Below are 56,059 nucleotides of genomic sequence, written 5' to 3' on the forward strand. Positions count from 1 at the left end.
CCCACTTCCGGATGACCTTCGAATCGATACCGCCGGACGGTGATCTGCGGCCTGCGGGTCGGCCGCGCCCACCAGAAGACTTCCGGGCTGCAGCGGTGAAGCGGTCGAGTGCTTGGCGGAGTTCATTTGCGTGCTTTTCGTTCAGATCGATCTCGTATTCGGCACCGTCGATGGCGAATTGCACGGTCTCACTGGCTTCAGAACCATCGAGATCATCTTCAATAATAACTACTGTTTTGCGTGCCATACCCAAATTTTATCAGTGGCATACCTGCACGCGCCTACCGCTAAGACTCCATATAGTCACTGACTGCGGTTCGATTACGAAGAGAATCCGGTCGGCAGTCGAAATTCCTTTGAATTTGGTCAGGGATCACAGCTTAGGCGTCCGGGTCGTGTCCCAAAAGACGGAGCAAGTCACGGACTGCCATGTTCAACTCCTCGAATCCGTGTTGATAGAACAAAGGGGTCATGTTGCTCACGGGTGTGCTGTCGAAGTCCTTAAGTATTTGCAGGGCGCTGGCGATAATTTCCTCGGCGTCGTGTCCGGGAATGGACGCGGCGTCCGCTGAGTCTGTCAAGAGGATCCCTCCATGCTGGAACTGAAGGAAGCTGGGATAACCCCTTCCCTGCGACTATAGAGGCACGGAACAAGACGCAGGCTGCCGGGTTGGGTACAGTCCGTGCGCTGTCCAAACTCACTAAACTGACCTGAACTTACCGTTCGGCGGTCGATCTGTTACAGGTAGTATCGGCGATCCTGTCTCGGGTGTGAGCTGGGGCGTGAATTTTCTGCATGTTGTGCCTGTATAGCACGTCTGCCCTCGCCGGCCAGCCGCGCCTGGAGGTTGTTCGGGGCCGCACCCCGTGCGGGCGTGCAGGCTGCTGAGGATCTGATGCTTCAGCACGCGCATGTTGTACGGATTGGTCCAGGAGGATCAGTTCAGGTGCGGGAACTCCGCCCCGCTGGTCGCCTGCCCTGCCGAGAACTCTGCTCCCCAATGGTTCGTTTGCCTGGTGGTCCAGATTGATCCGTCCCAATGTTCCAGTACAGCTCGATCATGGCGGTATTCACGACACGCTTCGCCCGGCATTGGGTCTCATACGAGGCTCTTCAAGGCTGTCAGGGCGGAGGCATAGTCTCCGGGAAGGTCAGGGGTCGAGCTGGGTCATGATTCGACCCTAGCGGGATGCCTTAGGCCACCTCGTTCCCTGCGCGCCTGGCCTGGTAGGCCCCCGCACCCGCTCTCCGCACGCCATCGAAGCCTAGCCACGTTGGGGTTCTCGCCATCAGTGGTGGTTTTCTAGTGGTTTTTTGGTAGAAGTTTCGGAAGGTTCCGTATTACAGTGGGATGCAGGAAGGGAGCGTGGAGCACCGTGAGCATCTCAATCGACGTCGGCGCGGCACATGGCGGAACGGCCCGGCTAGGGATCCGGGAGATCGTACGCCAGCTGAACAGCGCGCTCGGCGCTACGTTAGTGGCTGCTCTGGCCGGCAGCAAGGATCCCAAGATCAGTTACAGGTGGGCCCGCACTGACGGACCGGAGCCCAGACCGGAAGCCCAGGCCCGCCTCCAGCTCGCCCACCGGGCCTGGACCGCGGTCGCCAGCGTCGAAGGCGAGCACGTGGCCAGGTTGTGGTTCGTCGGCGCCAACCCCTGGCTTGATGAAATCTCCCCGGTCGAAGCCATCAAGGAGATGCGCGCCAAAGACGTGATGGCCGCCGCTGCAGCCATGACCGAAGACCGGTTCTCCGGTTAATGGCCGTCTGCTCAACAACAGGACTGGCGTACATCAACGGACCGGTGACCGGATACAGGATCGCCAAATCCTCTTATGGTCCTCTTAGCCCACTCCCGCGGGCCGCTGGTCCTGCTGACCGGTCATCATGGTCGCGTTTCGACGCCCCCGGATCAACGGTGTATCTGGCCGGAGACCGCCGCACCGCCTATGCGGAGACGCTGGCAGTTGCCCGGGTGGGAAAAGAATTCCGTGATGCTGTCGCCTTCGCCGCCGACCAGTTCGGAGTCCCGGTTGAGGATGTTCTGGCCAACCCCGGTTTCACTGTCACCCTTTTCTCCTCTGATGGCGACCGCCGTGGGGCACCATAAGGGCCTCGGCATCGCGAATCCCGACGGCGGCCGGGGCGTCCCCGGGTCGATGTGCCCCGTTTCCGCTGGCCCGGCTCCTGCTGTGTCCCTGCCCCGGGAAACCCCTGGCTCCCAGAAGGGCAGCCGTCGCAGGGCACTTTGGGGGCCGACGCGTCCTAAATCACGACGGTGGCCGGCATGTTCCGCGTCAAAGTCCCCGATTTGGGTCGGCCAACCCGCCGCCACGGGTGTGATCAAGGCCATTGATGACGCGTTTATGAAGACACATTTGATTCCGGTCCTGAAGTGGGGCACGCGCGCGCAAACGAGATGTAAGCGCTTGCATCCCGGGGCGCCTGTCCAGCGGTGGGGATCGAAAACCGTGTTGAACTCGGCTGACAACGTTGTCTAGCGTTGAGTGTGGGCCGCGAAATGTAAGACATTTCTGAGCGTCCACCGCGGGGTCCTACCCAAACCCCGTTTCTCCCTCGACACAACGGCGTCCTCGATGACGCATGCCGTGTCAGCGGGGTCCCGGAGTGCGGGGACAAAGGGCAGCTGCCCGTCTTCCACGAACGTAACTCCGCGAGAAGAGCAAAACATGCACAAGCACCCCAACACCCCCCGGATGCTGCGGTGGCGCCCCGCCGCCGCAGCTCTGGTGGCAACTGTCGCCGCCACGGCGTTCCTCGCAGTGCCCTCGGCGCAGGCAAACGAGCCGTCGGATCCGCCGGCGAGCACGCAGATGCCGGCGCCGACTCCGGGCTTCCCCCTGCCGACGCCCCACACCCAGACGGCACATGATCCGGCGTCGGACTTCACTTCAAAGTGGACCCGTGCGGATGCCAAGCAGATCATGGCGCAGAGCGACTCCAAGGTTAAGCCGGGCCAGAACTCCATGAGCCCCGACGTCACCATGCCGGAGATCCCCCAGGACTTCCCCGCCATGAACGATGACGTGTGGGTTTGGGACACCTGGTCGCTGACCGACGAGAACGCGAACCAGATCAGCTACAAGGGTTACGACGTGATCTTCTCGCTGGTCGCTGACCGGCACGCAGGCTACGGCTTCGACCAGCGCCACTGGAACGCCCGCATCGGCTACTTCTTCCGCAAGACCAACGCTGACCCGGCCAAGGACAAGTGGAACTACGGCGGACACCTGTTCCTGGACAACACTTCCATCGGCAACACCGAATGGTCCGGATCCACGCGTCTGATGCAGGGCAACCACGTGAACGTGTTTTACACGGCCACCACGTTCTACGACGTCAAGGAGCGCAACGCGGGCGGCGGCGGCATCGCGCCGGACGCCGTCATCGCCAAGGCACTCGGCAACATCCACGCGGACAAGAACGGCGTGACCTTCGACGGCTTCCAGCACACCAAGCTGCTTGAGCCGGACGGAAAGCTCTACCAGAACAAGGCACAGAACCCGGGCTTCGCGTTCCGCGACCCGTACACGTTCGCTGACCCGGCACACCCCGGCAAGACCTTCATGGTGTTCGAAGGCAACACCGGCGGCAAGCGCGGCGACTACCGCTGCAAGAACGAGGACCTGGGTTACGCCAAGGGTGACCCCAACGCCGAGAACCTCGCCGAGGTCAACAGCAAGGGCGCCTACTACCAGACCGCCAACGTTGGCCTGGCCGTGGCAGACAACAAGGATCTGACCAAGTGGCACTTCCTGCCGCCGATCCTCTCCGCCAACTGCGTCAACGACCAGACCGAGCGTCCGCAGATCTTCATCCAGAATGAAGGCGGCAAGAACAAGTACTACCTGTTCACCATCAGCCACCAGTTCACCTACGCTGCAGGCATGCGCGGACCCGACGGCGTCTACGGCTTCGTGGGCAACGGCGTCCGCTCCGACTACCAGCCGATGAACAACAGCGGCCTGGCCCTCGGCTCCCCGACGGACCTGAACCTGCCGTCAGAGTCCCCGGAAGCGCCGACGCCGAACCAGAACGGCCGTCAGTTCCAGGCCTACTCGCACTACGTGCAGCCGGGCGGCCTGGTCCAGTCCTTCATCGACAATGTGAACGGTGTCCGCGGCGGTTCCCTGTCGCCCACCGTGAAGATCAACTTCCGGGACGGTGTGTCCAAGGTTGACCGCAGCTTCGGTAAGAACGGCCTCGGCCCGTTCGGTTACCTGCCCACCAACGTCCACGTTGGCGGCAACGGCCTCTACAAGTAAGCCGTCACTGTTGCAATAATCGGGAGGCGCCCGGACCTGGTGAGTATTTCCGGGTCCGGGCGCCTTCTGCTGCACCTGAATCACTGTATATACAGACCCGTTTTGAGGCCGGACAGCAAAAGTGCACATGGCCTGTCAACTTGGAAAGAGGCGCTTCGGCCGGGCTAGACTCGCACGCCGGGGGACGGGCAGGCGTTCGCCGGCTGCCCAGCCAGGCCGCCGAAGGCGGCAAAACCACTCCAGGAATGGAAACCGTGAACTATCTTGCCCGCCCGCTGTACTCCGCCGCCCTTTTTGCCGTGATGGCACTTACTGCCTGCTCGGCGCCCGCCTCCGGCGGTGCGCCGTCGGCCTCGGCAACGTCCACGACGCCAGCCGGCAGCGCCGCTCCGACCGCGTCCGCGAGCGCGGCGTCCGGTCCCTTTGGCGGCTACGCCTCGGCGGCTGAGGCCTGTGCCGCCATCTCCACGCAAGCCACGGGGGCTTCCCTGCTGCCCCTCTCCGCAGCGCAGGGCAAGGCAGCGGAACTGGAACAGAAGAAAACGGAGCTTGCGGAGACGGCACAGCGGGTGCCGGAGGCGCTGAAGGCGGACTTCGCGCGGTTCAACGAGGTGGCGCTGGCGGGGCTCTCCGACCAAAGCGTATATTCCAACGGCGAGTTCGAGGCGGCCATGGCCCCCGTGACCGGATGGCTGTCTGCGAACTGCCACTAGCCCGCCGGGGGCACGGGGCTTCGCGGGGCCCGCGGGGAACGCGGTGCGCCCGGCCCCTGACGTTGTCCGGCCTAGGGGATAGGGTTGTGTTCAACAGAAGGGGAGTGCTGATGGAATACCAGAATCCACAAACCGCCGCCGTTCGAGTGGACCCTGCCCTGACGCCGGCTGCAGCCGGCGGGCGCACCGTGATCTCCGAGACCGCCGTGGCCAAAGTCGCCGGGATCGCGGCCCGGGCCGTGCCCGGCGTGTACTCCCTGGGGACCGGCTCCTCCCGGGCACTCGGAGCCATCAGGGACGCGGTGGGCAGCTCCGATCACGCCGCAGGCGTGCATGCCGAGGTCGGCGAAACCCAGGTGGCAGTGGACATCACCCTGGTGGCGGTCTACGGCGCTCCGCTGCACGCCCTGGCCAACCAGGTACGGGCAAGCGTTTATGCGGCCGTCGAGAAACTGGTGGGCCTGCAGGTCATCGAGGTGAACGTTGAGATCAACGACGTCTACATTGCACCCCCGGTGAAACCGACGGGCGCTCCCGCCGTCGCTGAGAGGGAGGCGGTCCTGTGAGCCCCACTGTCGTTGGAATCGCAGCCGGCGCCTTCGTGGCGTTCATGTCACTACAGTTCGGTCTCTGGGGCTTCCTGATCTCCCTGCTGTTCATGGGAATCGGCGCGCTCCTGGGCCGCGCCGCAGAAGGGAAACTGGACCTCCGCAGCGTCATCGATGCCATCAGCGGGCGGCGCTCATCCTCATGAACCGGGCAGCCAATAAAAGCCAGGCAGCCGCAGCAGCCACGCCCAGCAGGCAGTACAGCGGCCACAACAGGATCAGCACCCAGGCGCTCACGAGCCTGGCCAAGGCTGCAGCTGCCGAGGCCTTGGGCATTCACGCCCATGACGTGCGCGCCGACTGGACGGACGACGGCGGCCTGCTGGCTTTGTCGCTCGTCGCCCCCATCCGGATCCCCAGCCTGACTGCCGTCCTCCGCGACCCGGGACGTGTCCCGGCGCTGGGCGGCTCCATCTGGGACAGGACCGTGCACGCCAAGACCGACATTTTGACCAAGGTCACCGAACTCAGCGGTGCGAGCCTGAGCAGGGTGGACATCCGCATCAGCGGTGCCCACGTCACCGAAGAGGGCAGGGTGCGGTGAGTTCCGTCGTCGAACAGCAGCATGAGGCCGGCGGTGACCCGGCGCAGGGCGGCTCCGGTGCGGCGCACGCCGCCGGCATTGACATGCGCCGCGTCCTGCGCCGCGAGACCCACTCCTCACGTGCCGTGGCAGCAGTCATCGCCGGTTCCCTGGTCATCGTGCTCTGTCTTTACGCGCTCCTGGAATCCGCGGTGCGCGCCATCGGCCAGCCGCCCTGGCTCATCGACCCGCAGACCGCAGCCGAACGGATCGTGGCGCTCCCGTCGGGCATACCGCCGCTGCTGCTGGGTGCTGCCGGAGCCGTGACCGCCGCAGTAGGTCTCTTCTTTTTCCTGAGCGCGGTCCTGCCCGGGCGCCGGGCCCGGCATCTGCTTGCTGACCGGCGGATTGCCGTGGTGGTAGATGACGAGGTCATCGCTGGCGCCCTTGCCCAAAGGGCGCGCGTGGCGGCCAACGTCACGCAGGAACAGGTCATGGTGGTGGTTTCCCAGCGCCAGGTAGTGGTCAATGTTCGCCCCACATCCGGAGTTCCGACTAGCGAAAACGCCATCCTGCAGGCGGTGGAGGACGAACTGCAGGCGATGGGACCGTCCCCCATGCCCCAGGTAACCATCAATTTGTCGACCTCCGGGGTGGTGGGCGCATGAATGGCACACCAAGGCTTCTCAACCGGATCCTTCTCGGCATTCTTGGCTTCAAGCTGCTGGTGATCGGCGTGCTGCTCGTTCTCCTGGCGGCCGTCCCCGCCGTCGCGGCGTGGTGGCACTCCTGGTCCAGAAGCGTGTCGGACAACGTCACCGCGGCCTTCGAAGGCACGCAGTTCCCCGGCCGGCAGGGGAGTTGGCTGTGGGTCGTCCTGGCCCTCGGAGTGGTGCTGCTGATCGGCCTCATGGTTGCGTGGATCGCGCAGCAGGGCAAGGGCCGCACCGACCTCCTGCTGGCGGCAGATGATCCGGGCGGCGTTCCCGGCGACATCAGGATCGGCGGGGGAGTGGCCGAGCAGGCGCTGAAGAACGCCCTGGCCGACCGTCCCGAGCTCGCCGGCGCCACGGTCTCGATCTACGACGTCAAGGGCCAGCCGGCGCTGAAGCTCCGGCTGCACCCACGGCCGGGTGTGCCTCCGCAGGCCGTCGCGGCCGAAGCGGCGGACTTGGTTGACGCGCTGAGCGCCGTGGTGGGCCAGCGGACGCCGGTTCTGGTGCACATCGCGGCTGGCGCGCGGACCCGCTTCAGCCGCGCCGAGCGGGTCCGCTAGCTCCCTTATCCAGAGCTCTGTCAGCCAGTCGGGCCGCTTATCCGGCCACCAGGTAGGCCGCACTGTTGGGCGCAATCACGGCTTCATCAGCGCCTGATTCTGCAGCGCTCGACAGCGCCACGCGGTAACCGTCGGGGACCGGCGTGGGATCCGCTCCCGTGTTGGCGACCACCAGGACATCACGGTTGTGGAAGGCCAGGACCCCCAGTTCGGGGTCGTGGTTGTCCGCCCAGCAGAATGTTCCGGATCCCAGACTGTGGTTCCGGCGTGCGGTGAGCGCGGCGCGGTACAGCTCCAGTGTCGAGCCTTTGACGCCGTCCTGCCGGTCCGCGGCCAGATCTTCGAAGGATTCTGGCTGAGGCAGCCAGGGCGCGGCGGGGTCCTTCGCAGTGGACGCCTCTGCGAAGCCATACCCGGGCGCTGCGGATTTCCATGGCAGTGGCACCCGGCAACCATCGCGCCCGCGCTCAATGCCGTTGGTCCGGAAGAACGTCGGGTCCTGCCGGGCTTCGGCGGGCAGCGTGGTGTGCTCGGGGAGGCCAAGTTCTTCACCCTGATAGATGTACGCGGAGCCGGGGAGGGCCAGGGACACCAGCGTGGCGGCCCGGGCACGGGCCAAGCCCAGGGCCTCATCGGGCTGCTCGTCCTCGGCGGCAATCCCCTTGGGAAAAGTGGTGGGATCCTGCAAACCGAAGCGGCTCGGATGGCGCACCGTGTCATGGTTGCTCAGCACCCACGTGGACGGCGCCCCCACGGACGCGGCCGCCTCGAGGGAGTCCTCGATGGCCACGGCCATCCGCCGGGCGTCCCAGCCTGCCAGCAGGAAGTCGAAGTTGAAGGCCTGCTGCATCTCGTCCAGCCGGATGTACCGCGCCAGCCGCTCCGCCGGTTCAACCCACGCCTCGGCCACCAGCATGCGGTCGCCGTCGTACCCGCCAAGGACCCGGTTCCAATCCCGGTAAATGTCATGGACGCCGTCCTGGTCAAAGAACGGCGACGGCGGATATAGCGGCGACACTGGTTCGTGATCAGCGGCCCCGGCGGTGTCCCCGGCCCCGGCGCCCGAGCCGGCGGTGTCCCCGACGGTATCACCAGCCGGAGTGGCGTGTGCCGTATGCGGCTCAACTGCCTCTCCGTGGGCGCCCGGGGGATCCGTCACATGGGCGGCTTCGGCGGAGCCTTCCACCATGGCGGCCACACCTTCCCAGTCCGGAAGGCCGGCCTCCTTCACCATCCCGTGGGCCACATCCACCCGGAATCCGTCCACGCCCCGGTCCAGCCAGAAGCGGAGCACGGAACGCATCTCATCCCAGACCTCGGGGTTTTCCCAGTTGAGGTCCGGCTGCTTCGTGTCGAAAAGGTGCAGGTACCAGTCCCCGGGGGAGCCGTCCGCGTCCGTGGTCCGCGTCCAGGCCGGTCCGCCGAAGATGGAATTCCAGTTGTTGGGCGCGAGGTTACCGTCGCCGGAGCCGGGGACCTCGTCCTTCCCGGGCCGGAACATGTAACGCTCCCTGGCGGCCGAGCCCGGTTCCGCCGCGAGGGCCTCCTGGAACCAGGCATGTTCATCGGACGTGTGGTTGGGGACCAGGTCGACGATCACCTTCAGCCCGCGTGCATGGGCCTGCTCCAGCATGGCGTCGAAGTCGGCCAGGGTACCGAACATCGGGTCCACCTGCCGGTAATCAGCGACGTCGTAACCGCCGTCCGCCTGCGGGGACCGGTAGAACGGCGAGAGCCAGATGGCGTCAACACCCAGCTGCTGCAGGTACGGCAGTCGCGCCGTGACGCCGGGCAGGTCACCCATGCCGTCACCGTTCCCGTCGGAAAAGGAACGTGGATAGATCTGGTAGACAGCTGCGTGGGCCCACCACGCCGTTGTCTCGGAAGCCGGCGTGCTGATCGGGCTGTGACTCATAGTTGCCTCTCCGGTAACAATTAGGTGTAAACGCTTGCATATCTTCGGGCAACGTTACTAGTGTGACAGTCACCACATCAACCGCACGAATGATTTTCATGTCACTCAGCGAGGAGTCTCCAGCCAATGAAAACCCCTAAGTTCTTACTCCCGGTTGCCACCGCCGGTGTGCTCGCCCTGACCCTGTCCGCCTGTGGCGGCGGCGGCGGCGGCACAACGGGCGGCGGTGCCGGGGGAGGCGACGCCGCCAACAACCTTGACGGCCGCGGGCCCATTACCTACGTTCAGGGCAAGGACAACAGCAATGTGGTCCGCCCACTGGTCGAGAAGTGGAACGCCGCCCACCCGAACGAGAAGGTGACCTTCAAGGAGCAGACGGACCAGGCAGACCAGCAGCACGACGACATTGTGCAGCACTTCCAGGCCAAGGATGCCAGCTACGACGTCGTGGACGTTGACGTCGTGTGGACAGCAGAATTCGCCGCCAAGGGATGGCTCCAGCCGCTGAAGGACAAGATGGCCTTCGATACCAGCGCCATGCTGAAGCCGACCGTCGACGCCGCCTCATACAAGGGAACGCTCTACGCGGCCCCGCAGACCTCCGACGGCGCCCTGCTGTACTACCGCAAGGACCTGGTTCCCACCCCGCCGAAAACGTGGGACGAGATGATGGGCATGTGCTCCATCGCCAAGCAGAACAACATCGGCTGCTACGCCGGGCAGTTCAGCAAGTATGAAGGCCTGACCGTCAACGCTTCGGAGGCCATCAACTCCGCCGGCGGCGCCGTTCTGGATCCGGACGGCAAGCCCAGCCTGAACACCGCCGAGGCCAAGACGGGCCTTGAGAACCTGGCCAAGGCCTACGCCGACGGCAACATCCCCAAGGAGGGCATCACCTTCCAGGAGGAGCAGAGCCGCCAGGCGTTCCAGGGCGGAAAGCTCCTCTTCCATCGCAACTGGCCCTACGTCTACAACCTGGCAACCACTGAAGGTTCCTCGGCAGTGAAGGACAAGCTGGGCATCGCCCCGATCCCGGGCAAGGACGGCCCCGGTGCATCCACGCTGGGTGGCCACAGCATGGCTGTCAGTGTCTACTCCAAGAACAAGGCAACGGCCCTGGACTTCCTGAAGTTCATGACGTCGGAAGAGACCGAGAAGTTCTACGCCACGCAGGGTTCACTGGCTCCGGTGCTGGGCAGCCTTTACACCGACGCTGCCCTGGTGAAGAAACTCCCGTACCTACCGGTGCTGAAGACCTCCATCGAGAACGCAGTGCCGCGTCCGGTCAGCCCGTTCTACCCGGCGGTCACCAAGGCAATCCAGGAAAACGCGTATTCAGCCATCAAGGGCGAGAAGCCCGTGGACACCGCTCTGTCTGACATGCAGAAGTCCATCGAATCCGCCGGTTCAGGATCGTAGTTCCGCCATGGCAACCGAAGTAGGCTCGACGCCGGTCAAGGCACCGGCGTCGGGCGGCACCCCGATCCACCACGGCCCCAAGGGCGTGGGTGAGGATAACAAGATTCTGAGTCAGGGAAAGTGGGCCTCATGGCTCCTTGCCCCGACCATCATTGCCCTTGCCGTGGTGATCGTTTACCCAATCATCAGCGCAATCGTGATGTCCTTCCAGAAGGATGCCGGCCTGGATCCGGCCACCGGCCTCTTTACCGCAGGCGGTCCGGCAGGCGTCCAAAACTACGTCAACTGGCTCGCCCAGCAGTGTTCTGCTCCGGCAGGCGGAACGGTGGCTTGCCCGCCGGGTACGCTGGGTGCGCAGTTCTGGTCGGCCACGGCAACAACGTTCTTCTTCACTGTGGTGACCGTAACCTTCGAGACCGTCCTGGGCTTCTGGATGGCAATGATCATGGCCCGCACCTTTAAGGGCCGGAGCATGGTCCGTGCCGCCGTTCTGGTGCCGTGGGCCATCCCCACTGCCGTCACCGCGAAGCTCTGGTTCTTCATCTTCGCCTTCGAAGGCATCGCCAACAAGCTGTTCAACACCTCGATCCTGTGGACCGGCAGCGAGTGGCCGGCGAAGTGGGCAGTGGTCATCGCGGACGTCTGGAAGACGACTCCCTTCATGGCTTTGCTGATCCTGGCCGGACTCCAGATGATCCCGGCCGAGGTTTACGAGGCCGCCAAGGTCGACGGCGCCACCGCCTGGCAGCGCTTCCGGTTGATCACCCTGCCGTTGGTGAAGCCCGCCCTGATGGTGGCCATCCTGTTCCGTACCCTGGACGCCCTGCGCATGTTCGACCTCCCGTACATCCTGACGGGCGGCGCAAATAACACCACTACCCTGTCCATCCTGGTGATCAACCAAATCAGGCAAGGGTTCAATGCCGCAGCGGCGTTGTCGACCATCACCTTCATCATCATCTTTCTTGTCGCGTTCATCTTTGTCCGGTTCCTCGGGGCAAATGTTGTTGAACAGAGCGGCGCCACCGGTAAGGGGAAGAAATGACCGCCGCGACATCCTCCGCCACAAGCCTGCGCGCGGAGCAGGACCGAGGCCGCCGCAAGGCACAGAACAAGGAGAAGTGGGCGCAGGGCAGGACCTACATCAGCGCCGCCGTCATCCTGGTCTGGTGCCTGGCACCGGCCTACTGGATGGTGGTGACGGCGTTCCGCGAGGTGGGCTTCACCTACGACACCTCGATCCTGCCCAGCCATGTCACGCTGGACAACTTCAACACCGCGTTCGACACCTCGTTCGGCAACCGGTTCGGCCAGGCGCTGCTCAACAGCATCTTCATCGGCGGCGTCGTCACACTGGTGTCGCTGATTATCGGTGTTTTCGCGGCGTACGCGCTTGCGCGGCTGAACTTCCGGTTCAAGTACCTGGTGCTCGGCTTCATCCTGGGCGCATCCATGTTCCCGGGCGTTGCCCTGATCACCCCGCTGTTCCAGTTGTTTACCAACATCGGCTGGATGGGTTCTTACCAGGCGCTGATTATTCCGAACATTTCGTTCGTCCTGCCGCTGACGGTGTACACGATGACCTCCTTCTTCCGGGAGATGCCGTGGGAGCTGGAGGAGTCGGCCCGGGTGGACGGCTGCACCCAGGGACAGGCCTTTCGCAAGGTCATCATGCCCCTCGCCGCGCCGGCCATCTTCACCACGGCGATTCTGGCGTTCATCTCCTCCTGGAATGAATTCCTGATCGCCAGCCAGCTGTCCAGCGATGCAACGCAGCCGGTAACGGTGGCAATCGCCAACTTCGCCGGGGCCCAGCCGAACCAGGTCCCGTACACGGCCATCATGGCTGCAGGCACCATCGTCACCATTCCGTTGGTCATCCTGGTGCTGGTGTTCCAACGCAAGATTGTGGCCGGCCTGACGGCGGGCGCTGTCAAGTGACGCACGGAGCAGCACCACAGGGCAGGAAGCAGGCACCTATCGCGCCCAAGCGCGTACGGTCCGGCGAGGACTTCGACATCATCATAGGATTCCTCGCCTTCTGGGCTGTGGTGCTGCTCGTCGTCACCATCTGGATGGAGGTGACGGCGCAGCCCGCCGTCTTCTGGGCGCTGGGGCTGCTGGCCACACTGCTGGCACTGTATGGCATGGTCAGGCTCCGCAGGCGCCTCCCCGTGCGCACGGCCACGCGCCGCAAGTAACACCTGCGGGACTAAAATGGATTCTTGCCGCCGGGGAACTGCATGGCGGAAATTTGCATGAGGGCTTGGAGAGGACATCGTGGCGCGCACTACTGAAAGGGCACAGCGCGGTGGCCACTCAGGAGTCAGTATCGAGGACGTGGCCGCGGCCGCGGGAGTTTCCACGGCAACCGTGTCGCGCGCCGTGGCGGGGGTTACCCAGGGTCTCGCCGGCAACCCGGGAAAAAATCCTGGAGGTGGCAGCGGCGCTGGGCTACGTTGCCTCATCCTCGGCGTCTGGCCTTGCCACGGGACGCACCAAGACCATTGGCGTGCTGGCCCCGTTTGTGAGCCGGTGGTTCTTCTCCAAGGCCATCGAGGGCGCGGACCGCGAACTCCATGCCCGGCAGTACAACCTTTCACTCTTCAATCTGGGCGGCCACGGCAGCCGCCGCGAGCGGCTCTTCAGCAAGACCATGGTCTACAAGCAGATTGACGCCCTCCTGGTCCTGTGTATGGCGCTGACCCGGGACGAGCTGGAGCACCTGCAAAAGATCGACATCCCGCTGGTGGTGGTGGGCGGCCACGTGGAGGAATGTGCCTACATCGGCATCGACGACTACGCGGCAGCCTCCACCGCCGTCAAGCACCTGATCGAACTCGGCCACCGGGACATCGCGCTGCTGCACGGCGACGATGAAACCGACCTCAACTTCGATGTTCCCCGGGTCCGCATCCTGGCCTTCCAGGACGTCATGACAGCTGCCGGCCTGGAAGTCCGTCCCGAGTGGGACGAGTGGGGCGACTTCACAGTCCGCAGCGGCCAGGAGGCGTTCCGGCGGCTGTGGGCCCAGCCAGGCGAGAAACCGACCGCCATCTTCTGTGCGTCAGATGAAATGGCCATGGGGGTCATCTTCGAAGCGAACCGCGTCGGCGTCCGGGTTCCGGAGGACCTGTCCGTGATCGGCATAGACGACCACGATTTTTCCGACGCCATTGGTCTCACCACTGTGGGGCAGCGGCCCGACGAGCAAGCCGAGCTTGGCACCAAGATGCTGCTCGACGAACTCTTGGGGATCCCCGGTTCGGTGCAGTCCTCCGTCGCGCCGCACCGGCTGATCGTCAGACGCACGACGGCGCCGCCCCGGACCTCCCAGCAGCGCACCTGACGTCTTTGTGAGAGCCGGGTGCCGGGCCGGGTAGCTTGCCGGGTCTACGAGGCCCGGGCCAGTTGGCGGATCGGGATCCAGCGGGAAGCCAGCCGGCGGTAGGCGGCGGCCGCGCCCGTCATGTCACCCTCCGCGAGGCACTCGATCCCCAGCCGCACGTCCATGGGGGAGTCGTCCGGGTAGACCTTGTCCGCCACCGCGCCGTAGTCCAGTTCCACCATCGAGTCCGCGTGGAAGAGCTCCAGCCATTCGGTGAGCTGGGTGAGGTCGTCCAGCATGTCAAGATCAGGCGCCGCGAGGGCCAGGTTCGCCACGGCGTAGCGCACCCGGTCGAGGGCGTCGGAGATGGGCGCCCACACACGCACAGTGAGGATCCTGCCGCCGGCCTCCACGACGTCCTGCGGGTCGGACTCAAGGAACAGCGAGAACCAGCTGAAGGGGATGCCCCAGGTGGAGGCCCTCGTGTGCACCCTGGTGATGCCGTCGCGCGCGTTGACCATGTCGATGCGTTCCTGGTGCCTGTCCCGCTGCTCCTCGGGGATCAGCAGCTCGGCCAGGGGCCCGTGGATGCCCTCGATCAGCGCGTTTGCCGCCAACCCGGCCCGAAGCACCAGTTGGCTGGGGCAGTAAAGCAACCCGACGCCGTCGGCCGTTTCCTCCTCTGCGCTTTCCTTGCCGGCATCCTCCACGGGGACACCCGGGGCACGGGTGACGCGCACCAGGTCGGTCCGGCCGGTGGGGAACGGGTCGCCGCCCGGCCGGGTGATCCGCCCCAGGGATGCCAGCAGCTCCGCGTTTTCGACGGCGGCGCGGGACACCGCCCGCTCACCGGCTGACTTGATGGCGGCCTGCTGATCCTCGGGAAACGCGTCCAGCGGTTCATAGATGCGCAGCGTGGAGGAAAACGGGAGTCCGGCCTGGCCCCGGTAGAGGTTGCCCGTCATGAATGCCTGCCTGTCATCAGCCGTCAGCCTCCATCAGTCGGTCAGTTCCACAATCACCGGTGCGTGGTCGGATGCGCCCTTGCCCTTGCGTTCCTCGCGGTCGATCGACGCGCCGGAAACGCGCGAGGCGAGGGCCGGCGAGGCGAGCACGAAGTCGATACGCATGCCCTCCTTCTTGGGGAAGCGCAGCTGGGTGTAGTCCCAGTAGGTGTAGACGCCGGGGCCCGGGGTGTGGGGGCGCACGACGTCGGAGTAGCCCACCGACTCGAAGGCGTGGAACGCGGCCCGCTCCGGTTCACTGACGTGCGTGTAGCCTTGGGTGAGGAACAGGTCGATGTCCCAGACGTCGTCGTCCGTGGGGGCGATGTTCCAGTCGCCCATCAGTGCGACCTGCTTGGACGGGTCCTCGGAAATCCAGCCGGCCGCGTGGTTCTTCAGGGAATCAAGCCACTTGAGCTTGTAGGGCATGTGCTCGTCGTCGAGGGAGCGGCCATTGGGGACGTAGAGGCTCCACACCCGGACTCCGCCGCAGGTAGCGGCCATGGCACGTGCTTCCTGGACGGGATCCTTGCCTGCCTTGCCGAAATGCGGCTGGTCGGTGAAGCCGCGTTCGACGTCGTCCAGGCCCACCCGCGAGGCGATGGCCACACCGTTCCACTGGTTGACGCCGAAGTGTGCCACCTCGTAGCCCATGCGCTCGAAGAGCTCCCACGGGAAGTTGTCGTCCTTGCACTTAGTTTCCTGGATGGCCAGGACGTCACAGTCGGAGCGCTGCAGCCACGCCTCCACACGGTCGGCACGGGCACGCAGCGAGTTCACATTCCAGGTAGCTATCTTCACAGTCCTAACTTACCGAACTTGGACGCGGATGGGACTCCCGGCGGATGGCGGGGCGGTGCTGCCCGAACCCTGCCCACGCCGCGTCCAAAACGGGGCACTTTGGCGCGGACACGCCGGGATTACGTGGCCCGGAGCAGTGGTTGGCCGTCAAAGTGCCCTCCGACGGCGGCAGCTCCGTGCGGCTGCCAACCCCACCTGGCGGACTCTGGAATTTAGTAGGAAGTCCGAGTAGATTCAGCACCAAACGATGACCGGGGTCATGCAAAGGAGCATCCATGGTTCGCAATCTCTCCCACTACATTGGCGGCCGGCGGGTAGACGGCACGTCCGGCCGGTACGGCGATGTCTTTGATCCCTGCACCGGGGAGGTTCAGGCCAAGGTGCCGCTGGCGGGCACGGAAGAAGTCCGGAACGCCATCGCGAACGCCGAAAAAGCCCAGCCGGAGTGGGGCGCCATGAACGCCCAGCGGCGCGGCCGCATCCTGCTCAAATTCGTGGACCTCGTGAACGAGAACATGGACGAGCTCGCCGCCCTCCTGTCCTCGGAACACGGGAAAACCCTCGCCGATGCCAGGGGCGACATCCAGCGAGGCATCGAGGTGGTGGAGTTCGCCGCCGGCGCCCCGCACCTGCTCAAGGGCGAGTTCTCCGACGACGCCGGCTCGGGCATCGACGTGCACTCCATGCGCCAGCCGCTGGGTGTGGTTGCAGGCATTACGCCGTTCAACTTCCCCGCCATGATCCCGCTGTGGAAGTCCGGGCCCGCGCTCGCGGCCGGCAACGCCTTCATCCTCAAGCCGTCCGAACGCGATCCGTCCGTCCCGCTGCGGCTGGCCGAGCTCTACTCCGAGGCGGGCGTGCCGGACGGCGTGTTCAACGTGGTCAACGGCGACAAGGAAGCCGTGGACGCGCTGCTCGAGGACGAGCGCGTGCAGGCCATCGGCTTCGTGGGTTCCACTCCGATCGCCCAGTACATCTACGCCACGGCGGCGGCCCACGGAAAGCGGGCTCAGTGCTTTGGCGGCGCCAAGAACCACATGGTGGTCATGCCGGACGCGGACCTGGACATGGCCGCGGATGCCTTGATCGGGGCCGGGTACGGGTCGGCCGGTGAACGCTGCATGGCAGTTTCCGTGGCCGTTCCCGTGGGGGAGGAGACCGCGAACAGTCTTGTGGCACGGCTGCAGGAGCGGATCAAATCCCTGAAGGTGGGCCACAGCCTGGCCAAGGACTCCGACTTCGGACCGGTGGTGACGCCCGCGGCCAAGGAACGGATCGAGGGTTACATCAAATCCGGCGAAGAGGAGGGCGCCTCGCTCCTGGTGGACGGCCGCGGACTGGCCGTGGACGGCTACGACGGCGGCTTCTGGGTGGGACCCACGCTGTTCGATCATGTCACCAAGGACATGAAGATCTACCGCGAGGAGATCTTCGGCCCGGTGCTCAGCGTCCTCCGCGCCTCCGACTACGACGAGGCGCTGCGGCTCTGCAGCGAGAACGAGTTCGGCAATGGCGTGGCCATCTTCACCCGCGACGGGGACGCGGCCCGGGACTTTGCCAGCCGGGTGCAGGTGGGCATGGTGGGCATCAATGTCCCCATCCCGGTGCCCATTGCCTACTACACCTTCGGTGGCTGGAAGGCGTCCGGTTTCGGTGACCTCAACCAGCACGGCGCCGACGCCTTCCGCTTCTACACCAAGACCAAGACCGTGACCTCGCGCTGGCCCTCCGGTATCCGGCAAGGCGCCAGCTTCATCATGCCGGAAGGAAGCTGATGACTGAACCTGCCCCGAACGGGACGCCCGCAAACCCGGCCGTGCTTGCTGAACAAAAGGTGCCTTCTGAACAAGGCATGCTCTCTGAACAAGAGGTGCTGTTCGAACAACGGGGCAAACTGGGGGTGGTTACGCTCAACCGGCCCAAGGCGGTCAACGCGCTCACAGCAGGGATGGTCACCGCCGTCCTCGAGCAGCTCACCGCCTGGGCAGATGACGACAGCGTTGCCACCGTGCTGGTCCAGGGTGCCGGCGACCGCGGCCTTTGCGCGGGCGGGGACATCGTGGCCATCTACCGCGACATCCTCGCCGGCGGCGACGAAACGGCCGGCTTCTGGGCAGACGAATACCGGCTGAACTCACTGATCGAGCGGTTCCCCAAACCCTACGTCGCCCTCATGGACGGGCTGGTGCTGGGCGGCGGCGTGGGCATATCCGCGCACGGCTCCCTGCGCATCGTCACGGAGCGCACACGGACGGGGATGCCGGAGACCACCATCGGGTTCGTGCCCGACGTCGGCGGGACCCTCCTGCTGTCACGCTCACCGGGGGAGGCGGGTACCCATGCCGCCCTCACTGGCGCCCACCTGAGCGGTGCCGATGCGCTGTTCCTGGGGCTCGCCGATTACTTTGTCCCGTCCGGCAGCCTCGCGGACCTCGCGGCGGTGCTGGAAAACGAAAGCGCGGAAGCCGCCGTCGCACGCTTCGCCCAAAAGCCGGCCGCCTCGGCGCTGGAGGCGCAGCGGGACTGGATCGACCCCTGCTATTCAGCGGACGACGCCGAGGAGATCGTCCGGCGGCTGCGTGCCGCGGGCGGGGAGGCCGCTGCGGCTGCCGACACCATCGAGGCGAAGTCACCCACCGCCGTCAAGGTGACCCTGGCCTCGCTGCGCCGGTCGCGCGGGCTGACCCTCGACCAAGCGCTCGCCGAGGAATACCGCGTGGGACTGCGCTGCCTCGCCGGACCGGACTTCCGGGAGGGGATCCGGGCGCAAGTGGTGGATAAGGACCGCAACCCTCAGTGGCAGCCGGCCACGCTGCAGGAGGTACACGCGGACGACGTCGAGCGGTACTTTGCGCCGTTGGGGGACCGGGAACTGGTTCTGTGGGAAAGTGAGTCGGACCATGCCTGATGAAGTAGCCATGCCTGAAGAAGCAGCCCGGCCTGATGCTGCAAAACCGCGCGTTGCCTTCCTCGGGCTCGGCCACATGGGCGGTCCCATGGCGGTCAACCTGGTCAAGGCAGGCTACGAGGTCATCGGCTTCGACGTGGTGCCAGCCGCGCTGGACGCCGCCCGCGAGCACGGCATCCCCGTTGCCGCGAGTGCCGCTGAAACCATTCCCGGAGCAGAGATCGTGCTCACGATGTTCCCGAGCGGGCAGCATGTGCTGGACGCCTACCGGGGCAGCGACGGGGAGCCGGGACTGCTGGCCGCCGCGGCGCCGAACACCATGTTCCTGGACTGCTCCACCATCAACGTGGACGAGGCACGTGAGGCCGCCCGGCTGGCCCTTGACGCCGGGCACCGCTCCGTGGACGCGCCGGTATCCGGCGGTGTGGTGGGGGCGGAGGCCGGGACGCTGACGTTCATGGTCGGCGCGCTGCCGGAGGACTTCGAGACAGTGCGGCCGCTGTTCGACGTTATGGGCAAACGCGCAGTGCTCTGCGGAGAGCACGGTTCCGGCCAGGCAGCGAAGGTCTGCAACAACCTCATTCTGGGTGTCTCGATGATCGCGGTCAGCGAGGCGTTCGTCCTCGGGGAAAAGCTGGGACTGACGCACCAGGCGCTGTTCGATGTCGCGTCCGCGGCATCGGGCCAGTGCTGGGCCCTCACCACCAACTGCCCGGTCCCCGGGCCGGTGCCCACCAGCCCGGCCAACCGCGACTACCAGCCCGGCTTCGCCGGGGCATTGATGGCCAAGGACCTGCGGTTGGCGCTGAACGCACTCCAGTCCACCGGCGTGGCCGCCCGGATGGGGCCCCTGGCCTCCGAGATTTACGACGCCTTCGCCGCGGAAGGCGGGGCCGGCCGGGATTTCTCCGGCATCATCACCGATATCCGGGACAAGTCAGGACAGTAGGCTTAGTTTTAGGACGTACCAACCACGTGAGGGGCATGGATGACGCACGAGTACGGGAACATTCTGGTGGAGCACCGCGGGCGCGTTGGCCTCGTCACCCTGAACAGGCCCGAAGCGCTGAACGCCCTTGACAGGACCACCCTGGAAGAACTCGTGGCGGCGGTTTCGGCCATGGACGCGGATCCGGGCGTTGGCGCCGTCGTGATTACCGGCTCGGGGAAGGCCTTCGCCGCCGGCGCTGACATCAAGGAGATGGCGGACAAGGGCTACCTGGAGATGTACGACGCCGACTGGTTCCGCGGGTGGGAGAATCTCACCAGGCTGCGCATTCCGCTGATCGCGGCCGTGTCCGGTTTCGCGCTGGGCGGCGGCTGCGAGCTGGCCATGATGTGTGACTTCATCATCGCCGGCGACAACGCCAAGTTCGGCCAGCCCGAGATCAACCTCGGCGTCGTGCCGGGCATGGGCGGGTCTCAGCGGCTCACCCGTGCCGTGGGCAAGGCCAAGGCGATGGACATGATCCTGACCGGCCGGTTCATCGACGCGGCCGAGGCGGAGCGCTCAGGCCTGGTGGCACGGGTGGTGCCTGCCGCGGACACCGTGGAGGAGGCGCTGAAGGCCGCGGAGGTCATCGCGTCCAAGTCGAAACCGGCCGCCATGCTGGCCAAGGAAGCCGTCAACGCGGCCTTCGAGACTGGGCTGGCGCAGGGCGTGCTGTTTGAACGGCGCCTGTTCCATTCGCTCTTCGCCTCCGAGGACCAGAAGGAAGGCATGGCTGCTTTCGCGGAGAAGCGCCAGCCGGAGTTCAGGCACCGGTGAGCACTCGGCTGACCGGGGAGCGCACAGTGAAGGGGACTTCCCTGCGCGTTGTCCCGGCGGCCATGGTCTCACTGGCCGGCTTTATCCTGTTCGCGCTGGACCAGAGCCTGTGGGGGTATGCCCTGCTCGCTGCAGCCCTCGTGCTCGCGGCCTTGGTGGACCGGCTGCTGTTCCGCGACCTCGCGCTGATTGCGGCCGGAGTGGCCATCATCAGTGCCGTTCCCATCACCACGGACGTCAGCACGTCCCACATGCTCGTCATGGGCTCGGCCATGATCGCGGCGGTGGGGATCCCCTATGCTGTATCGCGCTTCGTCACCAAGGAGCATGCGGTGGTGTTTCCGGTGCGGACCGGGCAGAAATGGACACGTGCGGAGAAGTGGTATCTGCCCGCCGTCGTGGTGATCGGCTATGCCCTGTTGCCCGTCTATATGATCCGGACCGGGGTCTATATGAACTGGCCCGCCGTGCACGACCCCGAGGGCATCACACGGCTCTTTGTCGGCACCAACGCCCTGGGCATCTGGGATGAGCTGTTCTTCATCTGCACTTGCTTCGCCCTGTTGCGCCGGCACCTGCCCGACTGGCAGGCCAACCTGCTGCAGGCCGTCCTGTTCACGTCCTTCCTGTGGGAACTGGGGTTCAAGTCCTGGGCGCCGCTTTTCATCTACCCCTTCGCCCTGCTGCAGGCCCGCATCTTCACTGTGACCAAGTCGCTGTCCTACATCGTGAGCGTGCACCTGCTCTTCGACTTCGTGCTGTTCCTGGTGCTGCTCCACGCGCACAACCGGGCGTGGATCGACATCTTCCTGTACTGAATTGCCGCCGCGAATTCACCCGCCGTTAATTGCCGTGCCGTAGGGTTGCACTTCAGGCAAACGTGCGAAAAGGGGAACGATCGTGGCCGACATCGCTGCTGTATTGGGACGGCTCACCGCGGCCGAGCTTGAGGAAATCCACGCCACGGGCCCGCAGGGGCACTTGAGCCGCAGGATCGTGGAGGCACTGGACCGGGCTGCCGGCGGTCCGGGCGGCGGCCGCGGCTACTACGTGCCTGCCGGAAGTGTCAGCGGAACAGGCAGCCCGCACGTTGTGCTGAGGAGCGACGTCGCGGCCTGGCTTTTCGGGCATTCCGCCCCGGCCGCCGTGGCCGACCCCGCCTAGCCTGCGGCCTGTGCTGCCGGCGCCAGAACGGATGGTGGCGCGGCGCCCGGGGTCCGCGTTGGAGCCGTTGCCATTCGCTCCGCCGTTCGGCTAACGAAGGACGCCAACGCCGAGGATGGAGCCCAGCAGGCCACGGGCCGCTTCGAGGACCTCGCGCACTTCGGGTGAAGTCAGTTCATAAAACAGGCGGCCGTCCTTCCGGGACGGAACGATCAGCCGCTGGCGCCGCAGGATGCCGAGGTGCTGGGAAAGGTTCGAGGCCTCAAGCCCGGTGCAGTCCCGCAAATTGCTCACGGTCTCGGGGCCGTTGACCAGCATCTCCAGAACCAGGATGCGTGCAGGGTGGCCCATGGACTTGAACAGGTCGGCCTTTACCCCGGCGTGGATCACGCCGTCGGGCATGTCGCCCATTCTGGATTCCTTCCACTGTTACTTGCCACGTGCTTCTCGGCCGGATCTTGCCGGCCCGCCAGGCTCGGTGCCCCCAATAGGCGTATAGACCCAAGTATAGAGACAGAACGGTCTGTCCCCGACGAGCCGGGGGAAACTTTTACTGGAGGACCGGGCGCGCGGGGTTTGCGGCCGCGGACCGCCCTTGCCAAGAGCCCGGAACTAGTTCACAATTTCATAAATTCCTCAATTACCGCCCCGGCTCATCCGCGGGAGCGGTAAGGAGAAAAACCTCAGCTGCTTCCGGCGACTACGGCGTCCCCGGACGCCGTGTTCCCGTATCCAGGAGGGCTAAATGGCTGGCATGTTCGAACTCTTCATCGACGCGGACGATTCCTTCAGATTCCAGCTCACCGCCCCGGACGGCACCGTGATGGCGGTATCCCGCCCTTTTGCAAGCAAGGCTGCCGCGGTCGAAGGCATCGCTGCCGTTCGTGAGTACGCCGGGATGGGCCATGTGAAGGAGCTTGCCACGGCTCCCTTGGACCGCTTCCTCGGTTCCCGCCCCCACGCTGCCGTTCGACCCCTATCCATGCGCATGCCCCTCCAGTTTCAGGGGATGGCCGGGTAGGGCGGCTGGATCCGCGATGAGCCTTCCGAAAACGGTGCGGGCGTACTCGAGCGCTCTCGGGCCGGCAGATTGTGTTGCCGGCACGTTCCATTACGACGCCATGTCGGGGCGGCTTGAATGGTCCGATGAGCTGTACACGCTCCACGGTTACCACCGCGGCGAGATCGTGCCCACCGTGGAGCTTCTCTACGCCCACAAGCATCCGGACGACAGGGACCGCTGCCATGACACCTTCATGGCGGCCTGTGAAGCGGGCGGATTTTTCTGCAGCTACCACCGCATCCTTGATGCCCGCATGCGGGAACACCGTGTCCTAACTGCCGGCGAGGCGCTCACGGAGGACGGCAGGCTTATTGCTGTTGAGGGGTTCATTGTTGACTTGACCAGCACGCTGCACTGGGAAACGGAAACGGCGGCACGGGAGGCGGTTAAAGGTGCCCTTGGCACGCGAAGCACCATAGAACAGGCGAAGGGCATCCTGATGGGCATCCTGCGGATTGGTTCCGAGGCCGCTTTCGACCTGCTGGCCAAATACAGCCAGGACACCAACATCAAGGTGGCCAGCACGGCTGCCGACCTGGTGCAGCTGGCCAACAGCCCGCAGCAGGCGGCATTGCTTGACACGTTCGTCCAGGAGCTCCAGCGGGGCCCGGACGGCCGGCCAGTCGGTGAAGCCGGTCAGTCCGTGGAGCCGGTAAGTCCGTAAAGTCCGTCAGTCCGTAAAGTCCCCGGCGCCACGGCGGAAGTCGCCCAGGATCCGGATGAGCTGGTTCACGTCCTCATCGCCGAAACCGGACTGGCCGAAAACCTCGGCGTTGAGCACTGCCGTCGCTCTTTTTGCCAGCGTGCGGCCCTCAGCCGTGAGCTCGATCAGCGTGGTGCGCCCGTCCGTGGGATGCGGTGAGCGGACCACCAGTCCTGCTGTCTGGAGGCGGTCAACGGCGTTGGTCACCGAGGTGGGGTGGACCTGCAGCAGGGCGCTCGCCTTGTTCATGGGCAGTGCGCCGCTCCTGGCGAAGCTGAGCAGCGCCAGCAGTTCGTAGCGGGCGAAGGTCAGTCCGAACGGCTTCAGGGCCCCCTCGATGCGGGCCAGCAGGATCTGCTGGGTGCGCATGATTGCCGTGATGGCAGCCATCGGGGCAGCAACGTCACTCCAGCCGTGGCTCTCCCAGTTGCGCTGTGCATCGGCAATCGGGTCACGGGGCAGCGGAGGGCTCACGGCTCAGCCCTGGCTTTTCAGGCCCGGGAAATCCGTTTCAGAGTATTCCGTGCCCAGGCCGGGGGGAACACTGGCCGCACCGTGTCGGGTGCCGTCCGCGTGGCGGAGCTCCTCGCTGTGCCGCAGCTCGACCCGGCGGATTTTTCCCGAAATGGTTTTCGGCAGCTCGGCGAACTCAAGCCGGCGGATGCGCTTGAACGGCGCCAGGTGGTCGCGGCAGTAGCGCAGGATCTCCTCGGCGAGCTCGGGTCCCGGTTCGTGGCCGGGCGCCAGCACCACGAATGCCTTGGGCACGGACAGCTTCAGCGGATCGGGGGAGGGGACGACGGCGGCCTCCGCCACCGCGGGGTGCTCGATGAGTACGCTCTCCAACTCGAACGGGGAGAGCCGGTAGTCGGAGGACTTGAAGACGTCGTCGTCCCGGCCCACGTAGGTGATGACGCCGTGCTCGTCCCGGCTGGCCATGTCGCCCGTGTGGTAGTAGCCGTCGCGGAAAGCCTCGGCCGTCTTCCCCGGGTCGCCGTAGTACGACTTCATCAGCCCGGCGGGGCGGGGATCCAGGCGCAGGCACAGCTCGCCGTCGTCCGCTTCTTCTCCCGTTGCCGGATCGACGAGGACCACGTCGTACCCCGGCAGGGGCTGGCCCATGGCGCCAATCTTGACGGGCTGGGCGGGTGTGTTGGCCACCTGCACTGTGGTCTCGGTCTGGCCGAAGCCGTCACGGATGGTCTGGCCCCAGGCGCGCTGGACCTGGCCGATGACCTCCGCATTGAGCGGCTCGCCGGCGGAAACAACCTTGGTGGGCGGATTTTTGAGGAGGCTCAGGTCGGCTTGGATGAGCATCCGCCACACAGTCGGCGGAGCGCAGAAGCTGGTGACCTTCTCCCGGTCCATCTGCTCCATCAGGGCCCTGGCATCGAAGCGCTCGTAGTTGTAGACGAACACGCAGGCTTCGGCAATCCACGGGGCGAACAGGTTGGACCAGGCGTGTTTTGCCCAGCCCGGAGAGGCCACGTTAAGGTGCACGTCGCCCGGCTCCAGGCCTATCCAGTACATCGTGGACAGGTGGCCCACCGGGTAGGACGTGTGCGTGTGTTCCACGAGCTTGGCCTTGGAGGTGGTGCCCGAGGTGAAGTAGAGGAGTAGGGTTTCGTCCGCCAGAGTGGTTGCGTCGGGGGTGAAGTCGCTGGGGGAGGCCATGGACTCTGCGTACTGTAGCCCCTGCGCAGTGCCGGCACCGCCGCCGGCGCTTGCGCTGCCGACGCTTGCACTGGTGCCTCCGGAGTCGGGGATTTCGATAAGCCGGTAGCTGCCGGGCACCTCGGCAAACTTGCCGAGGTTTGAACTGCCGACGGCGGCCCAGCCCGCTTCCCCGCGCTCCACCCGGTCCTTCAGGTCCGCGGGACCCATGAGTGTGGTGGTGGGGATCAGCACGATGCCAAGCTTGATGCCGGCCAGCACGAGTTCCCACAGTTCCACCTGGTTGCCCAGCATGATGATCATGCGGTCACCGCGTTTCACGCCCTGGATGCGGAGCCAGTTGGCCACCTGGTTGGACCGGGCCGACAGTTCGGCGAAGCTGCGTCGGGTGGCCGAGCCGTCCTGTTCCACGATCACCAGCGCCGGGTTGGCGCCTCTGGCGGGATCGGCAGCGATGGCGTCAAACCAGTCGAGTGCGAAGTTGAACTCCGCGGGCCGCGGCCATTCGAAGCTGACCCTCGCCTGGCGGTAGTCCTGGCGCAAAGCGAGCAGCTGGTCGCGTGCGGCACGGAAGTCGTCGGTGACTGTCATGGGGCACCTTTCGCCTGGGGATTCACGTCCTAGTGATCCACATCACTGTGCAATATACTAGGACATCCAACGGTTTGGAAGAGCGAAGGGACCTATGCCCGTGCAGCCACAAGGACGTGACAACGGACAGCCCGCAGAGGCTATGACGGGGAAAGCCGCAGCAGGGGAAACGGGGACTATGGCGCCGCCGTTTGCCGACGCGGATCTTATGTATGTTGCGGACCTGCTTGCGCCGGTTGAACGGACCCGCTATCTCGAAATCCGGGACTTCCTGCAGTCCAGGGTCCGGGCCCAGTCCATCGAATACTGGAACCGGGAAGAGTTCCCGTTCGGGCTTCTGGCAGAGCTGGGGAAGCACGGACTCGGCGGGCTGCAGACGGACGGGACATCCACGCTCTTCAAGGGCCTCATGTATGTTGAGGTGGCCCGCGCCGACGTGTCGCTGTCAGCCCTGGTGGGCATTCACAATGAACTGATCGTCGGCATGATCGACGCCCTGGGGTCGGACGAGCAGAAGCAGCGGTGGCTGCCGGGACTGACGGCCTTCACACAGTTGGGGGCCTTCGCGCTGACCGAGCCGGAGCACGGTTCGGACATTGCCGGCGGGCTGGCCACCACGGCCCGGCTTGAGGACGGCGAGTGGGTCATCGACGGGGCCAAGCGGTGGATAGGAGCCGGAACGATCGCCGACTTTGCGCTTGTGTGGGCCCGGGACGCGGCCGACCAGCAGATCAAGGGCTTCATTGTTGAAACGGACCGCCCCGGCTACACGGCGACCAAGATCAGCAACAAGATCGGGTTGCGGATCATGCAGAACGCAGATATTCAGCTGGACGGCGTCCGCATCCCGGAGGCCAACCTTCTCCCCGGGGCCACGGATTTCACCAAGGCCAACGGGCTGCTGAGGGATTCCCGGGCGTGGGTGGGATGGCAGGCTGCGGGAATTCAGCTCGCGGCCTTTGACGTTGCCCGCTCCTATTCGCTGCAGCGCCGCCAGTTCGGCAAGGAGCTGGCACGCTTCCAGCTCATCCAGCAGCAGCTCTCCGAGATCCTGGGCAACGCATCGGCCTCACTGGCCCTGATGGCACAGTTGGCCCGGATCCAGGAGGAGGGCAGGCTGGAGATGGCCCAGGCGGCGATGGCCAAGGCCACCACTACCCGGCTGGCCCGCGCCTCCGTGGCCTTGGGCCGGTCGCTGCTGGGCGGCAACGGCATCAGCAGCGACTACGAGATGGGAAAACTCTTCGGTGACGCCGAGATCCTTTACACCTACGAGGGCAGCTACGAGATCAATTCCCTGATTGTGGCCCGGGCCGTGACAGGGAAATCGGCCTTCGTCTAGGGTGTTCTACCCGGCCAGCGCGGCAGCCTTCCGCGCTGCGGCCTCCAGTTGCTCCACGTAGGCGGCCTGCTCCGCGGAGCCCCGCTGAGGGAGGTTGGGGTCGTTGGGGCCCTGCCCGGCGGAGCCGTCGATGAGTTCACGGATGATGTCCGCGTGTCCCAGGTGCTGCGCCGTCTCGGCACACATGTGCACCAGCATCTGGTGCAGGGTCACGTGCCTGCGTTCTTCCCGCCACCAGGGCACGACGCCCGGAGCGTCCAGGGGCAGCGCTTCGATGGTGGCATCGGTGTGCGCCGCCGAGAAGTGGTGTAGCTCGACAATTTCGGCACGCGTCTGCTCCGGGGTGGCCCACATGTCCGCGTCCGGTTCGGCCCCGTCGGCGAACCAGGGCAGCACCCGGCCACTGGGCCGGCCGAACACCTCGCCGAAATAATCCAGTTCCACGCTGGCCACGTGCTTGACCAGGCCCAGAAGATTGGTGCCGGTGGGCGTCATCGGCCGGCGCATGTCGTACTCACCCAGGCCGTCGAGCTTGGCGAGGAGCTGGGCGCGCCGTGTCCGGAGGTAATGGTGCAGGGTCGCTTTTTCATCCATGGCGGCACTCTACCGGGCAGCACGGCGAAGTCAGGGGGCATTTCTGCACCACTTTGCGGCCCCGCCGGACACCTGCTCCTTGGAACGGCTCGCCGCCCGGGCTCCTCAGGCTTGGAAAGCGGTGCAAATATGGCGGGCTGAAAAACCAAAAACTCCCCTGTGCGTGCTAGGCACGGACAGGGGAGTCATTGGAATGCCGTTACAGCGGGCGAATGTTCTCTGCCTGCGGACCCTTGGGGCCCTGGGTCACCTCGAACTCGACCTTCTGGTTTTCATCCAGGGAGCGGTAACCGCTGCTGGCAATTGCTGAGTAGTGTGCGAATACATCTGCTGATCCATCATCCGGAGCGATGAAGCCGAAGCCCTTTTCGGCGTTGAACCATTTAACTGTGCCTGTTGCCATTGCTACTTCCTTTGTAACCCTTTTTCTGGTCCTGCTCCGACAGCAGGCAGACGCGGAAATTGTTCTCCGCTGACTCCAACCTATGGGCCATCCGCCGGGCGTGCAATAGTTGCCGTCATCAGGAGTCCCACCTGTAACGGGAGATTCCGTCCACGAACGTCACTCGGAGAGGCTGTTTCGCGGTCTAGGTTGTGCTGCCCGGCTCCTGGCCGGTGTCCTCCCACTGCACGTCGAGATTGCGGAAAACCGGGGGTCCGTCACACAGTGCTGCCATCTGCGCGGCGAAGTCGGACGTTTCAGGCCGGTTGGAATTCTCCATCGCCGACTCGTACGAGTCGAATTCCACGATGGTGAAGTATGTCCCGGGACGGTCGCGGTCCGCAGTGGCGGTGATGCGGCGAAACGTCGGTGTGGTGGTTCCCTCGGTTCTCGACGGACGGCCCAGCGCTTCGACTTCCTCGATGCGTGAGGTCTGGAATTCAATGATCTGCACAAACCCGGCCATGACGGCTCCTTGACGGCGGTGGTGACTGATGCCGATCACGGTAGACCCGGCGCCGGGTCCGCGCAACCGTTTTATGGCGTGAGCAGCACCTTGATGGCGCGCCGCTCGTCCATCGCCTTATAGGCTTCGGGTGCCTCCTCCAGGGGCATCTCAACGTCGAACACCCGGCCTGGATTGATGGCGCCGGACAGCACGTCCTTGAGCAGTTCGGGAATGTAGGTCCGTGCCGGAGCCATGCCGCCGGCCACGGTGATGTTCCTGTCGAACAGGTAGCGCAGCGGGATCTCGGCGCCGCCGGTGGGGACGCCGACGAAGCCCAGGGCGCCGCCGGGCCGGACGGAGTGCAGTGCCTGCTCCATGGACTCCTTGGTTCCCACACACTCGAGCACAGAGTCGGCCAGAACACCGCCGAGCAGTTCGCGGACCTTGGAGACGCCGTCGTCCCCTCGCTCCTCCACTATGTCCGTGGCCCCGAACTCGCGGGCGATGGCTTGCCGGTCGGCGTGGCGGGACATCGCGATGATCCGCTGGGCGCCGAGGCGCTTTGCCGCCAGGACGCCGCAAAGCCCCACAGCGCCGTCGCCGACCACCACGACGGTCCGGCCGGGGCCCACCTGGGCGCTGACCGCGGCGTGGTGGCCGGTGGCCATGACGTCCGAGAGGGTCAGCAGGCTGTTGCGTAGCTTTGCATCCGGGTCGCTGACATCCGGCACCTTGACGAGCGTCGATTCGGCGAGGGGGACGCGCACGGCCTGGCCCTGGCCGCCGTCGACAGCGAATCCGGCGTCGTCCTTTCCGCCCCAGCCGGCGAGGTGGTCGCAGGCCACAGTCACGCCGTTCAGGCACTGCGGGCACTGCCCGCAGCTGACCACGAAGGGGGCGATCACAAAGTCGCCCGCTTGGAGCGTGGACACGTCTGTACCCGTGCTTTCCACGACGCCGACGAATTCGTGGCCGATGGCGGTGGGGTGGCGGACGGGCTTCACACCGCGGTACGGCCAGAGGTCCGAGCCGCAGACGCAGGCGGCCGTCACCCGGACCACGGCGTCCGTGGGGAGCTGGACGGCAGGGTAGTCGCGGTCCTCCACCCTGATGTCTCCGGGTCCGTGGATGATGGTGGCGCGCATGGTTGCTCCTCTCGGAAGGGCGGGGCTGGACGTGATCGAGTCTAGCCCCGCTCCAGTGCACTACCGGGCCGTGGTGCAGGGGCCGGCAGCTGCTAGCGCATCCCCTCGCGGCGGATGGCGGTGGCGATGGCCGCGGCCCTGGTTTCCACGCCGAGCTTGGCGTAGATGTGGGCAAGGTGGGTCTTGACGGTGGCCTCCGAAATGAACAGCCGCTGGCCCAGTTCCCTGTTGCTGAGCCCCTCGGTGAGGAGGCTCAGCAGCTCGGCTTCCCGCGGTGTAAGCACCTCGTCGGGGTTGCGCAGCTGCTGGAACAGGCGGGAGGCCACCGGCGGGCTCATGACACTCTTGCCTTGGACGGCGCCCCGGACGGCGGCGAAGATCTCCTCGGGTGCGGCGTCCTTGAGGAGGTAGCCCATGGCCCCGGCATCTACGGCCCGGACAATGTCGGCGTCGGAATCATAGGTGGTAAAGACCAGCACGGCCTGCCTGCGGTTGCGTTCGCGGAGCTTCCTGATCGCCTCGATCCCGTCCATGCCCGGGCCCATGGCCAGGTCCATCACCACGACGTCGGGGGCGTGCCCTTCCACTGCTGCCAGGGCTTCCTCGCCCGAGGAGGCCTCCGCCACCACCTCGATGTCCGGCTGTGTTCCCAGCAGGGCCTTCAATCCGCTGCGGACCACGAGGTGGTCGTCGACGAGGAGCACGGTGATGGAGCTCATTCTTCCCCCTTTAGCGGCAGCTGCGCCGCCACAACTGTTCCCTCGCCCGGGGCGCTTTCCACCGAGAAGGCGCCGCCCAGCTGCTCCACCCGCTGCCGCATGGCCCGCAGTCCGTATCCACCGGCGTCCGACGGCGGTGCTACCGCCGCCGGATCGAAGCCCGTGCCGTCGTCGTAAATGTCCAGCGTGACCGCATCCGGCAGGAAGCCGAGGGTGATGGTGGCGGTCTCCGCGGAGGCGTGCAGCTTGATGTTCGCGGTGGCGCTCTGCACCACCCTGAGGAGGGCATGGCGGACCTCCCCGGCCACTTCCCGGGGTTCGCCGGTGACCAGCAGCCTGGCGTCCGGCACGTACTGCGAGGCGGCCTGCAGCAGGGCGTCCGGCAGCGGCGAGGCGTCGAGGCCGGGGGACGCCAGTTCGTGGACCAGGCTGCGGGTGTCGGAGAGGTTCAGGCGCAGCAATTCGCTGGCCTGCCGAAGATCCTGCCGGGACGCCGGCTCCGGCCAGGCACGGTTCACGGCCTCGAGCAGGAGCAGGCTGCTGGCGAGGCCCTGGGTCACGGTGTCGTGGATCTCCCGGGAGACGCGCTCACGCTCCGCGATGGTGCCCGCCCGGCGCTCGCTGGCCGCCAGTTGCCGCTGGGCGAGCGATACTTCACGGTGCAGGCGCCGCTGCTCGGCGGCGTCGTGCTCGATGCGGTCATAAATCAGAGTCATCAGGACGCCGACGGCGAGCGGTCCCAGGAGCATCGCCAGATCAGTGCCGTCGCTGAGCCGGAACAAACCCGCGGCGGTGGCTGCCGCCGTCGCCCCCGCCGCTGCATAGGCGACCGCCCCGGTGAAGGCGATGCGGCAGAGGAAGAACAGCGCAAACGAGCACCAGGCGAAGCTTGGTGCGGACACCACCAGGACGGCCCAGACGGCGACCAGGACGAACATCCACACTGCCCAGGGGCGCCGGCGCTGGGCGAGCACAGCGATGACGCCGTACAGGGCGCAGGCGGCGGCCGCCAGCGCGAGGACAAGCAGGTTGTCCTGGGCGCTGTGCCGCATCATGTAGCGCACCACCGAAGCCACGATGAGTACGGCGAATCCCAGATGGACCGCGGCGTCGATCCGTCCCAGCCGGCTGCCTGGAATATGGCCAGTGCGTGCGGGAAGTAGTTCCGGTGCGGTGGGGGCGGTGGAGGGCATGGCGGGTCCGGTTCCGGTGGGAGGTTTGCTACGAACCATGCTATTGCCCGCACCGTTGCTGGTCTCTCAGCCTTTTGGCTGATACCGCAAGCCAGAAGTACCAGCCGGTCCCACCTGTTGGCCTGATGCGCCCGCGGCGGCACAGGTTCACCATGGAAATGCAGCCGTTTGGCTGCGCCCGCAAACATGGGCTGCGCCTGCTTATCGAAGGAGAACCATCGTGAAGAAGTCCCAGAAGATTTTTTCCGCCGCGGCGGCCGGAACGCTCGCCATAACCGCCGGTGCCACCGCCGTCACTAATGCGGGATCAGGGTCTTCCCCCACAGCTGCTTCGGTCCAGCCAGCGGCGGCCTCTGTCCAGCCCGCAGCGGCCTCTGTCCAGCCCGCGGCGGCTGTGCCCGCCGCGGATGTGCAGCCGGGTGCGGACAACGTCGTCGCCCAGAATCGGATCACCGTTGGCGCCTCGGCGAAGGCCGTGGGCACTGCCCTCGCCAAGTGCCAGGCAGACAAGCTGCCGTTCGTCACGGTGGCGCTCGTGGACCGGTTCGGTACCGTCCAGGCTCTCCTGCGTGGCGACAATGCCGCCGAGCACACCATCGAGTCGGCCAAGCGCAAGGCGTACACGGCCGCGGCGTTCGGCAGCCCCACCAGCGAACTTGCCAAGCGCATCTCCGGCAACGGGCCGAGCATCGCGGACCTTCCGGGCACTCTGTTCCTCCCGGGCGGTGTCCCGTTGAAGGTGAACGGCGTCTCCGTGGCGGGCATCGGCGTCGGTGGCGCCCCTGACGGAAAGCTGGACGAAGCCTGCGCCGAGGCTGGCGCCGCCGTGATCGCCGCCAAGTAGGTTCCGCACTGTGGTTGGAGACGGGCACGACGGCGGGCGCAGGGAAAGGCGCAAGGCCAGAGGCAGGCGCGACGGCGGCCGGCCGGCCGGCGCTCTTCCGCTCGCGGGCCTGGCAGTACTGGTGGGGTCCCTTCTGGCGGGGTGCTCCGGCGCCCCCTCGGCCGAGGGCCCGGCCCCATTAAGTTCAAGCCCCGGTGGCCCGGCCCCAGCCAGTTCAAGCCCCGGCGGTTCAGCCCAGGGAAGCCCGACGACGGAGGCCAGCTCGAAAGGCCCGACGGCGGCGGGCGGTTCCGGATCGAGCGGCACTGCGCGTCCGCCGTCGTCCGCTCTCGCCGCCCCACGTCCCTCCCTGTCCCCGCCTGAGCAGCAGAAGCTGGACCAGCGGCTGGTCCTGGCCGCGAAAGCCAACGACTTGGCGCTCGCAGCCCAGCTGATCCGGGAAGGCGGGAACGTAAACGCCAAGGACTCGATCCAGGATTCAGCCTTCCTGTACGCGGGCGCCGAGGGCTTCAACGATATTCTGCGGCTGACCCTGGCCCACGGTGCGGACGTCAGGAGCACCAACCGTTTCGGCGGCACCGCCCTGATCCCGGCCAGCGAGCACGGGCACGTGGAGACCGTCCGGATCCTGATCGCCGCCGGCGTCCCCGTCAATCACGTCAACAAGCTCGGCTGGACCGCGATGCAGGAAGCCATCCTCCTGAACAACGGAGGTCCGAGGCAGCAGGACGTGGTGCAGCAACTGCTGGACGCCGGGGCGGACCCCAACATCCGCGACCCGCAGGGCAGGACGGCTGCGGAGAACGCCGAGCGTCTGGGCTTTGCGGAGATCGCCCGGCTTATCCGGTCGCGGAGCTGACTCCCCGCTCGAGTGCCACCAGGAATTCGGCGCCGGTTCTCTCACGGATTTCTTCCTCCGTGACGCCGGGGGCGAGGCGGGTGAGGGTGAGCTGCCGGCCGCCGTCGTCGTTTTTTTGGAGGTCGAAGACCGCCAGGTCGCTGATGATGCGGTCCACGACGCTCACGCCGGTCAGGGGCAGGGTGCAGTCGGTGACAATTTTGGGGCTGCCGTCTTTGGCATTGTGTTCGGTGAGGACCACCACGCGCGGTGTCCCGGCCACCAGGTCCATGGCCCCGCCCATGCCCTTGACCATCTTGCCGGGGATGGTCCAGTTGGCGAGGTCACCGTTGCCGGAGACCTGCATCGCCCCGAGGATGGCGACCTTGACATGTCCGCCGCGGATCATGCTGAAGGAGGTGGCGGAGTCAAAGATGCTGCCGCCGGGCAGGATGGTGACGGTCTGTTTGCCGGCGTTGATGAGGTCGGCGTCCTCCTCGCCCTCGTAGGGAAACGGGCCCATGCCGAGCAGCCCGTTCTCGCTCTGCAACACGACGCGGACGCCGTCGGGCAGGTTGTTGGCCACCAGCGTCGGGATGCCGATGCCCAGGTTGACGTAGTCGCCGTCGTTCAGTTCCTCGGCCGCAATCGCGGCCATCTCGTTCCGGGTCCAGGCCACGGGAATCTCCTTGTTAGTTGGTGACGAGTTCGGGGCTGATCCGGTCAGCGCGGGGGCGGACGGTGCGCTGTTCGATGTCCTTGACCCTGTTGCCGGCCCGGACCAGGTGCTGGACGTAGACGCCGGGCGTGACGATGTGGTTTGGGTCCAGCGAGCCGGGTTCGACGATGACCTCCGCCTCGGCGACGGTCACGGCGCCCGCGGTGGCGACCACCGGGTTGAAGTTCCGTGCGGCGTGCCGGTAGACGAGGTTGCCGTCCGTGTCGGCGGTGTGGGCGTGCACCAGTGCGACGTCGGCGAGGATGGCGCGCTCCTGGACGTACGTTTCGCCGTCGAACACCTCGTGCGGTTTGCCCTTGGCCACCAGGGTGCCCACCCCGGTTTTGGTGTAGAAGGCCGGGATCCCGGCGCCGCCGGCGCGCAGCCGTTCCGCCAGGGTGCCCTGCGGCGTGAACTCCACCTCCAGGACCCCGGCGAGGTACTGCTCCGCGAACAGCCTGTTCTCACCGACGTAGGACGCGATCACCTTGCGGACCTGCCCAGCCTCGATTAGGATCCCCAGGCCCTTGCCGTCCACGCCCATATTGTTCGACACCACGGTCAGATCCTTCACACCGGACTCGCGCACCGCATCGATCAGGTCCGCCGGAATGCCGCTGAGCCCAAACCCGCCCACGGCCAGGGTGAGCCCGTCCCGCAGCACATCGTGCAGGGCCTCTGCAGCACCGGATTTCAGTTTGGACATCGCATCTCCTCGTTGAGCTGTGCCGCAGTCCACTTTATGGACGCTGGTTCTGACTGTGGAGCGTAGGCGGGCCCTTATGGCAGTGTCAAGGTCTGAAGGTCTCCCTAAGGTCGCGCTTTTACACTGTGGACGATAGGCTGGAGAGTGTCCACAATATGGATTATTAGGGAGAAGTCGTGAATCAGGCACCGGTCCAAGGCGCACAGGTCGTCAGCCGCATCGCGGGCCTCCTGCGCATCGTGGGACGCAAGCCGGAAGGAAGCCCGCTCGTGGAGCTGGTGCGGGACTCGGGGCTGACCCGTCCAACCGTGCACCGCCTGCTCACGTCACTCGCGGCCGAGGGCCTCCTCGACCACGACCCCCTGAGCGGGAACTGGATGCTCGGCCCCGAGGCCCTGCTGATGGGCTCGGTTGCTGCCGCGCGGTTTCCGCTGGAGGACCTGGCGAGGCCCAGCCTGCGCCGGCTTGCGGAGGAGACCGGTGAGAGCGCCTTCTTCTCGATCAGGCGTGGCGCCGAGACTGTGTGCCTGCTGCGCGAGGAGGGCAGCTTCCCCGTCCGCTCCTTCGTGCTTCACGAGGGTGTCCGGTTTCCGCTGGGCGTGGCGTCGGCCGGAACGGCGATTATGGCGTTCCTCCCTGAGGCAGAGCAGGAGCAGATCCTGGCGGACTGGGCTGCCCATGCAGGCAAGTACGGGCAGGGCCACCCGGAGGACGTGGTCCGGGACAACCTGCGCCAGACCCGCCGCCGCGGTTACTCCGTGAACCCCGGACTTGTCCTCGAGGGCAGCTGGGGAATGGGTGCGGCGGTCTTCGACCAGGCCGGCCGGCCATCATGGGCGCTGTCCCTGACCGGCATCGAACCCCGGTTCCGTGGAGACCGGCGCGAGCTGCTGGGGCGGCTCCTGCTGGAGGAGGCCCACCGGCTTACCGCCCGGCTCCAGAGGCGGAGCGCCAACTGAAAACTCTCCTCGACAAACACATTGACGCGGAGCACCATTGGGACTGTATCGGTAGTCTCGGGCCGGTCGGCTTCGGCCGCACATCGGTCACGAATCAGGCTCTGACGGCTCAACAGAACCACAACTTGTCCCTTCGAGAACCGGAAAGTCCCGTGTTGTCGCCTAGTCCGGTGGCGGGTCCGGTTCCGGGGCCTCTTTCCTGCGCTGGGCTGGGCGACAAGGAAAGCAGAAGGGCCCCGCTGGCCCGTACCGCTCTGGCATCGGTCCGGCGCCGCAATCCGCGGGTCGGCACCTTCCCGGCTGGCCGCACAGCGGCCGCCAACGCCCAGCGTAAAAGGAATGAGTCGCATGACTCTCAAACCAGCAAACCACCAAAGGCCGCACCTGCTGCGCCTTCTCCTCGCCTCTTTGGCGGCCATGCTTTTGCCGCTCTCCCTCAGCAGCGCCGCATATGCCGGCGACGAGGACTCACCGAAGACCTGGACTGTCCAGGTCGGCTCAGAGTCCTCAGACCAGGCCATCCAGGGCATGTCCTTCCTTCCGTCGAACATCTATGTCAACGCCGGAGACAACATCAAGTGGGTAGCAAACTCCGCCGAAATCCACACCGTGACTTTCCTGGCGAAAGGCCAGTCGCTCAAGCCCTTCAACCCCTTTGACCCGAAGCAGCTGGGCCGACAGGGTGGCACAGGCTATGACGGCCACTCATACTACAACTCCGGAATCATGGCCAACGTCTCCAACACCGGCTTCAAAGCGGTCGAGCATTACACGCTGAAGTTCACGCACACTGGCAATTTCACCTACTACTGCGTCGTTCATGGCGTGGCGATGAAGGGTACTGTCCATGTCCGGGCCGCCGGAACCGACTACCCCTTCAGCCAGTCACAGTACGACCGCCAGGGCAAGAAGCAGGAACGGAAGATCGTGCGGGATGGCGAGAAGCAATGGGAGGCTGCCCGCAAGCAGGCCAGTAACCACAAGGTGATCGCCGGAACGGACAACGAAACTGCCATGCTGATGCGGTTCGTCCATCACGAGATAGTGGTCCACCTTGGCGAGACTGTGACGTTTGTGAACAGCGGAATGGGTGCACCGCACACCGTGACGTTCGGGCAGGAGCCAGCCAATGTGTTTGCGCCCGTGGGCAATCCCAAGGACTTTAAGGGCGGGAACCTCAGCTCCGGCCTGATGGAGCCAGGGGACAAATTCACCGTGACGTTCAATAAGGTGGGAGAGTTCGACTACATCTGCGCCCTGCACGACTACATGGGCATGGTGGGTGAGGTGGAAGTCCGGCGCTGACTGGAAGCCCCGGACGTTTCCTTGTGATGCCTGCAGTGCCGTGCCTACCCTTGCACTACGGGCGCGGGACTGCAGCAAAGGAGCCGGAGCCATGAGCACCAGGGTCTACTTCGACGAATACGGCGGCCCCCAGGTCCTGAAGGTGGGTACGGAGCAGCTGGCCGAGCCGGGTGACGGCCTGGTCCGGGTGGAATTCCGGGCGGTCAGCGTCAACCCCGCGGACTGGAAACTCGTGGCTGGCTACCTGAAAAAGTGGGTGCCCCTGGACTTTCCGGCGGTGCCCGGCAGCGAAGCGGCCGGCGTCGTGACCGCCGTCGGGCCCGCTTTTGAGGGGTTCGCGGTGGGTGACGAGGTCATCTGGAACAGAGTTATGGGTGGCTACCGGACAGAGGCCGTGGTGCCGTCCGACCAGCTGACCCCCCTGCCGGCGGGCGTGGACTTCGAGCAGGCTGCGTGCATTCCGGTGGCAGGGGGCACAGCGTATTCGGCCCTGAAGCAGCTCATGGTGGGAGCCGGGGACACGGTGCTGATCCATGGAGCCGCGGGCGGGGTTGGCTCGGCCGCGGTCCAGATTGCGCAGGCCTTCGGCGCACGCGTGATCGGCACGGCGTCCGAGGCCAACCAGGAGTATCTCAGCGAACTGGGCGCCGAACCCGTGACGTACGGCCGCGGCCTGGCCGAACGGGTGCGCTCCCTGGCCGACGATGCCGGCACAGTCACGGCAGTCCTGGACACCGTGGGGAGCGAGGATTCGCTGGCAGCAACAGCCGAGCTGCTCCAGGGCACCGGCCGGGCGGTGACCACCGTTCCCAGCGAGCAGTCATCAGCAGCCGGGCTCGCGGCCGTACAGCAGCTGGAAGGCCGGGTGGCGGAAGTGGGGACGCTCGCCGCCGAGGGCCAGATCACCTTCACGATCGCGCACCGGATGCCGCTGATTGAGGCCGCCGACGCGCTGGAAATCAGCCGCGGCGGCCACGGCCGCGGGAAGATCCTGCTGCTGCCTTAGAAGCGCCCGGAGGCCAAGCCCAGCTGGCTCAAAGACCCACCCTGCCCTCTTCCGGACCCTCGTGCTTCCACCAGGTGTCGAAGATGCTGACCGGAACTGTGCGCTTGTGCCGGGTCCGCAAGTACTTCTGCTCGATCAACTCTGCAGCGCTGTCGCCGACGTCGCGGCCCTCGAGGTAATCGTCGATCTGGTCGTAGCTCAGGCCCAGTTCGTCCTCGTCGGTGCGGCCGGGCCTGCCGTCCAGGAGGTCGGCCGTCGGCACCTTCTTCCACACCCGCTCCGGAGCGCCGAGGTGTTCCAGCAGGGCCCGGTTCTGCCGCTTGTTGAGGCCGAACAGCGGCAGGATGTCGGCCCCGCCGTCGCCGTATTTGGTGAAGAACCCGGTGACGGATTCAGCTCCGTGGTCCGTGCCGATGACGAGGTAGTTGTGCTCGCCCGCCAGGGCGTACTGGGCGATCATGCGCGTGCGGGCCTTGGTGTTGCCCTTGTGGAAGTCGGAGATGCCGTTGCCGACCGTCTTTTCGAACTCGTCCTCGAAGCCGTCCACGGCGGCGGAAATGTTGAACGTCCATTCCTTGGAGGCCTTGATGAAGTCCAGGGCGGCCTGCGCGTCCTCCTCGTCGTGCTGGGCGCCGTAGGGGAGGCGGACCGCCACAAACTGCGCGTCCACGCCCTCTGACTGCAACTCTTCGACCGCGAGCTGGGCGAGCCGCCCGGCGAGCGACGAGTCAAGGCCGCCGGAGATGCCCAGGACAAAGCCCTTGGTGCCGGTGGCCTTGAGGTACTCCTTCAGGAAAATGACGCGTTTGCGCACCTCCTCTGCGGGATCGATCTGGGGCTGGACGCCCATTTCTTCGATGATCTTGGCTTGGAGTGTGCGCATGAGACACAGCCTAGTCAGCGGGCTCCGCAAGGCTCAACTGTTTCCGCCCGCGTCCCGGAGGCGCTACCGTGCATCGGGAGCCGGTCCCGTGGAGCCCCGGACCGTCAGATGTGTCGGCATGACGGAGCGGCTGCGCGCGACGCCGCCGGCGAGCGGGTTCAGCTGGGCCAGCAGCATGGATACCGCCACCCGGCCCGCCTGCTCGATCGGGGAGGCCATGGTGGACAGCGGCGGGTTGCAGAAATCGGCGCCGAAGATGTCATCGCAGCCCACGATACTCATGTCCTGTGGCACCCTGATGCCGCGTTCGCGCAGCCGCTGGAGCATCCCAATGGCAATGAGGTCGTTGAACACGATGCACGCGGTCACGCCGCTGTGCACGGCGGCATCTGCAGCAGCAGCACCGGACTGGGTCTTGGGGGCGAAGGGGCCCAGCCTGCGCACCTCCACGCCGCGCTCTTCGGCGGCCTCGGACAGCGTGTCCCACCGCCGGGTGCTGGACTGCGAGGTTGCCGGGCCGGCGATGTAGGCGACGCTGTGGTGGCCGAGCGAGATGAGGTGGTCCAAAGCCTGGGTGGTGGCCGACGGCGTGTCGATGAGAACGGCGGGAACACCGGCGACGTCGCGGTTGATGGTGACCATCGGCATTTTCGCGGCTGCGGCCAGCAGCGCCTCGTCGGTGAGCCGGGATGCGGCCACCACCACTCCATCCGCACTCTTGCGCAGCTGCTCCACTGCGCTGGCCTCCACCTCGTCGGATTCCTCCGTGTCCACCAGCAGCTGGGTGTACCCGGCAGCCTTCAGCTGCAGCTGCGTGCCCCTGATGAGGTCGAAGTAGAACGGGTTGGTGATGTCCGGCACCAGGACTCCGACGGCGCCGGTCCGGCCGGAGCTCAGCGCCTTGGCCTGGCTGTTGGGCACGTAGTGGAGCTGGGCGGCCGCTGCTTCGATCCGCTGGCGGGTGCGGATATTGACGCGGTCGGGTGTGGACAGTGCGCGGGAGACGGTGGAGGCCGCCACGCCGCAGAGCGCGGCAATATCGTGGATGGTGGCCGGCCGGTCCACTGCCGCTGGTTGCGTCGTAGCCACGGAGCTCCTCTCTGAACGTGCGAGCCACCGGAAGGGGGGCTCTCTAACCGTGTCCCGCGGGCCCTCGTGGCACGGGTCGAATTGGTAGGTCTGTGACTGACGGCACAGGTCCGTTGCACAAGAATGCCACAGGTTGTCAAGGTTGGCAATCGGTTGTCATCGGCGTGCCATTTGGCCTAGACTGGCTCCGACACTGTTGTGAACTGCGTCACCGCGCTCAAGCCGGGAACGGGCTGCCGCGCGGCGGCCGCGAAAACCAGGAGACCCGCGTGAGCAAAACCCCAACCACCGTCTGGCAGCTATCGGGATTCGGCGACGAGATCGACCCGGATCCCGCAGTGCAGGCCGCCGTACTGCTTGCGCTGGGGGCCAGCCATATCGAGGTCCGCAGCGCCTGGGGCACCAACGTCTCGGAACTGGACTCCGGTCAGGTTGCCCGGCTCAAGGAAATTCTTGACGGCAAGGGCCTCAAGGTCTCCGCCGTCGCCAGCCCCATCGGCAAGGTGGACGTCAGCCTGCCGGTGGAACATGAACTGGACAGGCTGCGGCAGATCATCTCCGTGGCGAAGGGGCTGGACACCAGGTGTATCCGCATCTTCTCCTTCTATCGGGCGGAGGGGCAAAGTCCCGAGGACATCCGCGGGGATGTCCTGGCGCGCATGGGTGCGCTGGCAGCGCTCGCCGAGGAGTCCGGCGTCGTGCTTCTGCATGAAAACGAAAAGGGAATCTACGGCGATACGCCGGAGCGCGTCCTGGACATTATGCAGTCGGTGGATTCGCCGGCCCTGCGCATCGCCTGGGACAACGCCAACTTTGTCCAGGTGGGCGTCAAGCCGTACACCGACGGGTATGCCATGCTGCGCCCTTACCTGGAGTACTTCCAGGTGAAGGATGCGCTCTCGACCACCGGTGAGGTGGTGCCCGCCGGCGAGGGCGACGGCGAACTCGACGCCACCATCGCCGCCCTCAAAGCGGACGGTTTCACCGGCTTTGCCTCGCTGGAACCGCACCTGGCCAGCGCCCACGAACTGGGCGGTTTCTCCGGGCCAGTGGCCTTCGGAACCGCTGCCCGCGCCTTCGCCGCGCTCGCCGCGAAACATGGAATAGAACTGTCGTGAGTACGACGGCGGCCGTCATCGGCTGCGGCGATGTCTCCTCAGTGCACTTCGAGGCAATAGCAAAGCTCGACGGCGCCACCCTGGTGGGCGTCTGCGATCCGGACCCGCAACGGCTGGCTTCCGCGCAGGCCGCCTACGGCGTCCCCGGCTTCGCAGATCACCTGAGCCTCATCGAAGCGGTCCGCCCGGACGTGGTGCACATCTGCACCCCACATGACCGGCACGCCTCCGTGGCGGCGGACTGCCTGGAGCGCGGGGTGCACGTCATTGTCGAGAAGCCCCTGGCCCACACGCTCGCGGAGGGGCGGCGGCTGGTCGAAGCTGCTTCTGGCGGCAGAACCAAGATCGCGGTGTGCTTCCAGAACCGGTACAACGCGACGGCGCAGGCCATGTACTCGCTGCTGTCCACGGGCGGCCTGGGGCGCGTGTTGGGGGCCTCGGCCACGGTGATGTGGCAGCGCACGGCGGAGTATTACCTCAGCCGCCCGTGGCGGGGGAGCTGGGCCGGCGGCGGGGGAGGCCTGATGATGAACCAGGCCATCCACACCGTGGACCTGCTCCAGTGGCTCGTGGGCGACGTAACGGCTGTCAGCGGCAACGCCTCCACCCGCTTCCTGGGCGGAACCATCGAGGTGGAGGACACCGCGGAATTCGTGGCCGAACATGCCAACGGTGCCCGGAGCGCGTTCTACGCCACGCTGGCTCACGCCGCCAACGCTCCCGTCACCCTTGAGGTGGTCACGGAGGAGGCGGTGCTGAGCCTCCGTGGCGACCTCACCGTCACCTACGCGGACGGACGAGTGGAAGTTGTTCCGGAGCGCCGCAGTGAGTCTGGCGGCCGCTCTTACTGGGGCGCCTCGCATGAGCTGCTGATCACCGATTTCTATGCCCGGCTGGATGATGCCGATCCATTCTGGATCAGCCCCGCCGAAGCCGAAAAGTCCCTGCGCATCGTCAAGGACGTGTACCTCCAGAGCTACCCGGAGTCCGCTGCAACGGTCTCCTAGAAGCGTGCTGTGGCAACGGGCTGCATTGACCGCACCATGGCCACTGCCTGACTTGGACCCTCCCCAAGAAAAACGGCAACCATTTTTGACAATCGGTTGCCAAGCTTGGCAACAATGCGTACTGTGAATCCCAGACGGTCGGTGTGGCCCACGCCACACCGACCTCATCCCAAAGCCCACGTTCCACAGACTCCCTTCCAATTCCTTTCAAGGAGCCAACAATGAAGTTAGGTCCCAAGGCGGCAACGGCCGCCATTATTCTCAGCGCCGGACTGGCGCTGACCGGGTGCGGCGGCACGGCAACCTCCGGTTCTGCCGGTACGGCTGCCAACGCACTGACCATCGGCACCCTCCAGGACGTACGGTCCTGGGATCCGGCCCAGGCACATGTTGGCCACGTACTGCAGCCCTACCAGGCTGTCTACGACACCCTGATCCTGCGCGGGCCGGACGGAAAACTGAGCCCCATGCTGGCCACCGGCTGGAAGTACAACAGCACTAACACCAAGCTCACTGTGGACCTTCGGACCGATGTCACCTTCAGTGACGGTGCCAAGTTCGACGCCGAGGCCGCCAAAGCCAACATGGACCACTTCAAGACGGCCAACGGCCCGCAGATGGCCCAGCTCGCCTCCGTCAAGGACGTGAGCGTGGTGGACGCCGACACCATCGACATCAACCTCAGTGCCGCGGAGCCAGCCCTGGAATACTTCCTGAGCCAGGCCGCCGGACTGATGGGCAGCCCCAAGGCACTCGGCACAGAGGGCATCAAGACCGAACCGGTCGGCTCCGGCCCGTACGTGATGGACAAGGCGGCGTCGGTCAAGGATTCGCAGACAGTATTCACTGCCCGCAAGGACTACTGGAACAAGGATCTGCAGAAGTACCAGAAGCTGACGTTCAAGATCCTGACCGACCTGACCGCCCGCACCAACGCCCTGGTCTCCGGGCAGGTGGACGCAACCATCCTGGACCCCAAGAACGGCAAGCAGGCCGAGGGTGCCAAGATGAAGCTGGCGGCCAACGAGGGTTGACTGGCAGGGCCTGCTCCTGCTGGACCGCGACGGCGCCAAGAACCCGGCGCTGGCTAACGTCAAAGTTCGCCAGGCCATCAACTACGCCTTCGACCGCAAAACCATCCTCGACCAGGTCATGCTCGGCCAGGGCACGCCGACGTCGCAGCCGTTCGGCAAGGCCAGCGGTGCCTGGACCGAGGAACTGGAGAATTACTACAGTTACGATCCGGCCAAGGCCAAGCAGCTCCTCAAGGAAGCCGGCTACGAAAACGGCGTGACCCTGGAAATCCCCAGCGTCCCCGGCTTTGAAACCCAGATTTCCGTGGTCCAGCAGCAGCTGGCGGACGTGGGCATCACCCTCAAAGTGGGCGCCGCGCTGACCAACACGTTCACGTCCGATGTCGCCGCGCAGAAGTTCACCACCATGTACTTCTCCCTCTTCCAAGGCGAGCCGACGGTCGCCGTCAACCAGATCGTCTCCACCAAGGCGCTCTACAATCCGTTCAAGAACACCACGCCCGAGCTGCAGGCCAAGATCGACGCCGTTCAGAAGGGCGGCGCGGACGCAGGCAAGCTGGCGCAGGAAGTGAACAAGTACGTGGTGGAGCAGGCGTGGTTCGCGCCGCTGTTCCGCGTCAACCAGATGTATTACCACAACTCCAAGGTTGCGGTCACGCCGCAGATCCAGCAGGCCGTCCCGTCCATCTACAACTACTCACCCGCCAAGTAGGACGCCATGATCAGGTTCATTGCGAAACGGCTGGGCAGCGGGCTGGTGGTGCTGTTTGTTGTCTCGGCACTTACCTTCTTCCTGCTCTACATGTCCAGCGGAAGCATCGCCCGGAACATCCTGGGCGACCAGGCCACCGCTGAACAGGTGGCGCTGAAGGAACACGAGCTGGGGCTGGACCAGTCCCTCGTGGCCCGATACTTCGCCTGGGTGGCCGATGCCTTGAGCGGGAACCTCGGAGCTTCGTGGTTCACCTCGGAACCCGTGGCCAATTCGCTGGCCACCCGGATTCCGGTGACCATGACCATGGTTTTCGCCGCAATGATCCTGATCGCCCTCTGCGCTGCACTCATCGGCGTTCTGGCCGCCGTCAAGCGTGGCTGGGTGGACAGGATGGTCCAGGTCGGCGCCATCATCGGCGACTCCGTGCCGGGGTTCGTCATTGGCGTCGTCCTGGTCACCCTCCTAGCCATCCAGCTGGGCCTCTTCCCGGCCACCAGCACCATTTCACCGGAAACCGGGCCCGAGGCCTGGGTCTATTCCATGTCCCTTCCGGTGATTGCACTACTGGTCAACGGGGTCACCGGCGGCGCGCAGCAGATCCGCAGCGCCGTCATTAAGCAGCTCGAGCGGGACTACGTCCGTACGCTGCGCAGCCGCGGCATCGGGGAGCGAGAGATTCTGTTCAAGCACGTGCTGCGCAGTGCTGCTCCGGCCGGTCTGACGGTGTTGAGCCTGCAGCTGATCGGCATGCTTGGCGGTGTAGTGATCATCGAGCAGATTTTTGCCCTGCCGGGCATGGGTCCGCTGGCAGTGGCCGCTACCGGCCAGTCGGATCTTCCGGTGGTGATGGGCGTCGTGATGTACACGGTCGTCGTCGTCATTGCGGTGAACCTGCTGGTGGACATTCTTAATGGCTGGCTCAACCCGAAGGTGCGTGTGTCATGAGCGATTCCGTTGAAACCGCGGCGGTTGCCGCTCCCGTGCCTTCGCAAGCCGGGCAGAGCGGCACGGTGGTCCGCTCCACCGTGATCCGGCGCCTGTTCAGAAACCCCCTGGGCATAGCTGCCGTGGCCATTCTCCTGGCGATCTCGCTCCTGGCCATGCTGGCTCCGGTCTTTGCACCGTTTGACCAGAATTACGCAAACATTGCCAAGACACTGGCTGCTCCTGACTCCGTGAACATCCTGGGAACCGACAGCGCCGGGCGCGATGTCTGGAGCCGGCTGCTGTTCGGCGCCCAGCTGACACTTCTTTCCGCGTTGCTCTGCGCTGGCGTTGCCATCGCTATCGGGTTGCCCGCCGGCCTGATCGCCGGGTACTACGCCGGTAAGTTCGAGGCAGTATCCAACTGGATGGTCAGCATCCTCATGAGCCTGCCGGGCCTGATCGTGCTGCTGACGATCCGGGCGGCCTTCGGCCCCTCCGTATGGATTTCCATGATTGCCTTCGGAATCCTGATCAGCCCGTCCTACTTCCGGCTCACCCGCACCGCCGTCCAGTCGGTGCGCAACGAGCTGTACGTTGACGCCGCCCGGGTGTCCGGGCTCTCTGACCGGAGCATCATCGCCCGCCACATCTTCTCCGTGGTCCGGGCCCCGATCATCATCCAGACTGCTGCCATTGCCGGAGTGGCCATCGCCATCCAGTCCGGACTCGAATTCCTCGGCCTCGGTGATCCCACTAAGGCAACCTGGGGCGTCATGCTTTCCGAAGGCTTCAAGAACGTCTACCTGAACCCCACCCTGCTCTTCTGGCCGGCGCTCGCTATGGCCCTGACCATCGGCGGCCTGGTCCTGCTGGGCAACGCCATTCGCGACGCCCTGGAAGACGGCGAAAAGATCAAGCACCGCAGGAGGGCGGCTCTGGTTAAGGGCACGACGGCGGCATCCGCCGCCGCGCGTTCGGTACGCGCCCCCGGCGGAAAGTCCGTGGCCGCCGTCGACTTCGGAACGGAGCACCACCTCGTGAAGGTGACCCACCTCGGCGTCGGCTACCCGCAGGCCGACGGTTCCGTCAAAAAAGTGGTGGACGACGTCTCCTTCCACGTGGACCGCGGCGAGATCCTGGGCATTGTGGGTGAATCCGGTTCGGGCAAGTCCCAGACGGCGTTCTCCATCCTGGGCCTGCTGCCGGACAACGCCCGGATCGTGGCCGGCTCCATCCAGTTCGACGGCAACTACACCGTGGCGCCGGGCGAGGACCGGGTCAGCCAGGTGCGACTGTCCAAGCTGCGGGGCAAGCGGATCTCCTACATTCCGCAGGAGCCCATGAGCAACCTGGATCCGGCGTTCAGCATCGGCTACCAGCTGGTCACCCCCATGGTCCGGGTTCTCGGGATCTCCAAGGAGGAGGCCCGCAGGCGCGCGCTGAAGCTGCTGGCCGACGTCGGAATCGACAATCCGGGGCGGACCTTCGGCGCCTACCCGCACGAGGTCTCCGGCGGCATGGCCCAGCGTGTGCTGATTGCCGGCGCCATCAGCTGCGAACCCGATCTGGTGATCGCCGACGAACCCACCACGGCTTTGGACGTCACTGTGCAGGCCGACGTCCTGGACCTCCTGCGGGAGCTGCAGCGGCGGCTGAACATCGGCGTCATCCTGGTGACCCACAACTTCGGCGTGGTGGCCGACCTCTGCGACCGGGTGGCCGTGATGCAGAACGGCCGGCTGGTGGAGGAAGGGTCCGTCCGCGACATTCTCCGCAATCCAAAGGAGCAGTACACACAGACCCTGCTGGCATCCATGCTGGAAGGCAAAACCCCCATGTCCATGCTTGTATCCAGCCAGAAGGAGCCGGTCGCATGAGCACCACGGAAAGCGCACCGCTGCTGCTGACGGCACCCCTTCTGACGGTGGACAACCTGGTGGTCGAGTACCCGAGTAAGAAGTTTCGCGCCAGGCCCTTCCGCGCTCTGACGGACATCAACATCTCCATCGGCCAGGGCGAGACCCTCGGCCTGGTGGGAGAGTCCGGCTCCGGCAAGACCACCCTGGGCCGGGCTGTCCTGGGCCTGGCTCCGGTGACCGGCGGCAGGATAACCTTCGAAGGCCAGGACATCAGCCAGGCCACCCGCAAGCAGCGCCGGATCCTGAGCCGCGACCTGCAGGTGGTCTTCCAGGATCCGTATACCTCCCTGAACCCGGCCCTGGAGATCGGCGACATCCTGGCCGAGCCCCTCGGTGTCCAAGGCATGGAGCAGAAGGCGGCCAGGACACGCGTCAAGGAACTGCTTGACCAGGTGGGCCTGCCGTCGGACGCCATCCACCGCCTGCCGCGGGAATTCAGCGGCGGGCAGCGGCAGCGCGTCGCGATCGCCCGGGCGCTGGCGCTCTCGCCGAAGCTGATTGTCTGCGACGAACCCGTCAGCGCACTGGACCTGTCCACGCAGGCACGCGTCCTTGACCTGTTCCTGCAGATCCAGAAGGACACCGGCGTATCCTACCTGTTCGTCTCCCATGACCTGGACGTGGTGCGGCACATCAGCCACCGGGTGGCCGTGATGTACCACGGTGAAATCGTCGAACAGGGGCCGGCCGAGGTAGTCACCCGTGACCCTGAACACCCCTACACCCAGCGGCTCCTGCTGGCATCCCCCGTGCCAGACCCGGACCGGCAGGAACTGCGCCGCGCCGACCGGCACCGGCTGCTGGAGATCCAGCGGCAGCAGAACGAACAGGCCGGCGTCCCCGCCTGAGGGACCGCTCGCCAAGAAAGAAGGGACCACCATGGCCAACACAGCCACCATTGGCGTACAAGCGATGATGCTGAAGGACAGCTTCAGCGAACTCGGGGCATTCGAAACGCTCCGCAAGGTCAGCGCGATCGGCTACAACGCCGTCGAAATTTCCCAGATCCCGATGACGCCGGACAACGTGGCGGAGCTGAACCGCTCCCGCGCCGAACTCGGCATGGACATCGCGGCGCTGTCCGTCGCGATGGAGACCCCCAAGGGCATGCCCGCCGATTCGCTCAAGGACCACTTCGACAAGGTCGTGGACGACGCGAAGCGGCTGGACACCAGGCTCCTGCGCATTGGCATGCTGCCCTTCGCCGCGATGAAGTCGATCGGGGCAGTGGTTGATTTTGCCAAGCAGGCCAACGAGTACGCGGAGCGCCTGCAGGAGCACGGCATCAGCCTGTACTACCACAACCACCACATCGAGTTCGCGAAGTTCGATGGCAAGTACATGCTGGACATCATTGCGGACAACTCCCCGGCCATGGGCATGGAAATCGACGTCCACTGGGTGCAGCGCGGCGGCCTCGACCCGGTCCGAACCCTGGAAAAGTACGCCGGACGCACCGCCATGGTGCACCTGAAGGACTACCGGATCGGCCAGCTGCCCGAGTCTGCCTTCGGGCTCTTGGAATCGGGGGACGTGGCTGGATTCATGGCCGAGTTCAAGGATGTGGTGCAGTTCGCCGAAGTGGGGGAGGGCAATCTGGACTTCCCCGCCATCATCCCGGCCGCCCAGTCTGCCGGCGCCCAGTACCTGCTGGTGGAGCAGGATCAGCTGTATGGCCGGACTGTTTGGGATGCCCTGCAGACCTCGTACGACAACCTCGTGGCCATGGGCCACTCCGACCTTTTCTAGATTCCAACACGACAGGAAAATCCACCAGTGAGCACAAAAGTACGCCTTGGCATCATCGGCCTGGGCCAGCAGGGTGGCGCCTACGCCAAGTTCATCACCGACGGCCTGGTCCCGAACATGGAGATCGGCGCCATCTGTGACACCGATCCTGCCAAGAAGGAACTCGCAGCTTCCCAGTACCCTGACGCACCCTTCTACGACGACTACATCGCCATGCTGGAAAGCGGCGACGTGGATGCCGTCGTCACCTGCGTCCCGCACTTCCTGCACCCGGAAATGGGCATCGAAACGCTCAAGCGCAACATCCATGCGCTCGTGGAGAAGCCCGCCGGCGTGTACACCAAGCAGGTCAAGGAGCTTAACGCGTTCGCGGCGGGCAAGCCTGAGCTGTCCTTCGCCATTATGTTCAACCAGCGCAACAACCCGCTGTACCAGAAGCTCAAGGAGATCGTCAGCAACGGCGAGATCGGCGCCATCCGCCGCACCAACTGGATCATCACCAACTGGTGGCGGCCGCAAGGCTATTACAATTCCAGCGAATGGCGGGCCACGTGGGGCGGCGAAGGCGGCGGCGTCCTGGTGAACCAGGCCCCGCACCAGCTGGACCTGTGGCAGTGGATCTGCGGCGTGCCCAAGTCCGTCTACGCGAAGGTGGCCTACGGCTTCCGCCGCGACATCGCCGTCGAGGACGAGGTCACGGCAGTGGTGGACTATGGCAACGGCGCCACCGGCGTCTTCGTCACGGCCACGCACGATCTCACCGGCACCGACCGCTTCGAAATCCTGGGCGACCAGGGCAAAATCGTCGTCGAAGGCTCCAAGACCGCCACGGTGACCCGCCTGGTTAAGCCAGAGCGCGAACTCAGCGACGGCATGGACATGGACGATGTCCGCAGGCTCTTCATGGGCGAGCTGAACCCCGAGCAGTACTACACCACCGAGGTCCTCGAGTTCGAGTCCGCCTGGGGTGCGCAGCACTCCGGCGTGCTGCAGAACTTCGCGGCCAACATTTTGGACGGCACCCCGCTGCTGGCCCCGGGCTCGGATGGCATCAACGGTGTCCGGCTCGCCAACGCCATCCACTTCTCCAGCTGGACCGGCACCGAGGTGGGCCTGGACTTCGACGAGGACGAGTTCCTCAAGGAGCTGAACAAGCGGATCGCGGACGAAGGCAAGTTCCCCGAACGCTCGTAGTACCGCGCAAACAGCCCCGTCCCGCCTGTCCGGCCCCGACGAACCCCGTGCCCGCCCATCTGGGTCGCAGCTGTGGGCGTTCCCAACACTGGGAACGCCCACAGCTGCGACTTACTTGGGCGGGTTCCTCGTTAGGATGGGGCAGTGACTGAACCCAAGACGCCGGAAGCTGCCGCACCCCTAGGTCCGGCCAGGAAGCACGGCCGGGACGGCAAGTCCAACGCCACCATCTACGACATCGCCAAGCTTGCCGGCGTCAATCCGTCGACGGTCTCCCGGGCGCTCAGCAAGCCGGGCCGGGTCAGTGCCAAGACCCAGAAGCTCATCGAGGACGCCGCCGCGGAACTGAACTACCAGGTGAATCCCTTCGCCCGCGCCCTGCCGACGGGCCGCACCAACACGTTCGGGCTCATCGTCGCGGACATCACCAACCCGACGTTCTTCGAGATTATCCGCGGCGCCGAAACCACGGCCACCCTCCGCGACTACACCTTGGTGCTGGCAGAGTCCGCCGAATCCGCCGTAACCGAACTCACCGCAGCCCGCCGGATGATGGCCACCGTGGACGGCCTCATCCTCGCCAGCCCGCGCATGGACGACGATGACATCCGCGCCCTCGCCACCGACAAGCCCGTGGTGGTCATCAACCGCGAGGTGGACGGCGTGCCCTGCGTGGTCCCCGACGTCAACAAGGGCATCAGTGAGGCGGTGCGCAGCCTGGCCGCCAACGGCCACAAGAAGGTGGCCTTCGTCGCCGGGCCGCCGCAGTCCTGGATGTCCGCACGCCGCTGGGAAGGCGTCCAGTCAGCCTGCGAATGGTCCCGACTCGAGGCTGTGCGCCTGGAATCCGGCAAGCCAACGCTCGACGGCGGCAGGCAAGTGGCGCGCGACGTCCGGGACAGCGGCGCCACGGCCGTGCTGACCTACAACGACCTCCTGGCCATCGGACTCATGCAGGAACTCCAGGCCGCCGGCGTAGTGGTGCCGGACCAGATCAGCATCGTCGGCTTCGACGACATCTTCGGTGCCGATTTCACCACGCCGCCGCTCACCACTGTCCGTTCGCCGCTGGAGGAGTGCGGTTCGGGTGCCACCACGCTCCTGCTGGACCTGCTGCACGGCGACGGCGAACCTGCCGCCATCCTGCGCGTGGAGACGGAACTCGTGCTGCGCGGCTCGAGCGGAAGGCTGCTTCCAGGGCGGTAATTGCAACTCGAAATGGCAATTTTGGCAACCGGTTGACAAAAGGCGCGCCCAAGCCGGACCATTGACGTATGTCACAGTCGATTGCCGCCAACCCAAACAGGCTCCTGCCCGCGGACCCGGGAACGCGCAGCATTGCGCGCGACCTCCTGCAGCGCGTCCAGGACCTCCCCATCATTTCCCCGCACGGGCACGTTGACGCCGCCGTCATCGAGCGGAACACGCCCTTCCCGGACCCGGCGGCGCTGCTGGTCAGCCCGGACCACTACGTCACCCGCCTGATCCACGCCAGCGGCGTTCCCCTGGACCGGCTCCGGCAACCGGCCGCCAGCGAGGCAGGTTCCGAAGGGCCAGATTCCCGCGCCGTCTGGCGGGAATTCTGCAAGGCCTGGCCGCTGTTCGAGGGCACCGCCTCCGGCTACTGGCTCCGCACCCAGTTCAGCAGCGTCTTCGGCCTCGACCGGGACATCAGCGCCGAGACTGCCGACGCCAGCTACGACGCGATCTCCGCCAAGCTGCTGGAACCCGGCTTCCGGCCCCGCCAGCTCTTCAAGGACTTCAACATCGAGGTGCTGGCCACCACCGACGATCCCCTCGACGACCTTGCCAGCCACCGGGCGATCGCCGAGGATCCCACCTTCCACGGCCGCGTGCTGCCCACCTTCCGCCCGGATGCTTACCTGAACATTGCGCATCCCGCGTGGTCAGCGAACGTGGACCGGCTTATCGCCGCAGCGGGCGATGGCGGCACCGGCTATGCCGGCTATCTCACCGCCCTGGAAAACCGGCGCCGCTACTTCGTGGAGCACGGCGCAGTGTCCGCTGACCACGGCGTCCGGACCCCTGCCACCCTGAAGCTCGATGACGCCGACGCCGCGCGACTGTTCGACCGTGCCCGCTCCGGCGAGGCCACGGCGCAGGACCGCGACGCGTTCGAAGCGCACATGATGTATCAGATGGCGCGGATGTCCGTGGCGGACGGCCTGGTGATGACCATCCACCCGGGCTCGTACCGGAATCACCACGAGCAAACGTTCGAGAAGTTCGGCCCTGACACCGGCCACGACATCCCGTTCGCAGTCAATTACACCGAGGCGATCCGCCCGCTGCTGCAGGACTTCGGCACGGCCGAGGATTTCCACCTGGTGCTCTTCACCCTGGACGAGACGGTGTTCTCCCGCGAACTCGCCCCGCTGGCCGGCTTCTACCCGTCCGTCTACCTCGGTGCCCCGTGGTGGTTCCTCGACGCGCCGGACGCCATGCTCCGCTTCCGTTCCGCCGTCACCGAGACCGCCGGATTCTCCCGCTCCTCGGGCTTTATTGACGACACACGTGCCTTCTGCTCGATCCCCGCGCGCCACGACGCGTCCCGCCGTATCGAAGCTTCCTTCCTCGCCCGGCTGGTAGCCGAACACCGCGTCAGCGAGGAACGTGCCCACGAACTCATCGTGGACATCGTGGACGGATCGCCGCGAAGGGTCTTCAAGCTGTGAGCGTCGGAGTGCAGCCCGAAAAGGCTGCGGCCGTGGACCTGCCCAGGCTCGACCGCACCCTCCACCCAGCCGCCAAGGCCCCGATCCGCATCGTTCACCTGGGGCTCGGTGCCTTCCACCGCTCGCACCAGGCCTGGTACACCCACCGGGCCGCCGACGCCGCAGACTGGGGGATCGCCGCCTTCACCGGACGGCGCCCCGACGCGGCGCTGGCCCTGGCCGAACAGGACGGGCTCTTCACGCTGGTGGAACGTGCGGACGCGGGCGACTCCTTCGAGGTGGTCGGCAGTATCGTCGAGGCGGTGGACGGCGCTGACGTGCAGCGGCTGGCGGAGCTGGTCTCGGCCCCGCGGACCGCCGTCGTCACGCTTACCGTCACTGAGGCCGCTTACCGCCTTGGCGCCGATGGGCAGCCTGACCGCAGCGCTCCCGACGCCGTGGCCGACCTTGCGCTGCTGGCTTCCGGCAGCGGAAACCCGACGACGCCGCTGGGCCGGCTGGTGTTTGCCCTCGCCGCCCGCCGGGCGGCCGGGGCCGGTCCGCTCGCCGTCGTCTGCTGCGACAACCTCGCCAACAACGGCACCGTGGCCCACAATGCCGTGGCGGGCATCGCCGGGGCATGGGACCCTTTGCTCGCGGCGTGGATTGACGCCAACGTCAGCTTCGTCAGCACCTCGGTGGACCGGATCACGCCCCGCACTACGGATGCGGACCTGGCGGCTGTCGCAGAGTCGTGCGGCTACCGCGACACCTCGCCGGTGGTGGCCGAACCCTTCTCCAACTGGGTGCTCAGCGGGGACTTCCCCGCAGGCCGGCCGCGCTGGGAAGACGCCGGCGCCGTTTTCGTGGCGGACATCGAACAGTATGAGAACCGCAAGCTGTGGCTCCTGAACGGGGCGCACTCGCTGCTGGCCTACGCGGGGCGGTTGCGCGGCCACACCACGGTGGCGGAGGCCCTGGCCGATCCGCTGTGCCGGAAAGCCGTGGAAGAGTTCTGGGACGAAGCGGAAAGCAACCTGCATGGACCGGACCTGCAGATTCCCGCCTACCGGGAGGCCCTCCTGGCGCGCTTTGGCAATGCCCGGATTGCCCATCACCTGGCGCAGATCGCCATGGACGGCAGCACCAAGCTGCGGATGCGGGCGGTGCCGGTGCTGCAGGCCGAGCGTGCCGCAGGCCGGTCCGGCGCCGCCGCCGCGCTCATGATTGCCGCCTGGATGGACTTCACTGCCGCGGCGGCAACGGTCCATGACGCCCTGGGTGAGAGCGTGGCCGCAGCCAACCGGCTCCGCGGGTTGGGCGGGGGCGGCACGGAGCGGACCCGCGCGCTACTGGCCCTGGTGGACCCGGCCCTGGCCGGGGACGCCGTCGTCGTACAGCTGATTGAAGACCTGTGCGGAACGTTCTCGGAGCCGGCTGTCTCCGCCTAACGTCTTCGTACCTGCGGCACTGCCCGGCTTCCGGACCATAGGGAGCCGGGCAGTGGCGTTTTCCGGGCGCCCCTGCGCACCGCCATTTTGTAAAAGTTTCAAGGAATACTTGGCAACCGCTTGCCATTTGATTGCCAAGTGATTAGCATTACAACAAGAGCAAAACCCGGCCCGCCGCCGGAGCAGATATCTTTCCCCGGCTCAGTCCCGCAAGGCTCAGCCCGCAAAGACGCGATAGGACCCCAACACCATGCTTAAGCCACAGGCAAATGAAACCCGAGAGCTGATCAACCTCGACGGCCTCTTCCACTTCAAGGTGGACTTTGACCGGGCCGGGCACCGGGAGGAATGGTTCAAGGCCCCGCTGGCCACGGATCTCGAAATGGGCGTTCCCGCGAGCTACAACGATGTCTTCCCGGACAAAGCCATCCGCGACCACGTGGGCTACGTCTGGTACCAGCGTGAGGTGCGCGTGCCGCGCGGCTGGGCAGGGGAGCGGATCCACGTGCGCCTGGATTCCGCCACCCACGAAGGCATGGTCTGGGTCAACGACGTCCTGGTGGCCGAGCACACCGGTGGCTACATGCCGTTCAGCGCAGACATCACCGACCACGTCGAGGCCGGAAAGGCGTTCCGCCTCACGATCGCCGTGAACAACGAACTCACCCAGGCCACCATCCCGCCGGGCAGCATCACGGTCACGGAGGACGGACGCCGCCAGCAAAGCTACCTGCACGACTTCTACAACTACGCCGGCCTGCACCGCAGTGTGTGGCTTTACAGCACGCCTGCCGCCACCGTCGACGACATCACCGTGGTAACCGGCTTCGAAGGTACTGCCGGCACCGTCGACTACACCATCGCCACAGCGGGCGGCGCGGGCAGCGAAACGGTGACTGTTTCGCTCAAGGATGCCGACGGCGTCACGGTAGCCACCGCGGACGGCGCCACGGGCACCCTGGCGATTGACGGCGTCGTACTTTGGAAGCCAGGGGCCGCCCACCTCTACAGCCTGACCACTGAAATCCACGACGGCGGCCGGCTGGTCGACACGTACACCCTGCCGGTGGGCGTCCGGACCGTTGAGGTCAGCGGCAAGGAATTCCTCATCAACGGCGAACCGTTCTACTTCACCGGCTTCGGCATGCACGAGGACCATGTGGCCATCGGCAAGGGCCACAGCAACGCCCAGATGGTCAACGACTTCCAGCTCCTGGACTGGGTGGGTGCCAATTCGTTCCGCACGTCGCACTACCCCTACGCCGAAGAGGTCATGGACTTCGCCGACCGGCACGGCATCGTGGTGATCGACGAGACCGCCGCAGTGGGGCTGCACCTCGGCTTCGGCGCCGTGTTCGGCGGCATCGCCAAGAAGACCTACGTGGACGGCGGCGTGGACGCCAACACAGCGGCAAACCACCGCCAGGCCATCACGGAGCTCGTGGCCCGGGACAAGAACCACCCGTCCGTGGTGATCTGGTCCATCGCCAACGAACCCAACGGCTCCGAGGAAGGCGCCCGCGAGTACTTCCAGCCGCTGGCGGAACTCACCCGCCAGCTGGACCCTACCCGTCCCGTCGGCTACGTCAACGTCATGTTCGACACCCCGGACAAGGAACTGCTGGGCGACCTCTTCGACGTCATCATGCTCAACCGCTACTACGGCTGGTACCTGAACAACGGCGACCTCGAAACCGCCGAGCAGGTCCTGGAAAAGGAACTGCGCGAATGGGAAGCCAAGTACGGCAAGCCCATGATCATGACCGAGTACGGACCGGACACGATGCCCGGCTTCCACTCCATTTACGAGCAGCCCTGGAGCGAGGAATACCAGGCCGCCTTCCTGGCCATGTACCACCGGGTCTTCGACCGCGTGGACGCCATGGTGGGCGAGCAGGTCTGGAACTTCGCAGACTTCCAGACCTCCAACGGCATCATGCGCGTGGACGGCAACAAGAAGGGTGTGTTCACCCGGGATCGCCGGCCCAAACCCGCCGCCTTCGCCCTGCGCCAGCGCTGGACCGCACTTGCGGGCAGCAAGAACGTCAGCGGCGAGACCCTCAGCAACCCCTAGCGCTTTTCACATTTTGCGCCGGCCTCGGGCCGGCACCGGGTAAAGGAGCCCATTCATGAAAAAGCTGAACAAGCTCAGCATCATCGGCTACGGAGCCGGGGATGCCGCCAACAACCTCGCTTTCACCACGGCCACCATGTTCCTGCTGGTGTACTACACGGACGTCGCCGGCATTTCTGCGGCAGCAGCAGGTACGCTGCTGCTGGTCGTCAGGATCTTC

The 56,059-nt window shown here is 65.8% G+C and carries 59 protein-coding genes and 1 pseudogene (2 of these 60 only partly in view); 42 read left to right on the forward strand and 18 right to left on the reverse strand.

Annotated features, from left to right (window positions below):
- Positions 1–247 carry the 5' portion of a histone-like nucleoid-structuring protein Lsr2 gene (locus tag QFZ33_RS03940; RefSeq protein WP_307025040.1) on the reverse strand. The gene continues 80 nt to the left of window position 1, outside the view, so only the first 247 of its 327 coding nucleotides appear in the window; it begins with the start codon at positions 245–247; its stop codon lies off the left edge, out of view.
- A 133-nt stretch (positions 248–380) separates the two neighbouring features.
- The gene (locus QFZ33_RS03945) at positions 381–581 is read right to left on the reverse strand and encodes a hypothetical protein (protein WP_307025042.1); all 201 of its coding nucleotides are present in this window, start codon (positions 579–581) and stop codon (positions 381–383) included.
- Between the two features lie 796 nt (positions 582–1,377).
- On the opposite strand from QFZ33_RS03945, the gene QFZ33_RS03950 reads away from it, so the two are divergent.
- From QFZ33_RS03950 to QFZ33_RS03990, 9 genes are all read left to right on the forward strand, one after another.
- Complete coding sequence (locus QFZ33_RS03950) at positions 1,378–1,761, forward strand: hypothetical protein (RefSeq protein WP_307025044.1); 384 nt, start codon at positions 1,378–1,380, stop codon at positions 1,759–1,761.
- 158 nt (positions 1,762–1,919) lie between these two features.
- Positions 1,920–2,111, forward strand: a complete 192-nt coding sequence (locus QFZ33_RS03955; protein WP_307025046.1) for a hypothetical protein — start codon at positions 1,920–1,922, stop codon at positions 2,109–2,111.
- Positions 2,112–2,691: 580 nt separating this feature from the next.
- On the forward strand, positions 2,692–4,287 hold the full coding sequence (locus QFZ33_RS03960; protein ID WP_307025048.1) for a glycoside hydrolase family 68 protein: 1,596 nt from the start codon (positions 2,692–2,694) through the stop codon (positions 4,285–4,287).
- Positions 4,288–4,532: 245 nt separating this feature from the next.
- Positions 4,533–5,000: a hypothetical protein gene (locus QFZ33_RS03965; protein WP_307025050.1), complete on the forward strand. Its 468-nt coding sequence runs from the start codon at positions 4,533–4,535 to the stop codon at positions 4,998–5,000.
- A gap of 110 nt (positions 5,001–5,110) precedes the next feature.
- Entirely contained in the window at positions 5,111–5,566 is a 456-nt protein-coding gene (locus QFZ33_RS03970; RefSeq protein ID WP_307025052.1) for an Asp23/Gls24 family envelope stress response protein, read from the forward strand.
- Positions 5,563–5,754 (forward strand): DUF2273 domain-containing protein, encoded by a 192-nt coding sequence (locus QFZ33_RS03975; protein ID WP_190604309.1) that lies wholly within the window; start codon positions 5,563–5,565, stop codon positions 5,752–5,754. The genes QFZ33_RS03970 and QFZ33_RS03975 overlap by 4 nt, the downstream gene beginning before the upstream one ends.
- Positions 5,751–6,152: a hypothetical protein gene (locus tag QFZ33_RS03980; protein ID WP_307025054.1), complete on the forward strand. Its 402-nt coding sequence runs from the start codon at positions 5,751–5,753 to the stop codon at positions 6,150–6,152. Before QFZ33_RS03975 ends, QFZ33_RS03980 begins: the two co-directional genes overlap by 4 nt.
- A complete protein-coding gene (locus QFZ33_RS03985; RefSeq protein ID WP_307025056.1) occupies positions 6,149–6,799 on the forward strand; it encodes a DUF6286 domain-containing protein in 651 nt (216 codons plus the stop codon). The genes QFZ33_RS03980 and QFZ33_RS03985 overlap by 4 nt, the downstream gene beginning before the upstream one ends.
- Positions 6,796–7,407: a hypothetical protein gene (locus tag QFZ33_RS03990; RefSeq protein ID WP_307025058.1), complete on the forward strand. Its 612-nt coding sequence runs from the start codon at positions 6,796–6,798 to the stop codon at positions 7,405–7,407. Before QFZ33_RS03985 ends, QFZ33_RS03990 begins: the two co-directional genes overlap by 4 nt.
- Before the next feature lie 37 nt (positions 7,408–7,444).
- Here the strand turns inward: QFZ33_RS03990 and QFZ33_RS03995 are convergent, their stop codons facing one another.
- Positions 7,445–9,322 carry a glycoside hydrolase family 13 protein gene (locus QFZ33_RS03995; protein ID WP_307025060.1) on the reverse strand — a complete coding sequence of 626 codons (1,878 nt, stop codon included), beginning with the start codon at positions 9,320–9,322 and terminating at the stop codon, positions 7,445–7,447.
- Positions 9,323–9,448: 126 nt separating this feature from the next.
- On the opposite strand from QFZ33_RS03995, the gene QFZ33_RS04000 reads away from it, so the two are divergent.
- The 5 genes and pseudogenes from QFZ33_RS04000 to QFZ33_RS04020 all read left to right on the forward strand — a co-directional run bounded on the left by QFZ33_RS04000 (position 9,449) and on the right by QFZ33_RS04020 (position 14,090).
- Positions 9,449–10,741 carry an ABC transporter substrate-binding protein gene (locus QFZ33_RS04000; RefSeq protein ID WP_307025062.1) on the forward strand — a complete coding sequence of 431 codons (1,293 nt, stop codon included), beginning with the start codon at positions 9,449–9,451 and terminating at the stop codon, positions 10,739–10,741.
- 7 nt (positions 10,742–10,748) lie between these two features.
- Positions 10,749–11,786, forward strand: coding sequence for a carbohydrate ABC transporter permease (locus tag QFZ33_RS04005; protein WP_307025064.1), 1,038 nt, complete (start codon positions 10,749–10,751; stop codon positions 11,784–11,786).
- The gene (locus QFZ33_RS04010; protein WP_307025066.1) at positions 11,783–12,682 is read left to right on the forward strand and encodes a carbohydrate ABC transporter permease; all 900 of its coding nucleotides are present in this window, start codon (positions 11,783–11,785) and stop codon (positions 12,680–12,682) included. Before QFZ33_RS04005 ends, QFZ33_RS04010 begins: the two co-directional genes overlap by 4 nt.
- Positions 12,679–12,942, forward strand: a complete 264-nt coding sequence (locus QFZ33_RS04015; protein WP_307025068.1) for a hypothetical protein — start codon at positions 12,679–12,681, stop codon at positions 12,940–12,942. Before QFZ33_RS04010 ends, QFZ33_RS04015 begins: the two co-directional genes overlap by 4 nt.
- A 79-nt stretch (positions 12,943–13,021) precedes the next feature.
- A pseudogene (locus QFZ33_RS04020) lies at positions 13,022–14,090 on the forward strand (LacI family DNA-binding transcriptional regulator).
- Positions 14,091–14,134: 44 nt separating this feature from the next.
- Here the strand turns inward: QFZ33_RS04020 and QFZ33_RS04025 are convergent.
- Positions 14,135–15,034: a hypothetical protein gene (locus QFZ33_RS04025; protein ID WP_307025070.1), complete on the reverse strand. Its 900-nt coding sequence runs from the start codon at positions 15,032–15,034 to the stop codon at positions 14,135–14,137.
- A gap of 33 nt (positions 15,035–15,067) precedes the next feature.
- Positions 15,068–15,874 (reverse strand): exodeoxyribonuclease III, encoded by an 807-nt coding sequence (locus QFZ33_RS04030; RefSeq protein WP_102972953.1) that lies wholly within the window; start codon positions 15,872–15,874, stop codon positions 15,068–15,070.
- A gap of 275 nt (positions 15,875–16,149) precedes the next feature.
- Here QFZ33_RS04030 and QFZ33_RS04035 point away from each other — a divergent pair, with 275 nt between their 5' ends.
- The 6 genes from QFZ33_RS04035 to QFZ33_RS04060 all read left to right on the forward strand — a co-directional run bounded on the left by QFZ33_RS04035 (position 16,150) and on the right by QFZ33_RS04060 (position 21,714).
- A complete protein-coding gene (locus QFZ33_RS04035) occupies positions 16,150–17,649 on the forward strand; it encodes a CoA-acylating methylmalonate-semialdehyde dehydrogenase (RefSeq protein ID WP_307025072.1) in 1,500 nt (499 codons plus the stop codon).
- 77 nt (positions 17,650–17,726) lie between these two features.
- Positions 17,727–18,782: an enoyl-CoA hydratase/isomerase family protein gene (locus QFZ33_RS04040; protein WP_307031655.1), complete on the forward strand. Its 1,056-nt coding sequence runs from the start codon at positions 17,727–17,729 to the stop codon at positions 18,780–18,782.
- A 10-nt stretch (positions 18,783–18,792) separates the two neighbouring features.
- Positions 18,793–19,731, forward strand: coding sequence for a 3-hydroxyisobutyrate dehydrogenase (gene mmsB / locus QFZ33_RS04045; protein WP_307025074.1), 939 nt, complete (start codon positions 18,793–18,795; stop codon positions 19,729–19,731).
- A gap of 39 nt (positions 19,732–19,770) precedes the next feature.
- On the forward strand, positions 19,771–20,550 hold the full coding sequence (locus QFZ33_RS04050; RefSeq protein WP_307025076.1) for an enoyl-CoA hydratase: 780 nt from the start codon (positions 19,771–19,773) through the stop codon (positions 20,548–20,550).
- 62 nt (positions 20,551–20,612) lie between these two features.
- Positions 20,613–21,368: a CPBP family glutamic-type intramembrane protease gene (locus QFZ33_RS04055; RefSeq protein WP_307031656.1), complete on the forward strand. Its 756-nt coding sequence runs from the start codon at positions 20,613–20,615 to the stop codon at positions 21,366–21,368.
- Between the two features lie 82 nt (positions 21,369–21,450).
- Positions 21,451–21,714, forward strand: a complete 264-nt coding sequence (locus QFZ33_RS04060) for a hypothetical protein (RefSeq protein ID WP_003799094.1) — start codon at positions 21,451–21,453, stop codon at positions 21,712–21,714.
- 90 nt (positions 21,715–21,804) lie between these two features.
- Here the strand turns inward: QFZ33_RS04060 and QFZ33_RS04065 are convergent, their stop codons facing one another.
- Complete coding sequence (locus tag QFZ33_RS04065) at positions 21,805–22,125, reverse strand: ArsR/SmtB family transcription factor (protein ID WP_307025078.1); 321 nt, start codon at positions 22,123–22,125, stop codon at positions 21,805–21,807.
- A gap of 334 nt (positions 22,126–22,459) precedes the next feature.
- On the opposite strand from QFZ33_RS04065, the gene QFZ33_RS04070 reads away from it, so the two are divergent.
- Positions 22,460–22,735: a YegP family protein gene (locus QFZ33_RS04070; protein ID WP_307025080.1), complete on the forward strand. Its 276-nt coding sequence runs from the start codon at positions 22,460–22,462 to the stop codon at positions 22,733–22,735.
- Positions 22,736–22,751: 16 nt separating this feature from the next.
- Positions 22,752–23,441 carry a PAS and ANTAR domain-containing protein gene (locus QFZ33_RS04075; protein WP_307025082.1) on the forward strand — a complete coding sequence of 230 codons (690 nt, stop codon included), beginning with the start codon at positions 22,752–22,754 and terminating at the stop codon, positions 23,439–23,441.
- 6 nt (positions 23,442–23,447) lie between these two features.
- On the opposite strand, the gene QFZ33_RS04080 is transcribed toward QFZ33_RS04075, so the two are convergent.
- Positions 23,448–23,954, reverse strand: a complete 507-nt coding sequence (locus tag QFZ33_RS04080) for a MarR family winged helix-turn-helix transcriptional regulator (RefSeq protein WP_307025083.1) — start codon at positions 23,952–23,954, stop codon at positions 23,448–23,450.
- Positions 23,955–23,957: 3 nt separating this feature from the next.
- The gene (locus QFZ33_RS04085; protein ID WP_307025085.1) at positions 23,958–25,745 is read right to left on the reverse strand and encodes an AMP-binding protein; all 1,788 of its coding nucleotides are present in this window, start codon (positions 25,743–25,745) and stop codon (positions 23,958–23,960) included.
- A 178-nt stretch (positions 25,746–25,923) separates the two neighbouring features.
- On the opposite strand from QFZ33_RS04085, the gene QFZ33_RS04090 reads away from it, so the two are divergent.
- Positions 25,924–27,087: an acyl-CoA dehydrogenase family protein gene (locus tag QFZ33_RS04090; protein ID WP_307025087.1), complete on the forward strand. Its 1,164-nt coding sequence runs from the start codon at positions 25,924–25,926 to the stop codon at positions 27,085–27,087.
- Positions 27,088–27,093: 6 nt separating this feature from the next.
- Here the strand turns inward: QFZ33_RS04090 and QFZ33_RS04095 are convergent, their stop codons facing one another.
- The 6 genes from QFZ33_RS04095 to QFZ33_RS04120 all read right to left on the reverse strand — a co-directional run bounded on the left by QFZ33_RS04095 (position 27,094) and on the right by QFZ33_RS04120 (position 31,628).
- Complete coding sequence (locus QFZ33_RS04095; RefSeq protein WP_307025089.1) at positions 27,094–27,681, reverse strand: DinB family protein; 588 nt, start codon at positions 27,679–27,681, stop codon at positions 27,094–27,096.
- Positions 27,682–27,880: 199 nt separating this feature from the next.
- Complete coding sequence (locus QFZ33_RS04100) at positions 27,881–28,084, reverse strand: cold-shock protein (protein ID WP_003799085.1); 204 nt, start codon at positions 28,082–28,084, stop codon at positions 27,881–27,883.
- A 184-nt stretch (positions 28,085–28,268) separates the two neighbouring features.
- Positions 28,269–28,589, reverse strand: a complete 321-nt coding sequence (locus tag QFZ33_RS04105; RefSeq protein WP_307025091.1) for a putative quinol monooxygenase — start codon at positions 28,587–28,589, stop codon at positions 28,269–28,271.
- Positions 28,590–28,660: 71 nt separating this feature from the next.
- Positions 28,661–29,716 carry a zinc-dependent alcohol dehydrogenase family protein gene (locus QFZ33_RS04110; protein ID WP_307025093.1) on the reverse strand — a complete coding sequence of 352 codons (1,056 nt, stop codon included), beginning with the start codon at positions 29,714–29,716 and terminating at the stop codon, positions 28,661–28,663.
- 92 nt (positions 29,717–29,808) lie between these two features.
- Positions 29,809–30,435, reverse strand: coding sequence for a response regulator (locus QFZ33_RS04115; protein WP_307025095.1), 627 nt, complete (start codon positions 30,433–30,435; stop codon positions 29,809–29,811).
- Complete coding sequence (locus tag QFZ33_RS04120; RefSeq protein ID WP_307025097.1) at positions 30,432–31,628, reverse strand: sensor histidine kinase; 1,197 nt, start codon at positions 31,626–31,628, stop codon at positions 30,432–30,434. Before QFZ33_RS04120 ends, QFZ33_RS04115 begins: the two co-directional genes overlap by 4 nt.
- 220 nt (positions 31,629–31,848) lie before the next feature.
- Between QFZ33_RS04120 and QFZ33_RS04125 the strand changes: the two genes are divergently transcribed.
- Together QFZ33_RS04125 and QFZ33_RS04130 are read left to right on the forward strand one after the other, a co-directional pair.
- Positions 31,849–32,472 carry a GlcG/HbpS family heme-binding protein gene (locus QFZ33_RS04125; protein WP_307025098.1) on the forward strand — a complete coding sequence of 208 codons (624 nt, stop codon included), beginning with the start codon at positions 31,849–31,851 and terminating at the stop codon, positions 32,470–32,472.
- A gap of 109 nt (positions 32,473–32,581) precedes the next feature.
- The gene (locus QFZ33_RS04130; protein WP_373427329.1) at positions 32,582–33,331 is read left to right on the forward strand and encodes an ankyrin repeat domain-containing protein; all 750 of its coding nucleotides are present in this window, start codon (positions 32,582–32,584) and stop codon (positions 33,329–33,331) included.
- On the opposite strand, the gene QFZ33_RS04135 is transcribed toward QFZ33_RS04130, so the two are convergent.
- Together QFZ33_RS04135 and QFZ33_RS04140 are read right to left on the reverse strand one after the other, a co-directional pair.
- Positions 33,312–33,989 carry a CoA transferase subunit B gene (locus tag QFZ33_RS04135; RefSeq protein ID WP_307025102.1) on the reverse strand — a complete coding sequence of 226 codons (678 nt, stop codon included), beginning with the start codon at positions 33,987–33,989 and terminating at the stop codon, positions 33,312–33,314. The two genes, QFZ33_RS04130 and QFZ33_RS04135, sit on opposite strands and share 20 nt — an antisense overlap.
- A 13-nt stretch (positions 33,990–34,002) precedes the next feature.
- Complete coding sequence (locus QFZ33_RS04140; protein ID WP_307025104.1) at positions 34,003–34,734, reverse strand: CoA transferase subunit A; 732 nt, start codon at positions 34,732–34,734, stop codon at positions 34,003–34,005.
- A 176-nt stretch (positions 34,735–34,910) separates the two neighbouring features.
- Between QFZ33_RS04140 and QFZ33_RS04145 the strand changes: the two genes are divergently transcribed.
- The 3 genes from QFZ33_RS04145 to QFZ33_RS04155 all read left to right on the forward strand — a co-directional run bounded on the left by QFZ33_RS04145 (position 34,911) and on the right by QFZ33_RS04155 (position 38,004).
- The gene (locus tag QFZ33_RS04145) at positions 34,911–35,693 is read left to right on the forward strand and encodes an IclR family transcriptional regulator (RefSeq protein ID WP_307025105.1); all 783 of its coding nucleotides are present in this window, start codon (positions 34,911–34,913) and stop codon (positions 35,691–35,693) included.
- A gap of 348 nt (positions 35,694–36,041) precedes the next feature.
- Positions 36,042–36,998, forward strand: coding sequence for a plastocyanin/azurin family copper-binding protein (locus tag QFZ33_RS04150; protein WP_307025107.1), 957 nt, complete (start codon positions 36,042–36,044; stop codon positions 36,996–36,998).
- Between the two features lie 91 nt (positions 36,999–37,089).
- On the forward strand, positions 37,090–38,004 hold the full coding sequence (locus QFZ33_RS04155) for an NADP-dependent oxidoreductase (RefSeq protein WP_307025109.1): 915 nt from the start codon (positions 37,090–37,092) through the stop codon (positions 38,002–38,004).
- A 28-nt stretch (positions 38,005–38,032) separates the two neighbouring features.
- Here the strand turns inward: QFZ33_RS04155 and nadE are convergent, their stop codons facing one another.
- Together nadE and QFZ33_RS04165 are read right to left on the reverse strand one after the other, a co-directional pair.
- Positions 38,033–38,887, reverse strand: coding sequence for an ammonia-dependent NAD(+) synthetase (nadE, locus tag QFZ33_RS04160; RefSeq protein WP_307025111.1), 855 nt, complete (start codon positions 38,885–38,887; stop codon positions 38,033–38,035).
- 63 nt (positions 38,888–38,950) lie between these two features.
- Complete coding sequence (locus QFZ33_RS04165; protein ID WP_307025113.1) at positions 38,951–39,976, reverse strand: LacI family DNA-binding transcriptional regulator; 1,026 nt, start codon at positions 39,974–39,976, stop codon at positions 38,951–38,953.
- Between the two features lie 269 nt (positions 39,977–40,245).
- Between QFZ33_RS04165 and QFZ33_RS04170 the strand changes: the two genes are divergently transcribed.
- The 14 genes from QFZ33_RS04170 to uidB form a co-directional block, all read left to right on the forward strand.
- The gene (locus QFZ33_RS04170) at positions 40,246–41,094 is read left to right on the forward strand and encodes a sugar phosphate isomerase/epimerase family protein (protein ID WP_307025114.1); all 849 of its coding nucleotides are present in this window, start codon (positions 40,246–40,248) and stop codon (positions 41,092–41,094) included.
- On the forward strand, positions 41,091–42,101 hold the full coding sequence (locus QFZ33_RS04175; protein ID WP_307025116.1) for a Gfo/Idh/MocA family protein: 1,011 nt from the start codon (positions 41,091–41,093) through the stop codon (positions 42,099–42,101). The genes QFZ33_RS04170 and QFZ33_RS04175 overlap by 4 nt, the downstream gene beginning before the upstream one ends.
- Positions 42,102–42,322: 221 nt before the next feature.
- On the forward strand, positions 42,323–43,135 hold the full coding sequence (locus tag QFZ33_RS04180) for an ABC transporter substrate-binding protein (RefSeq protein ID WP_307025120.1): 813 nt from the start codon (positions 42,323–42,325) through the stop codon (positions 43,133–43,135).
- Between the two features lie 76 nt (positions 43,136–43,211).
- Positions 43,212–43,847 (forward strand): ABC transporter substrate-binding protein, encoded by a 636-nt coding sequence (locus QFZ33_RS04185; RefSeq protein ID WP_307031659.1) that lies wholly within the window; start codon positions 43,212–43,214, stop codon positions 43,845–43,847.
- A gap of 6 nt (positions 43,848–43,853) precedes the next feature.
- Positions 43,854–44,795, forward strand: coding sequence for an ABC transporter permease (locus tag QFZ33_RS04190; RefSeq protein ID WP_307025122.1), 942 nt, complete (start codon positions 43,854–43,856; stop codon positions 44,793–44,795).
- Positions 44,792–46,654, forward strand: a complete 1,863-nt coding sequence (locus QFZ33_RS04195; RefSeq protein WP_307025124.1) for a dipeptide/oligopeptide/nickel ABC transporter permease/ATP-binding protein — start codon at positions 44,792–44,794, stop codon at positions 46,652–46,654. The genes QFZ33_RS04190 and QFZ33_RS04195 overlap by 4 nt, the downstream gene beginning before the upstream one ends.
- Positions 46,651–47,544, forward strand: a complete 894-nt coding sequence (locus QFZ33_RS04200; protein WP_307025126.1) for an ATP-binding cassette domain-containing protein — start codon at positions 46,651–46,653, stop codon at positions 47,542–47,544. Before QFZ33_RS04195 ends, QFZ33_RS04200 begins: the two co-directional genes overlap by 4 nt.
- A 31-nt stretch (positions 47,545–47,575) precedes the next feature.
- Positions 47,576–48,445 carry a sugar phosphate isomerase/epimerase family protein gene (locus QFZ33_RS04205; RefSeq protein ID WP_307025128.1) on the forward strand — a complete coding sequence of 290 codons (870 nt, stop codon included), beginning with the start codon at positions 47,576–47,578 and terminating at the stop codon, positions 48,443–48,445.
- A gap of 27 nt (positions 48,446–48,472) precedes the next feature.
- Positions 48,473–49,639 carry a Gfo/Idh/MocA family protein gene (locus QFZ33_RS04210; protein ID WP_307025130.1) on the forward strand — a complete coding sequence of 389 codons (1,167 nt, stop codon included), beginning with the start codon at positions 48,473–48,475 and terminating at the stop codon, positions 49,637–49,639.
- A gap of 144 nt (positions 49,640–49,783) precedes the next feature.
- Complete coding sequence (locus QFZ33_RS04215) at positions 49,784–50,845, forward strand: LacI family DNA-binding transcriptional regulator (protein ID WP_307025131.1); 1,062 nt, start codon at positions 49,784–49,786, stop codon at positions 50,843–50,845.
- A gap of 68 nt (positions 50,846–50,913) precedes the next feature.
- Positions 50,914–52,335 carry a glucuronate isomerase gene (gene uxaC, locus QFZ33_RS04220; RefSeq protein ID WP_307025132.1) on the forward strand — a complete coding sequence of 474 codons (1,422 nt, stop codon included), beginning with the start codon at positions 50,914–50,916 and terminating at the stop codon, positions 52,333–52,335.
- Positions 52,332–53,765, forward strand: coding sequence for a mannitol dehydrogenase family protein (locus QFZ33_RS04225; protein ID WP_307025133.1), 1,434 nt, complete (start codon positions 52,332–52,334; stop codon positions 53,763–53,765). Before uxaC ends, QFZ33_RS04225 begins: the two co-directional genes overlap by 4 nt.
- 250 nt (positions 53,766–54,015) lie before the next feature.
- Positions 54,016–55,839 carry a beta-glucuronidase gene (gene uidA / locus QFZ33_RS04230; RefSeq protein ID WP_307025135.1) on the forward strand — a complete coding sequence of 608 codons (1,824 nt, stop codon included), beginning with the start codon at positions 54,016–54,018 and terminating at the stop codon, positions 55,837–55,839.
- 55 nt (positions 55,840–55,894) lie between these two features.
- Positions 55,895–56,059 carry the start of a glucuronide transporter gene (gene uidB / locus QFZ33_RS04235; protein ID WP_307025137.1) on the forward strand. It continues 1,275 nt past the right edge of the window, so 165 of the gene's 1,440 nt are visible here — the first part of the coding sequence; the start codon lies at positions 55,895–55,897; its stop codon lies beyond the right edge, outside the window.

The sequence above is a fragment of the Arthrobacter globiformis genome, from assembly GCF_030815865.1.
GTDB lineage: Bacteria > Actinomycetota > Actinomycetes > Actinomycetales > Micrococcaceae > Arthrobacter > Arthrobacter globiformis_B.

Coding starts and splice junctions, on each gene's coding strand:
- QFZ33_RS04035 (WP_307025072.1), top strand. CDS start 16,150: ATGGTTCGCAATCTCTCCCACTACATTGGCGGCCGGCGGGTAGACGGC.
- QFZ33_RS04100 (WP_003799085.1), bottom strand. CDS start 28,084: ATGGCAACAGGCACAGTTAAATGGTTCAACGCCGAAAAGGGCTTCGGC.
- QFZ33_RS04055 (WP_307031656.1), top strand. CDS start 20,613: ATGGTCTCACTGGCCGGCTTTATCCTGTTCGCGCTGGACCAGAGCCTG.
- QFZ33_RS04200 (WP_307025126.1), top strand. CDS start 46,651: ATGAGCACCACGGAAAGCGCACCGCTGCTGCTGACGGCACCCCTTCTG.
- QFZ33_RS04105 (WP_307025091.1), bottom strand. CDS start 28,589: ATGGCCGGGTTTGTGCAGATCATTGAATTCCAGACCTCACGCATCGAG.
- QFZ33_RS04155 (WP_307025109.1), top strand. CDS start 37,090: ATGAGCACCAGGGTCTACTTCGACGAATACGGCGGCCCCCAGGTCCTG.
- QFZ33_RS04120 (WP_307025097.1), bottom strand. CDS start 31,628: ATGCCCTCCACCGCCCCCACCGCACCGGAACTACTTCCCGCACGCACT.
- QFZ33_RS04010 (WP_307025066.1), top strand. CDS start 11,783: ATGACCGCCGCGACATCCTCCGCCACAAGCCTGCGCGCGGAGCAGGAC.
- QFZ33_RS04065 (WP_307025078.1), bottom strand. CDS start 22,125: ATGGGCGACATGCCCGACGGCGTGATCCACGCCGGGGTAAAGGCCGAC.
- QFZ33_RS04000 (WP_307025062.1), top strand. CDS start 9,449: ATGAAAACCCCTAAGTTCTTACTCCCGGTTGCCACCGCCGGTGTGCTC.
- QFZ33_RS04070 (WP_307025080.1), top strand. CDS start 22,460: ATGGCTGGCATGTTCGAACTCTTCATCGACGCGGACGATTCCTTCAGA.
- QFZ33_RS04050 (WP_307025076.1), top strand. CDS start 19,771: ATGACGCACGAGTACGGGAACATTCTGGTGGAGCACCGCGGGCGCGTT.
- QFZ33_RS03990 (WP_307025058.1), top strand. CDS start 6,796: ATGAATGGCACACCAAGGCTTCTCAACCGGATCCTTCTCGGCATTCTT.
- uidA (WP_307025135.1), top strand. CDS start 54,016: ATGCTTAAGCCACAGGCAAATGAAACCCGAGAGCTGATCAACCTCGAC.
- QFZ33_RS04090 (WP_307025087.1), top strand. CDS start 25,924: ATGGCGCCGCCGTTTGCCGACGCGGATCTTATGTATGTTGCGGACCTG.
- QFZ33_RS04180 (WP_307025120.1), top strand. CDS start 42,323: ATGAAGTTAGGTCCCAAGGCGGCAACGGCCGCCATTATTCTCAGCGCC.
- QFZ33_RS03965 (WP_307025050.1), top strand. CDS start 4,533: ATGGAAACCGTGAACTATCTTGCCCGCCCGCTGTACTCCGCCGCCCTT.
- QFZ33_RS04040 (WP_307031655.1), top strand. CDS start 17,727: ATGCTCTCTGAACAAGAGGTGCTGTTCGAACAACGGGGCAAACTGGGG.
- QFZ33_RS04075 (WP_307025082.1), top strand. CDS start 22,752: ATGAGCCTTCCGAAAACGGTGCGGGCGTACTCGAGCGCTCTCGGGCCG.
- QFZ33_RS04005 (WP_307025064.1), top strand. CDS start 10,749: ATGGCAACCGAAGTAGGCTCGACGCCGGTCAAGGCACCGGCGTCGGGC.
- QFZ33_RS04110 (WP_307025093.1), bottom strand. CDS start 29,716: ATGCGCGCCACCATCATCCACGGACCCGGAGACATCAGGGTGGAGGAC.
- QFZ33_RS04150 (WP_307025107.1), top strand. CDS start 36,042: ATGACTCTCAAACCAGCAAACCACCAAAGGCCGCACCTGCTGCGCCTT.
- uxaC (WP_307025132.1), top strand. CDS start 50,914: ATGTCACAGTCGATTGCCGCCAACCCAAACAGGCTCCTGCCCGCGGAC.
- nadE (WP_307025111.1), bottom strand. CDS start 38,887: ATGCGCACACTCCAAGCCAAGATCATCGAAGAAATGGGCGTCCAGCCC.
- QFZ33_RS04190 (WP_307025122.1), top strand. CDS start 43,854: ATGATCAGGTTCATTGCGAAACGGCTGGGCAGCGGGCTGGTGGTGCTG.
- QFZ33_RS04195 (WP_307025124.1), top strand. CDS start 44,792: ATGAGCGATTCCGTTGAAACCGCGGCGGTTGCCGCTCCCGTGCCTTCG.
- QFZ33_RS04115 (WP_307025095.1), bottom strand. CDS start 30,435: ATGAGCTCCATCACCGTGCTCCTCGTCGACGACCACCTCGTGGTCCGC.
- mmsB (WP_307025074.1), top strand. CDS start 18,793: ATGCCTGAAGAAGCAGCCCGGCCTGATGCTGCAAAACCGCGCGTTGCC.
- QFZ33_RS04205 (WP_307025128.1), top strand. CDS start 47,576: ATGGCCAACACAGCCACCATTGGCGTACAAGCGATGATGCTGAAGGAC.
- QFZ33_RS04025 (WP_307025070.1), bottom strand. CDS start 15,034: ATGACGGGCAACCTCTACCGGGGCCAGGCCGGACTCCCGTTTTCCTCC.
- QFZ33_RS04140 (WP_307025104.1), bottom strand. CDS start 34,734: ATGTCCAAACTGAAATCCGGTGCTGCAGAGGCCCTGCACGATGTGCTG.
- QFZ33_RS03970 (WP_307025052.1), top strand. CDS start 5,111: ATGGAATACCAGAATCCACAAACCGCCGCCGTTCGAGTGGACCCTGCC.
- QFZ33_RS04095 (WP_307025089.1), bottom strand. CDS start 27,681: ATGGATGAAAAAGCGACCCTGCACCATTACCTCCGGACACGGCGCGCC.
- QFZ33_RS03995 (WP_307025060.1), bottom strand. CDS start 9,322: ATGAGTCACAGCCCGATCAGCACGCCGGCTTCCGAGACAACGGCGTGG.
- QFZ33_RS03980 (WP_307025054.1), top strand. CDS start 5,751: ATGAACCGGGCAGCCAATAAAAGCCAGGCAGCCGCAGCAGCCACGCCC.
- QFZ33_RS04085 (WP_307025085.1), bottom strand. CDS start 25,745: ATGACAGTCACCGACGACTTCCGTGCCGCACGCGACCAGCTGCTCGCT.
- QFZ33_RS03960 (WP_307025048.1), top strand. CDS start 2,692: ATGCACAAGCACCCCAACACCCCCCGGATGCTGCGGTGGCGCCCCGCC.